This is a genomic window from Coprococcus sp. TM115-187 (assembly GCF_027679115.1).
Lineage (GTDB): Bacteria > Bacillota > Clostridia > Lachnospirales > Lachnospiraceae > Allocoprococcus > Allocoprococcus comes.
The window spans coordinates 57,672-115,342 of record NZ_JAQEKS010000006.1; the positions used below are offsets into that span (position 1 = coordinate 57,672).

Annotated in this window: 49 protein-coding genes and 4 tRNA genes (2 of these 53 cut by a window edge); 44 read left to right on the plus strand and 9 right to left on the minus strand. The window is 43.6% G+C overall.

The features are described 5' to 3' along the window. Positions 1-671, plus strand: partial view of a hypothetical protein gene (locus PGW42_RS06330; protein WP_270203704.1) — the 3' portion only. The gene continues 85 nt to the left of window position 1, outside the view; the window shows 671 of its 756 coding nt (coding positions 86-756); its start codon lies off the left edge, out of view; it ends in the stop codon at positions 669-671. A gap of 3 nt (positions 672-674) precedes the next feature. Here the strand turns inward: PGW42_RS06330 and ymfI are convergent, their stop codons facing one another. Then, on the minus strand, positions 675-1,409 hold the full coding sequence (gene ymfI, locus PGW42_RS06335) for an elongation factor P 5-aminopentanone reductase (RefSeq protein ID WP_270203705.1): 735 nt from the start codon (positions 1,407-1,409) through the stop codon (positions 675-677). A 156-nt stretch (positions 1,410-1,565) separates the two neighbouring features. Here ymfI and PGW42_RS06340 point away from each other — a divergent pair, with 156 nt between their 5' ends. Together PGW42_RS06340 and PGW42_RS06345 are read left to right on the plus strand one after the other, a co-directional pair. Further along, positions 1,566-2,102: an HD domain-containing protein gene (locus PGW42_RS06340; protein WP_008371469.1), complete on the plus strand. Its 537-nt coding sequence runs from the start codon at positions 1,566-1,568 to the stop codon at positions 2,100-2,102. 29 nt (positions 2,103-2,131) lie between these two features. After that, positions 2,132-3,133 (plus strand): asparaginase, encoded by a 1,002-nt coding sequence (locus tag PGW42_RS06345; RefSeq protein ID WP_022220814.1) that lies wholly within the window; start codon positions 2,132-2,134, stop codon positions 3,131-3,133. Positions 3,134-3,210: 77 nt separating this feature from the next. On the opposite strand, the gene PGW42_RS06350 is transcribed toward PGW42_RS06345, so the two are convergent. Further along, positions 3,211-3,924: a GTP pyrophosphokinase gene (locus PGW42_RS06350; RefSeq protein ID WP_243006456.1), complete on the minus strand. Its 714-nt coding sequence runs from the start codon at positions 3,922-3,924 to the stop codon at positions 3,211-3,213. Positions 3,925-4,027: 103 nt separating this feature from the next. Then, on the minus strand, positions 4,028-4,870 hold the full coding sequence (locus PGW42_RS06355) for a YitT family protein (RefSeq protein WP_270203706.1): 843 nt from the start codon (positions 4,868-4,870) through the stop codon (positions 4,028-4,030). A gap of 217 nt (positions 4,871-5,087) precedes the next feature. On the opposite strand from PGW42_RS06355, the gene eno reads away from it, so the two are divergent. The 8 genes from eno to PGW42_RS06395 all read left to right on the plus strand — a co-directional run bounded on the left by eno (position 5,088) and on the right by PGW42_RS06395 (position 10,614). Further along, complete coding sequence (gene eno, locus PGW42_RS06360) at positions 5,088-6,395, plus strand: phosphopyruvate hydratase (protein ID WP_118199723.1); 1,308 nt, start codon at positions 5,088-5,090, stop codon at positions 6,393-6,395. A 153-nt stretch (positions 6,396-6,548) separates the two neighbouring features. Continuing rightward, entirely contained in the window at positions 6,549-6,992 is a 444-nt protein-coding gene (locus PGW42_RS06365; RefSeq protein ID WP_055156049.1) for a GNAT family N-acetyltransferase, read from the plus strand. A gap of 137 nt (positions 6,993-7,129) precedes the next feature. Then, a tRNA-Gln gene (locus PGW42_RS06370) sits at positions 7,130-7,200 on the plus strand. Between the two features lie 53 nt (positions 7,201-7,253). Next, positions 7,254-7,327: transfer RNA gene (locus tag PGW42_RS06375), tRNA-Pro, on the plus strand. Between the two features lie 65 nt (positions 7,328-7,392). Beyond that, positions 7,393-7,463 (plus strand) — tRNA-Gln (locus PGW42_RS06380). Between the two features lie 62 nt (positions 7,464-7,525). Further along, a tRNA-Pro gene (locus tag PGW42_RS06385) sits at positions 7,526-7,599 on the plus strand. Positions 7,600-7,811: 212 nt separating this feature from the next. Then, positions 7,812-9,488 (plus strand): M3 family oligoendopeptidase, encoded by a 1,677-nt coding sequence (locus PGW42_RS06390; RefSeq protein WP_270203287.1) that lies wholly within the window; start codon positions 7,812-7,814, stop codon positions 9,486-9,488. Between the two features lie 160 nt (positions 9,489-9,648). Continuing rightward, positions 9,649-10,614 (plus strand): carbohydrate kinase family protein, encoded by a 966-nt coding sequence (locus tag PGW42_RS06395; RefSeq protein ID WP_270203288.1) that lies wholly within the window; start codon positions 9,649-9,651, stop codon positions 10,612-10,614. A gap of 346 nt (positions 10,615-10,960) precedes the next feature. Here PGW42_RS06395 and PGW42_RS06400 read toward each other — a convergent pair whose 3' ends face one another. Together PGW42_RS06400 and PGW42_RS06405 are read right to left on the minus strand one after the other, a co-directional pair. Beyond that, positions 10,961-11,524: a hypothetical protein gene (locus PGW42_RS06400; protein WP_117823833.1), complete on the minus strand. Its 564-nt coding sequence runs from the start codon at positions 11,522-11,524 to the stop codon at positions 10,961-10,963. A 107-nt stretch (positions 11,525-11,631) separates the two neighbouring features. After that, positions 11,632-12,408 (minus strand): 4Fe-4S binding protein, encoded by a 777-nt coding sequence (locus tag PGW42_RS06405; protein ID WP_270203289.1) that lies wholly within the window; start codon positions 12,406-12,408, stop codon positions 11,632-11,634. A 126-nt stretch (positions 12,409-12,534) separates the two neighbouring features. Here PGW42_RS06405 and PGW42_RS06410 point away from each other — a divergent pair, with 126 nt between their 5' ends. The 7 genes from PGW42_RS06410 (at position 12,535) to gatB (ending at position 20,983) form a co-directional block, all read left to right on the plus strand. Further along, positions 12,535-12,975 carry an Rrf2 family transcriptional regulator gene (locus PGW42_RS06410; RefSeq protein WP_117823835.1) on the plus strand — a complete coding sequence of 147 codons (441 nt, stop codon included), beginning with the start codon at positions 12,535-12,537 and terminating at the stop codon, positions 12,973-12,975. 297 nt (positions 12,976-13,272) lie between these two features. Beyond that, the gene (locus PGW42_RS06415; RefSeq protein ID WP_270203290.1) at positions 13,273-14,541 is read left to right on the plus strand and encodes a chloride channel protein; all 1,269 of its coding nucleotides are present in this window, start codon (positions 13,273-13,275) and stop codon (positions 14,539-14,541) included. A 614-nt stretch (positions 14,542-15,155) separates the two neighbouring features. Further along, the gene (gene aspS, locus PGW42_RS06420) at positions 15,156-16,487 is read left to right on the plus strand and encodes an aspartate--tRNA(Asn) ligase (RefSeq protein WP_270203291.1); all 1,332 of its coding nucleotides are present in this window, start codon (positions 15,156-15,158) and stop codon (positions 16,485-16,487) included. Between the two features lie 64 nt (positions 16,488-16,551). Further along, positions 16,552-17,736, plus strand: a complete 1,185-nt coding sequence (locus PGW42_RS06425; protein WP_270203292.1) for a hypothetical protein — start codon at positions 16,552-16,554, stop codon at positions 17,734-17,736. A 14-nt stretch (positions 17,737-17,750) separates the two neighbouring features. Then, positions 17,751-18,044, plus strand: a complete 294-nt coding sequence (gene gatC / locus PGW42_RS06430) for an Asp-tRNA(Asn)/Glu-tRNA(Gln) amidotransferase subunit GatC (RefSeq protein WP_117823839.1) — start codon at positions 17,751-17,753, stop codon at positions 18,042-18,044. 14 nt (positions 18,045-18,058) lie between these two features. Beyond that, on the plus strand, positions 18,059-19,549 hold the full coding sequence (gene gatA / locus PGW42_RS06435; protein ID WP_270203293.1) for an Asp-tRNA(Asn)/Glu-tRNA(Gln) amidotransferase subunit GatA: 1,491 nt from the start codon (positions 18,059-18,061) through the stop codon (positions 19,547-19,549). Beyond that, positions 19,550-20,983 (plus strand): Asp-tRNA(Asn)/Glu-tRNA(Gln) amidotransferase subunit GatB, encoded by a 1,434-nt coding sequence (gatB, locus tag PGW42_RS06440; protein WP_117557128.1) that lies wholly within the window; start codon positions 19,550-19,552, stop codon positions 20,981-20,983. It abuts the gene before it with no gap. Positions 20,984-21,048: 65 nt separating this feature from the next. Here gatB and PGW42_RS06445 read toward each other — a convergent pair whose 3' ends face one another. The 4 genes from PGW42_RS06445 to PGW42_RS06460 all read right to left on the minus strand — a co-directional run bounded on the left by PGW42_RS06445 (position 21,049) and on the right by PGW42_RS06460 (position 24,555). Then, positions 21,049-21,780, minus strand: coding sequence for a phosphate ABC transporter ATP-binding protein (locus tag PGW42_RS06445; RefSeq protein WP_270203294.1), 732 nt, complete (start codon positions 21,778-21,780; stop codon positions 21,049-21,051). 1 nt (position 21,781) lies between these two features. Next, positions 21,782-22,615, minus strand: coding sequence for a PstA family ABC transporter permease (locus tag PGW42_RS06450; protein ID WP_117557124.1), 834 nt, complete (start codon positions 22,613-22,615; stop codon positions 21,782-21,784). Continuing rightward, the gene (gene pstC, locus PGW42_RS06455; RefSeq protein ID WP_270203295.1) at positions 22,605-23,480 is read right to left on the minus strand and encodes a phosphate ABC transporter permease subunit PstC; all 876 of its coding nucleotides are present in this window, start codon (positions 23,478-23,480) and stop codon (positions 22,605-22,607) included. Before pstC ends, PGW42_RS06450 begins: the two co-directional genes overlap by 11 nt. Before the next feature lie 136 nt (positions 23,481-23,616). Then, positions 23,617-24,555 carry a phosphate ABC transporter substrate-binding protein gene (locus PGW42_RS06460; RefSeq protein WP_117557120.1) on the minus strand — a complete coding sequence of 313 codons (939 nt, stop codon included), beginning with the start codon at positions 24,553-24,555 and terminating at the stop codon, positions 23,617-23,619. A 276-nt stretch (positions 24,556-24,831) separates the two neighbouring features. Here PGW42_RS06460 and PGW42_RS06465 point away from each other — a divergent pair, with 276 nt between their 5' ends. From PGW42_RS06465 to PGW42_RS06590, 26 genes are all read left to right on the plus strand, one after another. Then, entirely contained in the window at positions 24,832-27,540 is a 2,709-nt protein-coding gene (locus PGW42_RS06465; RefSeq protein WP_270203296.1) for a DEAD/DEAH box helicase, read from the plus strand. Then, the gene (locus PGW42_RS06470; RefSeq protein ID WP_270203297.1) at positions 27,461-29,314 is read left to right on the plus strand and encodes an ATP-dependent helicase; all 1,854 of its coding nucleotides are present in this window, start codon (positions 27,461-27,463) and stop codon (positions 29,312-29,314) included. Before PGW42_RS06465 ends, PGW42_RS06470 begins: the two co-directional genes overlap by 80 nt. A gap of 16 nt (positions 29,315-29,330) precedes the next feature. Further along, the gene (locus PGW42_RS06475) at positions 29,331-29,738 is read left to right on the plus strand and encodes a hypothetical protein (protein ID WP_270203298.1); all 408 of its coding nucleotides are present in this window, start codon (positions 29,331-29,333) and stop codon (positions 29,736-29,738) included. 178 nt (positions 29,739-29,916) lie between these two features. Then, positions 29,917-31,560, plus strand: coding sequence for a PucR family transcriptional regulator (locus PGW42_RS06480; RefSeq protein WP_117557114.1), 1,644 nt, complete (start codon positions 29,917-29,919; stop codon positions 31,558-31,560). Between the two features lie 89 nt (positions 31,561-31,649). Then, entirely contained in the window at positions 31,650-32,339 is a 690-nt protein-coding gene (locus PGW42_RS06485; protein ID WP_117557112.1) for a GTP pyrophosphokinase, read from the plus strand. 140 nt (positions 32,340-32,479) lie between these two features. Beyond that, positions 32,480-33,331 (plus strand): energy-coupling factor transporter ATPase, encoded by an 852-nt coding sequence (locus PGW42_RS06490; RefSeq protein ID WP_118217488.1) that lies wholly within the window; start codon positions 32,480-32,482, stop codon positions 33,329-33,331. Further along, positions 33,316-34,179, plus strand: a complete 864-nt coding sequence (locus tag PGW42_RS06495) for an energy-coupling factor transporter ATPase (RefSeq protein ID WP_270203299.1) — start codon at positions 33,316-33,318, stop codon at positions 34,177-34,179. The genes PGW42_RS06490 and PGW42_RS06495 overlap by 16 nt, the downstream gene beginning before the upstream one ends. Then, positions 34,176-35,000, plus strand: coding sequence for an energy-coupling factor transporter transmembrane component T family protein (locus tag PGW42_RS06500; RefSeq protein WP_270203300.1), 825 nt, complete (start codon positions 34,176-34,178; stop codon positions 34,998-35,000). The genes PGW42_RS06495 and PGW42_RS06500 overlap by 4 nt, the downstream gene beginning before the upstream one ends. Positions 35,001-35,011: 11 nt before the next feature. Then, positions 35,012-35,758, plus strand: coding sequence for a tRNA pseudouridine(38-40) synthase TruA (gene truA / locus PGW42_RS06505; RefSeq protein ID WP_270203301.1), 747 nt, complete (start codon positions 35,012-35,014; stop codon positions 35,756-35,758). Between the two features lie 248 nt (positions 35,759-36,006). Continuing rightward, positions 36,007-36,777 carry an acyl-CoA dehydratase activase gene (locus tag PGW42_RS06510; RefSeq protein WP_195502256.1) on the plus strand — a complete coding sequence of 257 codons (771 nt, stop codon included), beginning with the start codon at positions 36,007-36,009 and terminating at the stop codon, positions 36,775-36,777. Positions 36,778-36,782: 5 nt separating this feature from the next. Beyond that, positions 36,783-37,934, plus strand: coding sequence for a double-cubane-cluster-containing anaerobic reductase (locus tag PGW42_RS06515; protein ID WP_117557104.1), 1,152 nt, complete (start codon positions 36,783-36,785; stop codon positions 37,932-37,934). A 9-nt stretch (positions 37,935-37,943) separates the two neighbouring features. Then, entirely contained in the window at positions 37,944-38,468 is a 525-nt protein-coding gene (locus tag PGW42_RS06520) for a GNAT family N-acetyltransferase (RefSeq protein WP_270203302.1), read from the plus strand. Between the two features lie 177 nt (positions 38,469-38,645). Further along, positions 38,646-39,737, plus strand: a complete 1,092-nt coding sequence (locus PGW42_RS06525; protein WP_270203303.1) for an FAD:protein FMN transferase — start codon at positions 38,646-38,648, stop codon at positions 39,735-39,737. A gap of 28 nt (positions 39,738-39,765) precedes the next feature. Then, the gene (locus PGW42_RS06530; protein ID WP_270203304.1) at positions 39,766-41,535 is read left to right on the plus strand and encodes an FMN-binding protein; all 1,770 of its coding nucleotides are present in this window, start codon (positions 39,766-39,768) and stop codon (positions 41,533-41,535) included. A gap of 2 nt (positions 41,536-41,537) precedes the next feature. Beyond that, entirely contained in the window at positions 41,538-41,972 is a 435-nt protein-coding gene (locus PGW42_RS06535) for an FMN-binding protein (RefSeq protein ID WP_270203305.1), read from the plus strand. Positions 41,973-41,982: 10 nt separating this feature from the next. Then, a complete protein-coding gene (locus PGW42_RS06540) occupies positions 41,983-42,846 on the plus strand; it encodes a 4Fe-4S binding protein (protein ID WP_270203327.1) in 864 nt (287 codons plus the stop codon). Between the two features lie 3 nt (positions 42,847-42,849). Next, positions 42,850-43,248 carry a NusG domain II-containing protein gene (locus PGW42_RS06545; RefSeq protein ID WP_270203306.1) on the plus strand — a complete coding sequence of 133 codons (399 nt, stop codon included), beginning with the start codon at positions 42,850-42,852 and terminating at the stop codon, positions 43,246-43,248. 15 nt (positions 43,249-43,263) lie between these two features. Then, positions 43,264-43,779, plus strand: a complete 516-nt coding sequence (locus PGW42_RS06550; protein WP_270203307.1) for a Gx transporter family protein — start codon at positions 43,264-43,266, stop codon at positions 43,777-43,779. A 67-nt stretch (positions 43,780-43,846) separates the two neighbouring features. After that, on the plus strand, positions 43,847-48,991 hold the full coding sequence (locus tag PGW42_RS06555; protein WP_270203308.1) for a penicillin-binding Tp47 domain C-containing protein: 5,145 nt from the start codon (positions 43,847-43,849) through the stop codon (positions 48,989-48,991). A gap of 221 nt (positions 48,992-49,212) precedes the next feature. Continuing rightward, a complete protein-coding gene (locus PGW42_RS06560; RefSeq protein WP_270203309.1) occupies positions 49,213-50,811 on the plus strand; it encodes a response regulator in 1,599 nt (532 codons plus the stop codon). Next, positions 50,808-52,589 carry a sensor histidine kinase gene (locus PGW42_RS06565; protein ID WP_270203310.1) on the plus strand — a complete coding sequence of 594 codons (1,782 nt, stop codon included), beginning with the start codon at positions 50,808-50,810 and terminating at the stop codon, positions 52,587-52,589. Before PGW42_RS06560 ends, PGW42_RS06565 begins: the two co-directional genes overlap by 4 nt. Continuing rightward, a complete protein-coding gene (locus PGW42_RS06570) occupies positions 52,579-53,868 on the plus strand; it encodes an ABC transporter substrate-binding protein (RefSeq protein ID WP_243006427.1) in 1,290 nt (429 codons plus the stop codon). Before PGW42_RS06565 ends, PGW42_RS06570 begins: the two co-directional genes overlap by 11 nt. 165 nt (positions 53,869-54,033) lie before the next feature. Further along, on the plus strand, positions 54,034-55,353 hold the full coding sequence (locus PGW42_RS06575; protein WP_008373197.1) for an ABC transporter substrate-binding protein: 1,320 nt from the start codon (positions 54,034-54,036) through the stop codon (positions 55,351-55,353). Positions 55,354-55,543: 190 nt separating this feature from the next. Next, a complete protein-coding gene (locus PGW42_RS06580) occupies positions 55,544-56,395 on the plus strand; it encodes a carbohydrate ABC transporter permease (RefSeq protein WP_117557088.1) in 852 nt (283 codons plus the stop codon). Beyond that, positions 56,395-57,237: a carbohydrate ABC transporter permease gene (locus tag PGW42_RS06585; RefSeq protein WP_022220784.1), complete on the plus strand. Its 843-nt coding sequence runs from the start codon at positions 56,395-56,397 to the stop codon at positions 57,235-57,237. The genes PGW42_RS06580 and PGW42_RS06585 overlap by 1 nt, the downstream gene beginning before the upstream one ends. 201 nt (positions 57,238-57,438) lie before the next feature. Then, positions 57,439-57,671, plus strand: the beginning of a protein-coding gene (locus PGW42_RS06590; RefSeq protein ID WP_117823858.1) for an alanine/glycine:cation symporter family protein. Its footprint extends 1,171 nt past the window's final position; the window shows 233 of its 1,404 coding nt (coding positions 1-233); it begins with the start codon at positions 57,439-57,441; the stop codon falls past the right edge of the window.

The following is a 57,671-nucleotide window of genomic DNA, read 5'->3' on the forward strand; positions in this document are numbered from 1 at the left end:
ATAGTGCAGGAATATCGATTTACGCAGATGATGGGGAGACACCAGATGGAGCAGAGCTGATCCGGTTTGATTTTCACAAGTCGGTAAATCAGGAGGTTGGGATCCCGGCAGGAATACCAGGATTTTTCACTTATTTTTATGAAGGAAAAGAATACCATTACGGATTCCGGTTTGACAGAAATGGGACAGGACCAGAGACAGAAAAGTTTGGTACGGCATATGTCTGGGCACCTTATACGGTTATTTATTATGACGCTGCAGGTGGTGAGATCGAGAATTACGGTACGGCAACAGCAGGCGGAAGAAGGCTGTTTGCGACAAGGGGAAATGGTGAAGAGCTTGAAGCCGGGCAGAATAAAGGAAAGAACAAAAGAAAATTTGCGGCAGACTATACTGTGTATGGGCAGAGCCTTCGGTTAAGTGAAGGATGTATGCCAACGGCAGTGAAAGACGGATATCGATTTGAAGGATGGTATGCGTGGACTGATGCTGGAGTTGTGCAGGAAAAAGAACTGGCAGAGCTTGCAAAACAGGAGCAGTATGGGACCCTTGAAGATGAGCTGAATGAGAAATATACGGAGCAGACAAAGCTTCTGGAAAACCGGGAATCCGAAAGATACCCGGCATCCAGTATTACACTTTACGCGAGGTGGGACAAGATCTGGGAGTAGGAGTTAGATATATCCGCCGTCCATACCCAGTATCTGCCCGGTAAGATAGGCAGGGGCATTTGCAAGCTGCCATGCGAGAAGCGCGACTTCTTCTGGTGTCCCGAAACGTCCGGCAGGGATTTCTTCTGCGAGGGCAGCTTTTTCTTCCGCATCCAGAAGATCGTTCATTACGGTATCGATGACACCACAGGCGATCGCATTGACCTGGATATTGCTTGGCGCAAGTTCCTTTGCAAGTGCGCGGGTAAGACCGTTCAGACCGGATTTGGCGGCAGAATAAGCGACTTCACAAGAAGCACCGACAGTTCCCCACATCGAAGAAATATTGATGATGCGTCCGGCTTTCTGATGGATCATGTAAGGAAGTGCTGCGCGGCAGCAGTAAAATGCGGAAGAGAGGTTAGTGGAAATCATTCGGTTCCATTCTTCAATGCTCATATCCGTCAGAAGTCCCATCCATGCGATTCCGGCATTGTTGATGAGTACGTCAAGACCGGAGCCGGACATTTCAATCTGGTCAAAGATACGTCCGACTTCGGATGGAACACCTACATCTCCTGGGAGGATTTCGCAGGAACCGGAGGTTTCCTTTGTGATAAAATCAGCAGTAGCCTGCAATTCACTGATGGATTTGCGGCAGTTTAAAAATACATGCCATCCCTCTTTTGCAAAGTGGATAGCGCAGGCTTTTCCGATTCCACGGGAAGCGCCGGTGACAAGAATCTGTTTTCTGTTCATTTATAAAAACTCCTTTTGCTATTTATAAGAATTACTTTACAGTTGTTTTTTTCTACATAATCAGACAATATTATACACTGATTTTCTTGTGATTTAAAGACGCTGGTGTTATGATAAATATTGAAAAAATGTCATACAGATGCAAGGAGGAAAAACATGGTACAGAAAGCCATTGATTTTGCCACCAAGGTACATGAAGGTCAGTATCGGAAGGGGACCGACAGACCGTATATTGTACATCCGATGGAAGTAGGAAAGATAGTATCCACGATGACACAGGATGAGGAGATCATCAGTGCAGCAATCCTGCATGATACGATCGAGGACTGTGAGGGTGTGGATGCAAATGTGTTAAAAGAGATGTTTTCAGCAAGAGTTGCGGGAATTGTATCACAGGAAAGCGAAGATAAATCCAAGACCTGGATGGAAAGAAAAAGTGCAACCATAGAAAGGCTTAAGACAGCACCAATTGAGGTTCAGATGATCGGACTTGCGGACAAGCTGTCGAATATGCGGGATATTGATCGGGATTATCCTGTATGTGGAGAGGAATTGTGGAACAGATTCCGAATGAAAGACAAAGCAACGATCGGATGGTATTATAAAGGCGTCAGAGAAGCATTACGGGAAGCATTTGCAGAGACGGAAGCATTTGCAGAATACTGTAGTCTGATTGACAAAAATTTTGGATAATAATGAGGTAGAAGAGAGGACAATCAAAGATGAAGAAGATTTTGATGTTAGGTACAGGTGGGACGATCGCATCCCGTCAGACAAAGGATGGACTGGCACCGGGACTGACACCGGAGGATATTTTATCTTATATTCCGGCTGTAAAAAATGTATGTGAGGTTCAGACAAAGCAGGTGTGTAATCTTGACAGCACGAATGTAACACCGGAACACTGGAAAATGATGGTAAAAGCAGTGGAAGACAATTATGCATATTATGATGGGTTTGTAATCTGCCACGGCACGGATACGCTTGCATATACAGCGGCGGCACTTTCTTATATGATACAGAATTCAGCCAAGCCGATTGTTGTTACAGGAGCGCAGAAGCCGATCAATATGGATGTGACAGATGCGAAGACAAATCTGCTGGACAGCTTTATTTATGCGGCGGATGATGATTCCCAGGGGGTCAACCTTGTATTTGACGGAAAGGTAATTGTCGGAACACGTGCAAAGAAAGAGCATGCAAAAAGTTATAATGCATTTTCGAGTATCAATTTTCCGTATCTTGCAGTTATTCAGGATGGTATCCTGGTCCGGTATATTCCGGAGATCCCGTGCCGCCATGCAGTTAAGTTTTATTATGATATGAAAGACAGTGTATATGTATTAAAGCTGATCCCGGGAATGAAGCCGGATATTTTGTCCTATCTGTTTGAACACTATGACTGTCTGGTAATTGAAAGCTTTGGCGTAGGTGGTATTCCGCAGACGCTTGTTCAGGAATTCTATCAGGAGATGGAAAAATGGTCAGGCAAGGGCAAATTTGTCGTGATGACAACACAGGTTGCCAACGAGGGAAGTAATATGACGGTCTATGAAGTCGGGAAAAAAGTTAAGCAGGATTTCAATATGATCGAAGCCTATGATATGACGCTGGAAGCAGTGATCACAAAGCTGATGTGGCTGATGGGAAGAGAAGAACAGGATATGCAGAAAGCATTTTACACGCAGATCAATCACGATATCCTTTTTACAAAGAGAGGATAAAGCAGGTGCAAATAAAAGAGGAAGGATTCCGGATGAATGGAACACCTTCCTCTTTTTGAATATTTAATTTTATCCGGTTAGATTTTTTCAAAGTCGCCGATCATGTCTTTGATCTCTTCCATGTGGCAGTCCGTCTCGCTTACGGTTTGTGCACATTTCAAAAGTTCGGCTTCGATGGCCTCGATATCTTTGTCAGCACCGATTGTTTTTTTGTAACGAAGTTGATGATCTACACTTGCCCAAAAATCCATTCCGATCGTGCGGATCTGGATTTCGGCGCGCATTGGAACTTTTCCCTCTGTAAAGAAAACCGGGATCTCAACGATCATATGATAGCTTCGATAACCGTTTGGCTTTGGTGCTTTTATGTAGTCTTTGATCTTAAGAACGGTAATGTCATCCTGTGAAGTGATCAGGTTGGCAATTGTATAAATGTCACTGATAAACGGGCAGATCACCCGGATTCCGGCGACATCGTCCAAATTCTTGACAATACTCTCCTCTGTAAATGGCAGATCACGTCTGCGCAGCTTTTCATAGATGCTGGCAGGACTTTTTACACGTGATTTGATAGATGAGATTGGATTGCGTCTGTTTACTGCTGAAAACTCATCATCAAGGACTTCCAGCTTTGTTTGGATCTCGCGGATCGCACAGCGATACTTCATCATCAGAACATCAAAGTTCTTATTATTATTGATAAAATCAGCCGGACTAATCGCATTTAGCCACTGTGATTCCAGCGCAGTGGGATGCTCAGAAGCCGGAATCAGGTTAAGTTGTGTCTCCATATGATTACTCCTCTTTATTCTGGTTGCTTATATTATTATAGCATATCTATGGTAAGGTGCATAGCATACAGAGTACGGAAATTGTTTTAAAAATAACAATCTTTTAAATGCTATGGAATCCTTTTCCGATGATCTCGCTGGTGTTGGAAATCAGAATAAAGGAAGAAGGATCATTTGTCTTGATAAAATTACGGAGTTTGATTGCCTGCTGACGGTTCAGCGCTGTAAAAATAATGTATTTATGTTCACCGGTAAAGGCTCCGTGTGCTTCACAGATTGTGGCGCCTCGGCCAAGTGAGTGGACGATGTAATCACAGATCGGTTCCGGATTACTGCAGACAACGTTGAAATATTTGGAAAGGTTCAGACTTTCGATAAAGCTGTCTACAAGGAAGGAACGGATGATCAGTCCGAAACAGGAATAAAGTCCTGTTTTTATGTCGAAGATAAAGAAACCTGCAACGGTGATCGCAACGTCTGAGCAAACCAGTGCACGTCCGATGTCAACACTTGTAAATTTTTTCAGGATCATGGCAATAATATCTGTACCGCCACTGGAAGATCCGATATTGAAGAGGATTGCAGAACCGAGTGCCGGGAGTGCAATCGCAAACATTACCTCAAGCATAGGCTGATTGGTAAATGGCTGGTTCATTGGAAAGATTCGTTCAAATAAAGAAAGCGCAAAAGAAAGCAGGACACTGCAGTAGGCTGTCTTTGCAACAAATTTTTTGCCGAGGATTATTGCGCCAAGAATCAGAAGTGACATGTTGGCAACGAATGAAAAGTCGGCAGCAGAAATAAGTCCGGTTTTGGCAATCAGTACGGCAAGACCGGTGATTCCGCCAAATGTGAAGTTGTTTGGAAACTTAAAAAAATAAGTCCCTACTGCGATCAGCAGAGTTGCTCCGCTCATTGCAGTAAAATTTTTGATTTTTTCTCTCATTTTATATTCCCCGATCGATTCATAAAGTTTTAGAAAACGGATGAAATACTGAAAAAATATCATCCGATTTCCGTTGGTATTGTAACGCCGAAAATGTATGAAGTCAACCGTTTTAGAGCATTTTCGCAATGTATACGATGATACGAAAATACGGGGATTTTCGTGCATGATACAGCGCCTGAAAGGACATACTAAAAGGCAAAAAGGAGGATGGATTATGGACCAATATATACCGGTTACAGATATTATTGCGCGGGAAATTCTGGACTCGCGCGGAAACCCGACTGTAGAAGTAGAGGTGCTTGCAGGGAGTCATTTTACAGGAAGGGCGATGGTTCCTTCCGGGGCATCGACAGGAAAATATGAAGCAATTGAGTTAAGAGACGGAAAACACCGCTATCAGGGACTTGGTGTCAGACGCGCCGTGGAGCATGTGAACGATCGAATCATCCGGGAAATTCTGGGAATGAACGTGCTGGAGCAGGCGAAGCTCGACCGAATGCTTCTGGAGCTTGACGGGACAGACAATAAGATCAATCTGGGAGCAAATGCAATGCTTGGAGTGTCTCTTGCAGCAGCAAGGGCAGCAGCAGATGCGCTGGAGATTCCGTTGTATCAGTATCTTGGCGGTGTAAATGCAAAGCAGATGCCGGTTCCGATGATGAATATCCTAAATGGGGGACGGCATGCGGATAATTCCATTGATCTCCAGGAATTTATGATCATGCCGGTCGGAGCAGTCTGCTTTGAAGAAGGACTTCAGATGTGCGCCGAGATCTATAAGATGCTTCGGGCGATTCTGGAAAAGTATGATTATCCGACCGCAGTCGGGGATGAAGGCGGATTTGCACCCAATCTGCCGGATGCGAAAGAAGCACTACAGATGATCATGCGCGCGATTGAAAAGGCAGGTTATAAACCGAAAGAGCAGATTGTGATCGCACTGGATGCGGCGGCGAGTGAGCTGTATGATAAAGAGAGAAAAGAGTATGTATTTCCGGGAGAGGCGAAGATGCACGGACATCGTGTGGCGCGATCGACGGAAGAGATGATTGATTACTATGAGGAGCTTGCAGGAGAATTTCCAATTATTTCCATTGAAGATCCGCTTGATGAAGAAGACTGGGGAGGTTGGGAGCTTCTGACGACGAGACTGGGACTGGATATGCAGCTTGTCGGAGATGACCTGTTTGTGACGAATGTGAAACGGCTGAACGCCGGCATTTTAAAGGAGATCGCAAATGCAATTCTGATCAAGGTGAATCAGATCGGGACTCTGACGGAAGCCATCGATGCGATCCAGATGGCGCAGAAGGCTGGTTATCAGGCAATTGTATCCCACCGGTCAGGAGAGACAGAGGATCCGTTTATTGCAGACCTTGCGGTGGCATTTAACACGGGACAGATCAAAACCGGAGCACCGTGCAGATCTGAGAGGGTGGCAAAATATAATCAGCTTCTTCGGATTGAGGAGAGACTTGGGAATATTGCCAGATATGAGAATCCATTTGTACGATTTTCATAAGATTTCCGGAAAACCCAGCTTCCGGGCAGGAGGTATTGAAAATAAAAGCAGTGCATGATATTATGCAGAGTATAAGAATGGGAAAAGGGATCACTTTCTAAGCGAACAGGGAGTGACCTCTTTTCGTGAGGATAATAAAAGGAGAACTGGAAAATGATCAGAAAAATAAAAGCAGAAGACAAAGAAATCTACATAAAAATGGCGCATGATTTTTACCGGATGCCAGCAGTGGATCATCCGGTTCCGGATTCTTATCTGGAAAAGACATTTGAAGAATGTCTGAAAAGTGATACCTATGCGGAACTGTTTATCCTGGAATGGGAAGGCAAGATCGCAGGCTATGGACTGATCGCCAAGACCTTTTCGCAGGAAGCAGGCGGGATGGTGTACTGGCTGGAAGAACTCTATATATTAGAGGAGTATCGTTCCAAAGGACTTGGAAGTGAGTATTTCAGATATATGGAAGAGCACAAAGAAGAGGGTGTGACAAGATTCCGTCTGGAAGTGGAAAAGGAGAATGAAAGAGCCTGGAAGCTGTATAAGAGACAGGGCTATGACTGGCTGGAGTATGATCAGATGATAAAAGAATTTTGCTAGAAAAATGTCAGAAAAAAGAAGAAGAAGTACTTGAAATGACTTTCTTTAAAAAAATGTAAAAAAATACTTGCATTTCTGTAAAGATTTGCTATAATAAGTTTGTTCGCTGTTGAGAACCAGAGCGAACAAACAGATGATGCGGATTGGTGTAATGGCAGCACAGCAGACTCTGACTCTGTTAGTAGAGGTTCGAGTCCTCTATCCGTAGTTCCTTAATTGAATAAGGACTTAACCGGACAGTTAGTTGTCCGGTACGGTTATCGGAGTGTGGCTCAGTTTGGTAGAGCGCTACGTTCGGGACGTAGAGGTCGCAGGTTCAAATCCTGTCACTCCGATTTGGTTTTCTGAAAATTTATAATGTTTTGTTCATTTCGATGGACAGAGATTAACAGATGATTGATGCGGATTGGTGTAATGGCAGCACAGCAGACTCTGACTCTGTTAGTAGAGGTTCGAGTCCTCTATCCGTAGTTTTTAATTGAATAAGAATTTAAGTTGGATATTCCGTTTGGAATATCCAATATATTTATTATCGGAGTGTGGCTCAGTTTGGTAGAGCGCTACGTTCGGGACGTAGAGGTCGCAGGTTCAAATCCTGTCACTCCGATTTTTGTATGTCTGAAGATAAGAATCTCTTTTGATGCAGATGTGGATTGAAGAATCCGGCTGTGTCAGAAGAGATTTTTATTCTTTCGTAACATTGTACGAAAAGGTGATGGAATCACAGGATGAGTTGTGATAAAATCGGGATAGAGCTGCTTTTGGGGAAAAGAATATGATTCTGACAGGCAGAGGAAAAAGATTGGAAAGAAGGAAAAGATGATGGAAAAATTTTCAGAGATGAAATATGTACGTCCAGATGGGGAAGCGTATATTCAGACCATCCAGAAAGAAACAAAGAACTTTAACGAGGCTGCAGATTTTGAAGGCGCGCATCAGGCATTTGTCGCAATCCTGAATGCAAACAGCCACTTTAATACGACACGCGTCATGGCAAGTATCCGCAACAGCCAGGATACCAATGATGAATTCTATCGAAAAGAGATGGAATATATTTTCGAGATCGAGCCACAGATTGATGTAGAAATGAAAAAATTCTATGAGAGTTATCTGAAGTCTTCTTACAGAACAGAGCTTGAAAAAGAGTTCGGAGAAGTTTATTCCAGACAGGCAGAGAACAAAGTCCGGCTTACCGATCCGTGTAATGCCGATCTGCAGATCCAGGAGAACAAACTGGTTCAGAAGTATTTCCAGGTTGCAGCGGCACCGGTTACAGATTTTCATGGAGAACAGCTTGGGTTCTATGGTCTGTTAAAGATGATGGAGGATACCGACAGAAGCATCCGTAAAGAAGCTTTTGAAAAGTGGGCAGAGCTGTATAAATCGATTTCGGATAAACTGGATTCCCTTTATACGGAACTGATCGGAATCCGTCAGCAGATGGCAAAGAACCTTGGATTTAATGGATATGCCGAGATGATGTATCAGAAGATGGAAAGATTTGAATATACGCCGGAGGATGTGGCAATATTCCGTAAGCAGATCCGGGAGCATATCGTACCGCTTTGTCAGAAACTTTATGAGGAACAGAAAGAAAGACTTGGCATCGAAGAATTAAAATACTATGACGAAAGTCTTACCTATCCGGATGGAAATGCAGTTCCGGAGGGAACGGAAGAAGAACTTCTGGAAAAGGCGAGAACCATGTATCATGAGCTTTCCAAAGAGACAGGAGAGTTCTTTGATTTTATGATGGAATACCGTCTGTTTGATCTGGAAGGAAGACAGGGAAAACAGCAGGGCGGCTACTGTGACTTTATGGAAGAATATAAGGCACCGTTCATTTTTGCAAACTTTAATGGAACCAATGCAGATGTCAATGTCCTTACCCACGAAGCAGGACATGCCTTTGAGGCATACACAGCGTCACGCAATATTCCGGTATTATCGCAGACATTCAGTACCGCAGAGATCAGCGAGATCCATTCGATGGCAATGGAATATTTCACATTGCCATGGATGCATCTGTTCTTCGGAGAAAATGCAGAAAAACAGAAAAAAGCATACCTGTGGGATTCGCTGGAAGCAATGCCATACATGGCATGCGTAGATGAATTCCAGCACCGTGTATACGCTGAAAATCTGACCGATGCAATGGAAAGAAGAAAAGTATGGCACGAACTGGAAAAAATCTATCTCCCATGGAGAGATTATGACGGCAATGAATTCTTGGGACAGGGCGGATTCTGGATGCAGAAACAGCACCTATTCATGTGCCCGTTCTATTATATTGATTACGCCGTATCCCGTGTAGGAGCCCTCGAATACTACGGAAAAATGCAGGAAGACCTGGAAAGTGCATGGAAAGATTACTACGCCCTCTGCCGCCAGGGCGGAAGCAAAGGCTACCACGAACTCCTCAGAATTGGAAACTTAAGCGACCCATTCAAAGAAGGAACCATCTACAACGTTCTGAAAAAATTGAACCTGATTTAAGTGAAAGAAAACTGAAAAAACATGATATCGATTACATAATCTTATTGCATGTATTGGAGGGACAAGGTATAATTTGCTTATAAGAGTATGGGATCGAAGATTATTATCTTCACAGCCTATAACTTTGCATCCAAGAGGATTATAAAGAGAGGAATCGAATATGGAAAAGATCTATGACGTAACCGCCTTAGGCGAACTGCTAATTGATTTTACAGAAAATGGAACAAGTGCACAGGGCAATCCGCTTCTGGAAGCCAATCCGGGAGGCGCACCATGCAACGTACTCGCCATGCTTGAAAAGCTTGGAAAAAAGACCGCATTTATCGGAAAAGTTGGAAAAGATATGTTTGGTGAGCAGCTGAAGAGAGCGGTTGAAGAAGTTGGAATCGATACACGGAATCTGGTAATGGACGAAGAGGTACATACGACACTTGCATTTGTACATACCTATCCGGACGGTGACAGAGATTTTTCTTTTTACCGGAATCCGGGAGCAGATATGATGCTGAAAAAAGAAGAAGTGGATGAAGATCTGATCCGTTCGGCAAAGATTTTTCACTTTGGAACCCTTTCCTCTACCCATGAAGGTGTAAGAGAAGCAACAAGATATGCAATTGACGTGGCAAAAGAAGCAGGATGTATCGTAAGTTTTGACCCGAACCTTCGCCCACCGCTCTGGAAATCATTGGATGATGCAAAGGCTGAGATCGAATATGGTCTTTCAAAGTGTGATATTCTGAAGATTTCAGATAATGAAGTGGAATTTCTTTTTGGAACAACAGATTATGATGAAGGAGCAAGACTGATCCGCGAGAAATATCAGATCCCGCTGGTTCTCATTACTCTTGGAAAAGACGGAAGCCGTGCATATTACAAAGACCTCAGGGTAGAAGTTACGGGATTTGTACAGGAGCATACGATCGAAACTACCGGTGCAGGGGATACATTCTGTGCCAATTCGCTGGATTATATTCTGGAGCATGGAATGGAAGATCTGACGGAAGAGGATTTAAAAGAGCTTCTCACATTTGCAAATGCGGCAGCTTCCCTGATCACCACAAAAAAAGGAGCGCTTCGGGTAATGCCGACCAGAGAAGAAATCCAGGAATTTATGCAGAATGCATAGAAAAGGAAGCGGAAAAGCAATATAAAATACCCTGTTGAGAGACAGAAGAGAATAACCTCTGCTTGACATCTTGTCCGGCAATGGGAAAAGGGTTGGCGCGGATTAGGCAGACAGCCACAGAGTAAAGAGAAAAATGTAATATAATAACCGGACAGATTAGTGATGAATCTGCCCGGTTATTTTAGTACATAAAATTTCATTGTAACTGTTCAGAGCCAACCTCCAAAATGCTACGCATTTCGTCGGTGTGGCGTATCCGCTAAATAAAATTTCAAAAACAGTCTTAAAAATGCAAGCATTTTACACATGTTTTATGAAATTTTATTTGGCTCTGAACAGTTACATTTTATTTTTTCTTGTTCCAGATATGAACCCCTGCAAGGATTCCACCAATATACAGGATACTGATGAGTACCGTCGGATTCTCATGCAGACTGTATACTACAGCTACAATTGCAGCAAGGATCACTGTCAGCATAAAGGCATTCATAATCCGTTTTTCGCGGATGTTGCGTTCCTGCACCTGGAGCTCATGACGCTTTTCTTCAAGCTTCAGATACTCAAGAAGCTGGTCATCCGGAATTTTTTCCAGGATATATTTTTCACGCAGATAGTTCAGTTCTTTTGCTGTATGGAAAATGTGGTGGTGGAAACTTTTCTTTTCTCCGGTAAACGGATCTTTTTCGGAATCGTCAGAAGATTTGAAATCTTCCGATGAAAAATCCGTGTAAGTATTCTTTTTTTCCTCAGATGAAATGGTTTCTGTTTCAGAGGAATCTGGTTCCGGAGCTGGAGCTTCTTTGGGTGGTACATCAGTGGCTGTATGGATGTCTCCGGATTCGGAAACTGGTTCTGTAGAAAGCTTTGGATCAGAATCGGCAGATTCTGAGAAAGCTAAAATTTCAGACATATCTTAACCTCCTTCGATCATGAAAATGATCGGTTTTCTTTTCTTATAGAATACCAGTTTCGTATAAAAATTTCAATCGACAGCGAGAAGGAAATGTCTGCTGAGGATTATAAGAAAATCTCATTTGGCTTTCGTCCAGATAACAGATTTTTCATTTTCAGAGATGCGGCAGCCAAAAAGACAGGGTTTAGCTTCCGGATACCTTTTGGACAGGCGGCGATACATCCCATACAACTGATACATTTGCTGCTATCGCCGGTTCGGATATTATTTTTATTGATTGCACCTGTTGGGCAGGCATCGGCACATTTTCCACAGCCAGTGCAGGAAGCACTTGCTTTTGGAACAACATTCAGGTTGCCAAGGCGTTTATACTCATGACTGCCAGGCACGAAATAATCAGTAGACAATTCTTTTTCAGAGGAAAGTTTTTCGAGTATTTCTTCTGCAAATTTCTTTAACTCTTTGCTATCTTTTTCGTCTGGTCGTCCACTGCCGAATTGGCGCATGATAGAATGTTCTGCAACAGCTGCAACGGAGGCGATAACATTGAAACCGCATAACTCGGCGGTATCTTTTAACTGGATCAGACCATCGTCATATGCGCGATTTCCATATACGGCAATAACTACACAATTTGCATGGTTCCCTTGTATCTCTTTCAGCCTTTCAATGGCGATATCAGGAATAACGCCTTCGAATACAGGAGCTGCGATGACAGCAAGTGAATCAGAAGGGACTGTTACATCTGAAAAGCTGACATCGTGCCGGATAAGATTCACGGTATTTGTAATATTTCCCAGATAGCAGCTGATCTGGTCTGCAACTTTTTTGGTCCCTCCGGTAGGACTAAATGTAATTTCTACAACTGGATATGTTTTCATTTTTTACTCCTTTGGTGTAATTTTTGAATTTACAACAAGACTATCATTTCATAGATGTAATGTCAATATTTACACCTATAGAAAAATATGATAAGCTAAAATGAAATCAAAGGAGGAAGTCAGAGTATGCAGTTATCAATAAGGGCATCGCTTGCAATCCATTGTCTGATACTGGTCAGCGAATTTGGAGAGACGGATAAGATCACAAGTGAAAAGATTGCTTTATCAACGGGAACGAATCCGGTAGCGATACGCAGTATCATGAGTGCTTTAAAAAAAGCTGGAATCCTTAATGTGAAAAACGGTACCGGTGGAACGACTTTAAATATGCCGCCGGAAGAAATTACAGTATACAGAATCTGCAATGCCGTGAAACCGCAGTTCTGTAAAAATATATTTCACGTACATACCAAAGCTTCTAAATTGTGTCCAGTTGGACGTAACATCCGGGCGGTTTTGCAAAACTCCTATTCTAAATTTGAATCTGCATTGGAAGACAGCCTGAAGACAGTTACGCTTGCAGATATGATCCGGGATTATCATATGCAGCTAGAAAAAGAGAAATAATCTTTGTCAGTTGGAATTGTCAAAAAAAGAAAAATTTTCTATAATAAAAAGTGGAATAAGGATGTGTATACAGCATTTTTTATTTAACAGGAAATTCTGAAGGAACTTCCTGTTAAATAAAAGGCACCGTGTGCCGGAGATGTGCACTCGCGCGAAGATGAAGGATGTCGCAAGCGGTCTACGCTCCGCTTCGGTCGTTGCTTAACGAGCACCACTGGCGCTCAGCAACGCGCTCGGCGCGAGAATGTGCCAAGGTACATTCTTTTTTTAAGAAAATAAGAGTACGAGGAACAAAGGATGAATGAAAAATTAAAAGAAATGAGAGAAGCATGGAAAAATCTGTATGGTTCATTGTTCAAATGGATCGTTTTGTCCGGGGTAATCGGAAGTCTCATCGGACTGATCGCCAGCGGATTTTCCTATGCGATTGTATGGGTGACTTCGTTTAGACAGGCAAATCCGATGATCATTCTTGGGCTACCGCTAGGAGGTCTTTTGATCGTCTGGCTGTACAAAATTACCGGGCAGGAGAAGAACTCTGGAACGAACCTGGTTCTGACAGTAGTCCGGTCGGATGAGGAAGAGGTTCCGGGATGGGTGACACCACTGATCCTGATATCGACAGCGATCACACATCTGTTTGGAGGATCTTCCGGACGAGAGGGTGCAGCGCTTCAGTTTGGAGCAAGTGTAGGAAATGTATGTGCGAAATATCTGCATTTGAATGAGAGTGACAAGAAGATCATCATTCTGGCAAGTATGAGTGCCGCATTTTCAGCACTTTTCGGGACACCGATGGCGGCGGTTGTATTTCCAATGGAAGTGATCAGTGTTGGTGTGATGTATTATGCCGCGCTGGTGCCATGTGTATTTTCTGCATTTGCCGCACAGGGGATTGCGCTGCTTCTGAAAGTGAGGACCGTTACTCCGCCGTATTTGGTAGAATCGGTTCCGAATTTTTACAGTGTGGATTCGATCAAAGCGATCATTCTGGCAATTGCGTGTGCGCTTGTCGGAGCACTGTTCTGTATTGTGCTGCATAATGGGGAACATTATCTGAAGAAATGGTTTCCGAATCCGTATGTGCGTGTGGTTGCAGGGGCAGCAGGAGTGATCATTTTGTATTTTGCACTCAGAACGGATGCCTATCTGGGGCTTGGAACAGGTGTGATCCAGGCAAGCTTTAAAGAGACGGCAGGACCACAGATGTTCCTTCTGAAAATGCTGTTTACGGCACTGACGCTCTGCGCCGGATTCAAGGGTGGGGAGATCGTACCGTCACTGTTTATCGGGGCGACACTTGGTTCTTTTATGTCTACGATCCTTGCAGCACCGACAGATATCTGTGCGGCATGTGGAATGGTTGGTGTCTTTTGTGCAGTTACAAACAGTCCGATCACATCTCTTTTGATTGCAGCAGAGTTGTTTGGATTTAACGGGATGCCGTTTTACTGTATTGTGGTTGCGGTAAGCTATCTGCTTTCCGGATATTACAGCTTATATAAGGAACAGAAAATTGTTTATTCCAAAACAGAGAATAAATACGTGGATAAACATACGAAATAATCAAAAAACAAAAAGAAACAAAGTGAATTGATGATTTAAAAGCAAAAAAGCTGACAATTAACGAGAAAAAATTAAAAATAGAAGAAAATACTTGAAAAAGTAAAGAACGTGTGCTAATATCTAAAAATAATTTAGTAAAGCAAAGCGATGAAAGAGACTCTTGCTTCTGGAACTTGACAGGAATACGGCGTCACCGACTGAGAGCGCTGTTTGAGGAATGAGGCGAAGGGAACACTCTGGAGCAGATTATCTGAATGGAAAGCACAGGTGCTTTAGTAGGGTAATACGGTTCATGCACGTTACGTATGTAAGAGAGGAATCCCAAAGGATTCAATGCGGGTGGTACCGCGGATCATCAGATTATCCGTCCCGGAATACGAAAAAGTATTCCGGGGCTTTTTTATTTCATAGGAAATTCCGAAGGAACTTCCTATGAAACAAAAGGCACTGCGTGCCGGAGATGCGCACTCGCACGAAGATGAAGAATGTCGCAAGCGACCGCGCTCGGCGCGAGAATGTGCCGAGGCACATTCTTTCTTAGTGCCATGTACATCAAAAAACAATCCGGAATACGAAGTTGACAAAAGCAAAACATATTTTAGGAGGATTGTGACATGGAATTTATGACAGGTGTAAAAGAAAAAGAAACGCTGGAGCTTAGTGGATTACTGGAAGAGGGAAGACTTGGAGAAGAAGTGAAGGTAAATGGAGCCGTTCATACAATTCGTGACATGGGAACAGTCGCTTTCGTGATTCTGAGAAAACGGGAAGGTCTGGTCCAGTGTGTATACGAAGAAGGCGTTACAAAATTTAACTTGAAAGATTTAAGAGAAGCCGCTACAGTAGAAGTAACAGGAAAACTGACCGAATCAGAGAAGGCACCGAACGGAATTGAAATCCGTCTGAGTGAGATAAAAGTACTCAGTATGCCAAAAGACAGCCTTCCACTTGCTGTTTCAAAGTGGAAACTGAACACTTCCCTGGAAGCGAAGCTGAACTATCGTTCCATTTCTCTTCGGAACGTAAGGGAAAGAGCGAAGTTTAAAATTCAGGAAGGAATCGTAAGAGGATTCAGAGAGTTCCTGTATAAAGAAGGTTTTACAGAAATTCATACCCCGAAGATCGGAGCAAAAGGAGCAGAAGGAGGATCTAACCTCTTCCGACTGGATTATTTCCATCGTCCGGCAGTGCTGGAACAGAGTCCACAGCTGTACAAACAGATGATGGTTGGTGTTTTTGACAGAGTATTTGAGACAGGGCCGGTATTCAGAGCAGAAAAACACAACACCAAGCGTCATCTGAACGAATATACCAGTCTGGATTTTGAAATGGGTTATATCGACAGCTTTGAAGATATCATGGTGATGGAAACGGGCTTCCTTCAGTATACGATGGAGCTTCTGAAAAAGGATTATGCGAAGGAACTTAAAATCCTGGACGTGACACTTCCGGATGTCTCTAAAATTCCGGCAATCCGTTTTGATGAGGCAAAGCAGAAGATTTCAGAAAAGTACGGACGTAAGATCCGCAATCCATTTGATCTGGAACCCGAGGAAGAGCATCTGATCGGACAGTACGCAAAAGAGGAATGGGGTTCTGATTTTGTATTTGTAACCTACTATCCGTCAAAGAAGCGTCCGTTCTATGCAATGGACGATCCACAGGATGAGAAATTCACACTCAGCTTTGACCTTTTGTTCCGTGGACTTGAGATCACGACCGGAGGACAGAGAATCCATGACTACGACATGCTGATGGAAAAGCTTGCAAAGCGGGGAATGACGGAAGAAGGACTGGAGACCTATCTGGATACATTCAAACATGGTATGCCGCCGCATGGAGGTCTTGGAATCGGAATGGAACGTCTGACAATGCAGCTTCTTGGTGAAGATAACGTCCGTGAGACAACCCTCTTCCCGAGAGATTTAAGCAGACTTACTCCGTAGAGACGAAGCTCCCTGGCTGGCAGGTAAAAAAGGAAGCTGACAAGAGGCAGCGGGGGAGGTCAAAATGAGACGAAGATGTTCCTTATGTGGAGGAAAATTAAACGGAAATATCTGCACAGAGTGTGGGCTTGACAATTCAAAGAATGACGATCAGTATGTGACACTTGGAAATTCCGGTCATGAAGAATCGCTGACACATATACATACGGAAGCGGAAAAGCCGTATGAAGGAAAGACCATGACTCGGGAAAATGTGCGTAAGGCGAAGAATGCAGATAAAAATGCAAAGAAAGCAGCTGCAAAAAAGGCGTCAAAGAATGCGGCATCAGGAAAAGTAAATCCGGCGGGGAATGGATATTCTGCAGCAAATGTGAGCTACAATACCGTAGGCACAAGCTATAGCCAGACAGGAAACCAGAGTTACAGTTATACATCATCTTCAATGCAACAACGCAGCAGACCGGTAAAAAAGAAAAGGAAGCTTGGAAAGTTTCTGATCGGCTTTGTGATCATTGCAGCATTTGCAGGTGAGCTTGGCGAAACGATCAGCGATGAAGTTCAGCATTATTTTGATGACTATACTCATGATGACAGTGACAGCTACACCGAGGAAGATCCATACAGTGATTTGCAGGAAGTGATGCCGGAAGAAGGAGAACTTTATGAAGTAGACCTGACAGCCGGAATTTATAAAGGCGGTGTACATCTTCCGCAGGGAACCTATACACTGACCTGCAAAAGTGGAAGTGGTCAGGTAGAGCTGACAGACAGCAAAAATAATATCTGGGTGCAGTACAATTTTGGTGATGACTACGATAATACGGAAGAAGAAGTCAGTGACTTTGAAGTATTTCCGGGATGTTATGTGATAGTAGAGGATACACTGGAGCTTCACATGACAGCAGAGAATGCACAGATGAATCTGACAGCAATTGCAAATCCGCTTACAGAATCGAAAACCGTATCGGATAAATTTACAGTAGGAAAAGACGTACCTGCAGGTGTCTATGATGTGAAATGTGTGGAAGGTTTTGGGATTTTTGATTACGACGTAACAGTAAGCGCCGGATACGAAAATTATATGGGAATGCTGATCGGTAATGAAGAGTCGGGATTTCCACAGGAGCTGAAAAATATTGTCCTGATCGATGGAACAGAAGTTGATCTGGAAGGACTTACAGTAGAACTTACACCGAGTGAGTGGATTGAATCGGAGGAGTACGAAAGCTTTTACGATAATTATTATTAGAAAGGACGAGTACAATGGCAAACAAGATTTCGGATGAAACAATCGAATACGTTGGAATCCTGGCAAAGCTGGAGCTTTCTGACGAAGAAAAAGAGCAGGCAAAGAAAGATGTGGAAACCATGCTTGATTATATTGATACCCTGAATGAACTGGATACAGAAGGAATTGAACCGATGTCACATGTATTTCCGGTAAATAATGTATTCCGTGAGGATGTAGTGACAAATGGAGACAATCACGAAGCAATGCTGGCAAATGCGCCGCAGCAGAAAGAACAGAGCTACAAAGTACCTAGAACATTCGCATAGGAGGAAATCGAAAGATGGATTTGAAAGGTCTTACTGCCGTTGAACTTGGAAAAAAGATTCAGGCAAAAGAAGTTACAGTAAAAGAAGCAGTGGAAGCCTGCTTCGCACAGATTGATAAAGTAGAAAAAGAAGTCAACAGTTTTGTATCACTTCAAAAAGAAGCTGCCTTAAAAAGAGCGGAAGAAGTGCAGAAGCTGATCGATGACGGAACACTGAGCGGACCGCTTGCAGGAGTACCGGTTGCGATCAAGGATAACATGTGTACGGAAGGTGTGACGACCACCTGCAGTTCAAAAATTCTGAGTAATTTTGTACCGACATTTTCAGCAGAAGCAGTTCTGAACCTGGAAAAAGCAGGTGCAGTTGTGATCGGAAAGACTAATATGGATGAATTTGCGATGGGAAGCACGACTGAGACTTCTTATTATGGAGAGACAAAGAATCCGTGGAATCTGGAGCATGTACCGGGTGGATCTTCCGGTGGCTCCTGTGCGGCAGTTGCGGCTCTGGAAGTACCATATGCTCTTGGATCTGACACCGGCGGATCGATCCGTCAGCCAAGTTCTTACTGCGGAATCGTTGGAATCAAGCCAACCTACGGAACGGTATCTCGTTATGGACTGATCGCTTACGGATCATCTCTTGACCAGATCGGACCGGTTGCAAGGGACGTAACCGACTGTGCGACGGTTCTTGAGACCATCGCATCCCATGATGTAAAAGACAGCACTTCGGTAGAACGCCAGGACACGGATTTTACGAGTGCGTTGGTAAACGATGTAAAAGGGATGAAGATCGGTATTCCAAAAGATTATTTTGGAGAAGGTCTGGACGAAGAAGTGAAAAAACCGATTCTGGAAGCCGCAGAGGTTCTGAAAAATGCAGGAGCTGAGATTGAAGAATTTGATCTTGGACTTGTAAAATATGCGATTCCGGCTTATTATGTCATCGCATCAGCAGAGGCAAGCTCCAACCTGTCCCGATTTGACGGTGTGAAATACGGATACCGCACAAAGGATTATGAAGAGCTTCACCAGATGTACAAAAAGACCCGCTCCGAGGGCTTCGGACCGGAAGTAAAGCGCCGTATCATGCTTGGGTCTTTCGTACTCAGTTCCGGATATTATGATGCTTATTATCTGAAAGCACTCCGTACAAAAGCACTGATTAAAAAGGTATTTGACAGTGCATTTGCAAAATATGATATGATCCTGGCGCCGGCAGCACCGACGACAGCACCGAAGCTTGGAGCTTCCTTAAGTGATCCGATCAAAATGTATCTGGGCGACATTTATACGATTTCCGTCAACCTGGCAGGACTTCCGGGGATCAGTATTCCAGTTGGACGGGATGCGAAAGGACTTCCGGTTGGAATGCAGCTCATCGGAGACTGCTTCCAGGAGAAAAAGCTTTTTCAGGCAGCTTATACCTATGAGTGCCTGACAGAGAAAAAATGGGTATCTATGTACGACAAAACAGAAGCAGCCGGAAAGGGGGAAGCATAGATGTCAAAGCAGTATGAAACCGTAATCGGTCTGGAGGTTCACGTAGAACTTGCAACAAAGACAAAAATTTTCTGTGGATGCAGTACCGCATTCGGGGGTGCACCGAATACACATACCTGCCCGGTATGTACCGGTATGCCGGGCTCCCTTCCGGTATTAAATAAAAAAGTAGTAGAATATGCGATGGCAGTAGGACTTGCGACAAACTGTAAGATCACACAGGTGTGCAAATTCGATCGTAAGAATTATTTCTATCCGGATAACCCGCAGAACTATCAGATTTCACAGCTCTATCTGCCAATTGCGAGAGACGGCTATGTAGAGATTGAAGTCGGAGAGCAGAAGAAAAAAGTCCGGATCCATGAGATGCATATGGAAGAGGATGCCGGAAAGCTGATCCATGATGAGTGGGAGGACTGCTCTTTAGTCGATTATAACCGAAGTGGGGTTCCGCTGATCGAGATTGTATCGGAGCCGGATATGCGTTCGGCAGATGAAGTCATTGCTTATCTGGAAAAATTGCGTATGATCTGCCAGTATCTGGGAGCATCGGACTGTAAGCTTCAGGAAGGATCCATGCGAGCAGACGTCAATCTTTCGGTTCGTGAAGTAGGTGCTTCTGAGTTTGGAACACGTACTGAGATGAAGAACCTGAACTCCTTTAAAGCGATTACACATGCGATCGAGGGAGAGAGACAGAGACAGATCGAACTCATCGAAGAAGGAAAGAAAGTCATTCAGGAAACCAGAAGATGGGATGATAATAAAGAATATTCTTATGCAATGCGTTCCAAAGAGGATGCGCAGGACTATCGCTATTTCCCGGAACCGGATCTGGTGCCGATCGTGATCAGTGATGAATGGATCCAGAAGATCAAAGACCAACAGCCGGAGCTGAGAAATGAAAAACTTGCACGTTATGAGAAAGATTATGATATTCCACGTTATGATGCGGAGCTCATTACCGGAACGAAGAAGATGGCAGATCTCTTTGAGGCAACCTGTGCAATCTGCAACAAGCCGAAAAAGGTGTCCAACTGGCTGATGGTAGAAACCATGCGTCTGTTAAATGAAAACGGACAGGAGCCGGCAGATATTAAATTTTCACCGGAGAACCTTGCAAAACTGATCGAACTTGCAGATGCGGGAACCATCAACAGTTCTGTAGCAAAAGAGGTATTTGAAAAGGTATTTGCAGAGGATGTGGATCCGGAAAAATATGTAGAGGATCACGGACTGAAGACCGTCAACGATGAAGGTGCACTCCGCACACTTGCGGAAGAAGTGATTGCAAAGAATCCAAAGGCAGTAGAAGATTTCAAGGGTGGAAAAGAAAAAGCCCTTGGCGCATTGGTTGGACAGATCATGAAGGCAATGAAAGGAAAAGCAAATCCGGGTATGGTTAATGAACTGCTCAGAGAAATGCTGAAATAAAAAAATAGAAATAAAAAAATCGTCCGGTTATCACGGAGTAAAATGTGATAATCGGACGTTTTTTATTACATATACTGTATCTGTTCTTTCGCCGGTTTCGATGCCGGATTCGCAAAGAACTGTTCTTTTTCTGTCACTTCCAGCACTTTCCCCTGATCCATAAAGATCACCTGATCGGCAATTCGCTTTGCCTGAGCCAGATTGTGGGTGACAATAACAAAGGTATATTGTTTTTTTAATTCAAGAAGAGTTTCTTCGATTGCAATTGTATTTTTCATATCCAGTGCGGAGCAAGGTTCGTCAAGAAGCAGTATTTCCGGACCAGCACAGAGACTTCGTGCGATAGCAAGACGCTGCTTCTGACCGCCGGATAATTTGAGGGCGGATTTTTTCAGTTGATCTTTGACCTCATCGTAGAGTTTTGCTTTCTGCAGAGACTCTGTAATTTTCTCAGCAATCTCTTTCTTATTACGGACACCGTGGTATTTCAGTACATAAGACAGATTCTTTTCGATACTGTGCGGGAAAGCGATCGGCTGTTGGAAAACCATGCCAATACGTCTTCTGAGTTTTTCTTTCGGAAGAGATTTGATGTCGGTTCCTTCTAAAGTAATTGTTCCTGAGAGATAGCCGCCTTCTTCTTCTACCATCCGGTTCAGGGTTTTCAGAAAAGTTGTTTTTCCGCAGCCGGACTGACCAACGATGGCTGTAATCTGTCCTTTCGGGATCGTCAGGTTGATTCCGTGAAGAATTTCGTGTTTTCCAAATCCACATTTTAGATTTTCTATATTCAGCATATCAGTTGTCCTTTCGTAGATAGGTGATAAATTTACATATTAACTGGATGATGAGCAGGAAGAGCATCAGTACAAATGCGGTTCCATAAGCATAATCCAGAGAAAATCCGTTGTTCACAAGGATATACAGGTGATATGGAAGTGACATGAACGGATCGGAGAGAGAATGCGGAACATCTGCCTGCATGACAGCTCCGGTGTATAAAATCGGTGCAACGGCACCCATGCCGTATGCCATTCCAAGCGCAACGGTTCCGAGAAGCTCTACAGAGCAGACCGGAAGGATCAGTTTCCGGAGGGCATACTCACGGGAAAGTCCGAGACTTAGGGAGTTCTTCATATATTCACGCCCCTTCTCTTCCAGAATCTTTTCTGCTCGGATTGCAACAAAAGGAATGATCATTGCTGCAACACACAGTGCCGAACACAGAAGGCTGCGGTTAAGTCCAAAACGGTAGATCAGAAGCGTATATCCAACCAGCCCGAACAGGATCGAAGGGATTCCGGAAAGTCCGGTGATCGCCATATTTACAAGGACGGAAAATCGTTTTCCGGTGCTGTAAAATACAAGATAAATGGCAGCGCCGATACCAAGGACACCGCCGATCAGTGCGGAAAGTGCGCCAAGGTAAATGGAACCCATCAGTGCCGGATAGATACCGCCTGCAGTTCCAAGTGGAACACCGGCAGGCTTGTCCAGAAGGAAGGACAGGCTAAATACTTTTTTCCCTTTCCAGAAGACATAAAGGAAAAGGAAGAGTGTAACAACGATCACGCAAAGTCCGAGTATACTGAGAATCAGGCGTGTGAAAAATTTCTGCAGTTTAGTTCTCATGGGTGGCAAGCCTCCTTTTCAGAAGATAGCTGATACCGAGTACGATGAAAAGAATCACAAGCAGCACAGCGTTTGCAACGTAAAGTACGGAGAGGTGAAGGCTTCCGTATTCAATACTTCCCATTTCCAGTGCGGTGAGGGCAGGAAGTGTCTGACCACGTCCAAGGAGTTTGGGATAAATCGGGGAATTACCGATTACCATCATGACTGCCATTGTCTCGCCAAGTGCGCGGCCGAATGCCATCATTGCACCTGCAATGATTCCCGGCCGGATTGTCGGAAGAATAAAATGCAGCAGGGTAAATTCTCTGGAGAATCCAAGTGTGATCGCACTGAACTCGTAAGTCTTTCGTGCAGTCTGTAAAGATTCATGACAGGTGGAAATAACGAATGGTAAAAGCATGATCCCCAGCACGATCCCGGCTGCCAAGATACATTGACCGGCTGCCATATGGAGGTGGGTGGCAAAGGCTTTTACAAGAACCGTAAGTCCGATAAATCCGAAGATGACGGACGGGATTCCTGCAACCAGATCGATGAACGCAAGGAATATGGATGCCACCTTTTTCGGAAGGTAATAGTCCAGAAAGCAGGCACAGGCAACGCCGAAGATGAGTGCGAGGACAACTGCGATCGCTGAGACATAAAGGGTACCGGCAATCGCAGGTAAAAGTCCGTACTGCGGTTTCTGACTGACAGGGCGCCATTCAGTGGTAGGCAGGAACATTTTGATTCCAAGTTGTGAAATGGTAGGAATACTTTCCTTCACAATATGGATCATCATGACTGCCATCAGTGCCGTTACGAGAAAGGCAGCCAGATAAATGATTCCTTTGCTGAATTTATCTGAAAGTTTCTTAAACATAGTAAATCCTTTCTAGGTATGATGCAGGACAGACAGCGCTGTCCGGATACAAATCAAAATTGACCCCTGGGATTAACCAGCGACATATAGCAAGAAAAAGGGGTGTGTCTTTGCACACCCCTTCAATATCGGAAGATTATTTCATAGGAATGAATCCCATATCTTCTACAGTTTTCTGTCCTTCATCACCAAGAACGTAATCAATGAAAGCCTGCTGTACATCTGTCGGATCACCAGAACCTACAAGAAGAAGTGGTCTCTGGATGATGTAAGATCCATCAAGAATGTTTTCTTTTGTTGCAGCAACACCGTTTACTTTCAGTGGAGTTACTTTTCCTTCATTCTGGTTAGCAACACCAAATGAAGCATATCCGATTGCGTACTGGTTATCAATGATATCCTGAACAAGTTCACCCATAGAAGAAGCCTGGATCGCATCTGCTTTTACTTCTGTGTCACCCATGATATTCTTCTGGAATACTTCGTGAGCTCCACCGTTGATATCACGTGTAATAACAACAACTTCTTCGTCAGGAAGAGATGAGTCAAGATCTTTCCATGTAGCATATTCGCCGGAGAAAAGTCCTACGATCTGTTCCGTTGTAAGGTTATCAAGAACATCATTTACTGGATTAGCCGGGTTTACTGCGATCGTCAGAGCATCGATACCAACCTGGTATTCTTTTTCATCTTTGATTGCTTCTTTTTCTTCATCCTTTACGCTTCTTGCAACCATACCAAATGTTGCAGTTCCATCGATAACGGCTTTGGTTCCCTGTCCGGATCCGCCTGCTGAAACGTAAATTGCGATATCTTCTTTTGGAAGAGATGAATCATATGCATCCCATGTTCCATAAGTATCAAAGAAAGTAGTAGCCATAGAAGTGATAACCGGTGCTAAAGTAGAAGATCCGTTAAATAAGATCTGGTTGCTTTCTGTATCGGCAGAAGCTTCTGTCTTTGCACCCTCTTCTTTTTTGCTGTCAGCAGAATCTGACTTGCTGCTTCCGCATCCTACTGCCATAGATGATACCATAGCAAGTGTAAGAGCGATTGATAAAAATCTCTTTTTCATTGTATGTATTCCTCCCTGAATAAAATTTACATATCTAAAATATAAATTTAACATTCTTTTAATAAAATGTATGTTGCATGGACAACATTTTTTATAGATAATTTACATGAATGATATAGAATATATCTATACACTAAATATCTATGGAAGGAATGGGAAAGCCATGCTATACTGTACGTACGAATATGTGTTTGGTTTTTATTCTACGGGAACTTCCTGTGAAATAAAAGGTATTGCGTGCCATAGGTGCACATTTTTTAAATTATGGAGGAATTCATGACGGAAGAAATTAAAAAGCTGATCATTTATACAAGAAAAATGAAGAAAAGGGAGCCATTGTACCGGGACTACCCGGAGGAGTTCCGGGAAGAAATCCGGGGATATCTGGAAAGCAACCATATTTCCAGACTCTATGCACATCAGGTTGAGATGTTTGAGAAGGTCAGAGCCGGGGAAAATGTGGTTATTACGACTTCGACGGCAAGTGGAAAGACGCTTGCCTTTCTGCTCCCGGTATTGCAGGAAATTCTGGAAGACCCGCTGACACGTGCGATTTTTATTTACCCGACCAAGGCACTGGCAAGTGACCAGTACCGCGCGATGCAGTCGATTTTGAAATTTTTCGGAGAGGGAAGAGTTTCAGCAGGCGTGTACGATGGAGATACCAAACCTGCCGAGCGGACAAGGATTCGCAAGAGTGCAAATATTATCCTGACCAATCCGGAGATGCTGAACTCGGCATTCCTTCCGAATCACAGCAATTACGGGTTTGACGCGATTTTTGCAAATTTACGATATGTAGTGATCGATGAGCTTCATTCTTACCGAGGTGCTTTCGGAGCACATCTGGCAAATATTTTTCGGAGGATGCACCGGATTTGCCGGTATTACCATTCGAATCCGCATTTTCTGTGCAGCTCCGCGACGATCGCCAATCCGGTAGAGCTTGCCGAAAAGATCTGTGGAAGCGGATTTACGCTGATTGACCGGGATGGATCGCCGGCACCGGAGAAGGAATACTGTATTATCCAGCCGCCGGAGATCAAGGGGAATAATGACAAAGTATACGGAAGGATTGCGGCGTCAACCGTGGCAGCCGGACTGATACCGGAGCTGGTGGAAGAGGATCATCATTTTATCACCTTTGGACGATCCAGAAGAAATGTAGAAGTTATTCTAAAAGAAGCAAAGGATAAATTAGATGCTGCCGGATTTCTTGGAATGGCGCGGGTGGACGGCAAGAATCCGGCAGATCTGATCGCAGGATACCGTGGCGGTTATACCCCGCTGGAGCGAAAAGAGATTGAGCGGAAGATGACGGAAGGAGAACTGGCCGGGCTGGTATCGACGAATGCACTGGAGCTTGGGATCGACATCGGAAAGCTGGATGCAACTGTGATCGTCGGTTATCCGGGGACAAGGGCGTCCTTCTGGCAACAGAGTGGACGTGCCGGACGAAGCGGCAGTGCCTGTGTCAATTATCTGATCCTGGAAAATGAACCGTTTGACCAGTACATTGCCATCGATCCGGAATGGCTGTTCTCAAGAGAAAGTGAAAATGCGATCGTGGATCCGGACAATCTTCTGATCGAGCTTGCACATCTGCGCGCAGCGGCTGCTGAGATGCCACTTTCACTGGATGATATTGCGCTTTTTCCGGATCTTGGAGAAATGATCCCGGTGCTTTTAAGCGCCGGAGAAGTAAAAAGCCTTGCCGGAAGATTTGCCTGGGCGGGACCTGCATTTCCGGCAGGGGATTACAGCCTGCGTAATATGGACAAGACCAGGTTCAAGCTGCTCGCGCAGGAGGACGGACATGAGATCACGGAGATGGACGAATCCCAGGCATACCATGAGATCCATCCGGGTGCTGTATATATGCATGATGGTGCATCCTATGAGATCACGAAGATGGATCTGGTCAGCCGGACAGCTTACGCCATTCCGTTTACAGGGGATTATTATACGGTACCGGCAGGACAGGAAGAGACGCGTATCCTGCATGTATTTCAGGAGGACGCGTATCATAGGACGGAAATCCGTTTTGGAGATATCAATGTAAACGAAATCATTGCTATGTACAAGAAACTGCAGTTCCATAACCATCAGAATCTGGGCTATGTGACGCTGACACAGCCGCTTCAGAAGGATTATGGCACGGAAAGCACCTGGCTTACGATGCCGGAGAATGTTGTCAGAGTCTACCGGAGTCTTCTTTTGCCAAATCGGATGGGAGAGCTGGTGCTGAACAATCATTTTGACGGAATGCAGTATGCGATCAAAAATGCGGTAATGATGGTGACGATGACGGAACGGGATGATATCGATGTGACCATGTCCAACAATGCGACCATTCCGGATGAGTTCCGGGAGGAAAAGGTGTCCCTCTTCATTTATGACAAATATGAGGGCGGACTTGGTTATTCGGAGAAGATATATGATCTGATTCCGGAAATTCTGGAAAGTGCGATTAAAATGGTCAGCGGCTGTCCGTGTGAGGATGGCTGTCCGGCATGCGTAGGTGACTACAATCTGGATAAGAAGACGGTTCTGTGGGGACTTGATAATCTTCTGGAAGAGAGCGAACCGCCGGTTTATCTGAAGAAAAATATCAAAGAGCCACAGCCTGTGATCCGGAAAGAATTTTCTTTCTTCAATCTGCCGGATGAGTGGGAGAAGGTCTGTTATGCCGTGGTCAAAAATGGCGAGGCAGGCGGGCAGTTCCTGAAGACCATTAAAAAAGTCAGTACAGAAGGACACAAGCTGATCCTGACGATGGAAAATGAATTTTATGCAAAATGGCTGATGGAGCCGGATAACCTCCAAAGTCTGACCAATACCTTGCGGTATCATGTGATCTGTCCGGCGGATATGCAGATTCGGGTACGGTATGAAGCGAAAATGGATGAGCAGGAGAAAAAAGAACGACAGAAGAAGAGAGACCGTTTGCAAAGGCGATATGATGAACAGCTTGGAAATGAATAATATAGAAGAAATAAAAACTTTAAATCCTTACCAGCAGGAGGCGGTGCTGGATGAAAGCCCGGCATGTCTGGTAAATGCAAATGTAGGGAGCGGAAAGACAACAGTGCTGATCGAGAAAGTGCGGCATCTGCATGAGAAAAAGCAGGTTTCGTATGAGAAAATGGCAGTGCTTACCTTTACCAACAAGGCGGCAGATGAGATCGCAGAACGTCTATCCAAAAAGGAAGCAGAGCTTACGGAAGAAGAACTGTGGGGATTTGGAACCTTTCACAGTGTTGCCTTAAGGATTCTGCGAAGATTTCTTCCGGAAAAGGCAGAAGACGGAACAAAATTGGAAGAATGGAACCGGGAATTTACCGTTATCACACCGGAAGATGAAATGGAAATGGTGCTTGCCATCGCAAAAGAAGGCAGTTATAAGATCAAATACCAGAACCGTCTGAAAAAGCGGATGGAAGAGGATTACGCGGCATATCGGAAAGGAAGAACACAGGGAAAATACAAAGATGATCTGTTTCAGATCTTTCCGCTTCTTGAGAAGGCAAAAAGACAGCAGAATAAAATGTCTTTTGCAGATCTTCTGGAAGAAGGAACGCAGGTGGCAAAAGAGCAGGAAGAGGTGCTGGATCTTAAGTGGATCATTGTCGATGAGGTACAGGACAGTGACGAAAAACAGCTGAAATTTCTGGAGGCGTTAAAAGGCACACAGACCCACTTTTTTGCGGTGGGGGATCCGAATCAGGTGATCTACAGCTGGAGAGGAACCGGACCGAATATGTTCTTCCTGATCAAGCACAGATTTGGCGCAAAAGAACTGACTCTGCCGGTTAACTACCGGTCCGATGAAGTGATCCTGGAAGCGGCGAACCGTTTTCTTCAGTTTGGAGGAAAGATTGAGGGAAGTGGCGAAAGAGGGGAGAAGATTCTGGTAAGGAATCATTATGATCCATTTATCGAGGCAGAGTATCTGACAGAGCGGATCCGTGAGCTTCATGAGCAGGGACTTCCTTACCGGGAGATTGCGGTTTTCTACCGGGTGCAGAAGCAGGCAGATATTCTGGAAAAAGTATTTGAAAGAGCAGAACTTTCTTATGTTCTTCCGGCAAAACAGAAAGAGGATGAGGATCCGGTTCCGGAAAGACCTCATATGATCCGGGAGTATGTTGCAGAAGGGAAGCTGAATGCGGTTTCAGGCGAACATACGATGGAAAAAGCGGCAGATACAGAACGACAGACGGAGGAAGAAGACGCAGTTCATCTTATGACACTGCACGCCTCAAAAGGTCTGGAATTTGACTATGTATTCATCATCGGAATGAATCAGGGACTGATCCCGCTTCGCTGCAAAAGCATAGAACAGGAAGAAGAGGAGCGCCGTCTGTTCTTCGTAGGACTGACCCGTGCAAGGAAGAATCTGGAACTTTCCTATTATACAAATCCGACGATCCCGGGGACATTTGAGACACCAAGCAATTATCTGCGGATGCTGCCGGAGGAGCTGCTTGAATGGGAAGAAAAGCCGGGAAGTGAGTCGCGGAAAGCGAATCTGCAGAAACTGCGGAAAGATACGCGGAAGCTGATCAGGGAGAAAAAGCAGGAGGAAGAAGAACAGAAAGAAACACGGAAGCCAGAGCGAAAAGGCAGACATCCGAAGTACGGGGAAGGGGAGATTATTTCTGAGGACGAGATGATGATCGAACTGGAATTTCCGGGATATGGGAAAAAACAATTTCTGAAAGCATTTGGCGAAGTGGAAGTTTTGAAAGGCTTATAGAAAAACGGAAGAGGAAATGGAATTTGCAAGACAGTTGCAGGCTACCGTTGATCCGGCTATCAAAGATAGAGATCAGAGAATGTATGAAGCAAAAGAAAAGGCATTAGCAGATGGCGTTGTTTCCAGAAATGCCTGGGAAAAAGCACCGCTTACTGCTTCTTCGGATAGTGGAGATGTGAGCCAGATGATGCCGATGAACCTCTTTACTGCAGTTTGCTGGCCGGTTGGTGTTGCACCGCATACCTGGCAGAGCTGTGCATCTGCCGGAAGCACGATCGGACAGAAAGGTGCATTTTACGCAGCGAAAGTCATTGCAGCAACAGCATATGACCTGTATACACAGCCGGAACTGCGAAAAGAAATTCAGGACGAATTCGATGCGCAGGACAGAGAACCATATGCACCGATGTATGAGGGTGAATAAGAACAAGAAAAAGTAAAGAAAAAAGGTCCCGGAGCCGTGAGGTTTCCGGGATTTTTATGAGGAAAAAAAGTAAGTGTGTGACTGGATTTGACAAGAATTTTCATGAATGTTACACTGAGAAAATAGGAGAAAAACAGACTGTGTGAGGGGGATAAGTGCAGTCAGGCAGGAGACAGAAATGGGTATCGCAATACAGGAATTATTATCGCAGGAATATTTTAAGGATTTTTACGTTCTGGCGGGGGCAAAGGGACTGCACCGTGAGATCCAGGGGATCACAGTTATGGAGGCACCGGATGCATTCCACTGGACAAAAGGGAAGGAACTGGTACTTTCATCAGGGTACGTTATTGCAAAGGAACCGGATTGTATTGAAAAAGCATTCCGGGAGGGAAGTGTCCAGAAATCAGCGGGAATGATGATCAAAAGAGAACGATATCTGGAGAAAATACCGGAGGAGATACTGGAGCTTTTTGATCAGTATGAGGTGCCCCTTATCTCCATGCCATTTTCAGCACCATGGATGGAAGTGATGAGCCAGATTAATACTGCTGTGCTGAACCGGACCATACGCAGGCTGCGGATCAATACCAGTCATATGACATTTCAGATGTCGAATTTTTCATATAAAGAGCAGAAGATCAAGCGGATCCTGCAGGCGATGGAGGCTGAGATGGGTTTCCCGGCATTTTTATATGATTTTGTAGAAGAAGAGGCGTATTACAGTTCGATGAATTTTCAGAAGATAGCGAAAGGATTCGGACTTGAAACAGAGGATTTCTGGGAGCCGTCAATGCCGTATACCCGGCATACGCTTTGTGATTACATGGACATGGTGAGATACCGTCTTGTGAATCAGAGTCACCAGGAGGGACCGAGAATCAGCTGGATACGGGTCCCGATTTCTGTAAATGGAAGTGTACAGGCGTATTTTGCCGTGATGGAAGCGCGGGAATTCCTGGATTATTATGATGAGTACAGTATCCGGATTGCCTATCTGATGCTGCAGGGATTATATGAGCAGATCGTAGCGGCACAGAACATGGGAAATATCGGATTTGAGAACTTTGTGTTATACGCTTTGAGTGCAACGGAAGATGATACACAGAAGATGATGTTTCAGGCGAATGTACAGGGAATTTCCATGAGTACAAAATACAGGTATGTATTGTTCCGGCGCGCGGACAATCAGGAAGAACTTCCAAACCGGAGAAAAGAGATCCTTGAGGCTTACAGGAAAAGCAGTCTGATCAAATATGCCAGAATCGCAATGATCGGAGAAAATGTGGGAATTCTTTTTTTGGAAGACAGAGAAGAAGGCTGGGAGAAAGGTCATATCCTTGCACTTCTGGAAGAATTCCGGAGAAGAGTTCTGAAGAGCTGTCCGGAGACGGCACTGGAATTTGGTTATTCACTGGATGCCGCTTCTCTTGGGCATATCCGTCAGAGCATAGAGAAATGTCAGAAAGCACTGAATATGGGGAAAATGATTTATCCAAGCCTTTTTGCATGGGAGTATTCTCAGCTTGGTGCACTTGCATGGCTGGATATTCCGGAAGAAGAGCTTACTCATATGCTCTCGACTTACAGTGTACTCCTGAAAGATGAAAAGAATATCGAGCTTTTAAAGACTTTAAAAGTATATCTGGAAAATAATATGAACTACAGCGCAACGGCTGAAAAATTATATGTACATATCAATACGATCAGGAAGAGGATCGACAAGGTAAACGAACTTCTGCAGATTGACTGGAGCGATAATATTGCACGGATGAATGCAGAGCTTTTACTGCGCTTTTTGAATCTGGAAGAAAAAATTTAACGTTTCCTTGAACAAGAATTGATGATTTTCAGGGCAAAAGATGATACAATGTATATTGTGTGAAAAAAAAGACAAAGAGGGAGATGCCTATGCCAAAGAAACAGAAGGCAAAGATAAAGCAGAAAAATAAGTGCCCTGAAAAGCTGATCCGGACAGAGGCTGCAAAAGAGATTGCAGAGATAGACCGTTCGCTTCAGGATCAGAAGTATCAGCTCAGATGCAGAGCTGCAATCGATCTTCTTACAGCAAAGCTGAATATGATAAATGCAGATCTTTCGCGCAAGAAACGCCATATTGTGATCAACCAGATCAGCAGCAGAGTGAAGACGGCAGAGAGTATTTATACAAAACTGATCCGGAAAGGCCTGGAGCCGGATTTTGACACGGCAAGAGCAGAACTGAAGGATTTGATCGGAATCCGCGTGGTCTGTCCATTTGAAGATGAAGTGTACGAGGTCGCAGACCGTCTGAAAGCGCAGGGAGATGTACAGATCATCCGTGAGAAAGATTATATTAAGAATCCCAAAAAGAACGGATACAAGAGTCTTCACATGATCGTGGAGGTCCCAATTTATTCATCCAAAGGACCACTGAAGGAAAAGGTGGAGATCCAACTCCGTACGGTGGCAATGGATTACTGGTCTGTGCTCGAGTACCAGATATTTTATAAGAAGACAGAGAATGAAGAGGTTGCAAAGGAATTAAAAACCTATGCAGATGAAATTTCTGAGCTGGATGCAAAAATGCTGAAACTCAGGGATAAGATTGAAAAAATGTAGTAGAAACACAGGGAAAGAATGTGCGAAGGCGCATTCTTTTTTTGATACAATCAGGAAATCAATTGCATAGGCATTGCAGTTAGGTTATAATCTAGTACAGTATGGACAGATATATTACAGAATGGATATGAGGAAATACTATGAAAATGATTAAGACAGATAAACTTGTATTTGAATATGCAAAGCGTGACGAAGAAGGCAATATTATAGGGAAAAGCCGCGCTATTGATGAGGTATCGCTGGATATCGAGCCGGGACAGTTTATTGCGATCCTGGGGCATAATGGCTCTGGGAAGTCTACACTTGCAAAGCATATGAATGCCCTGCTGGTTCCGTCTGACGGAACCATGTGGGTAGACGGAATGGACACGAAGGAAGAAGAGCATCTGTGGGATGTACGTCAGAGCGCCGGAATGGTATTCCAGAATCCGGATAATCAGATCATAGGAACGGTCGTTGAGGAAGACGTGGGATTTGGTCCGGAGAACCTGGGCGTGCCGACAGAGGAGATCTGGCAGAGAGTGGAAGACAGCCTGAAAGCGGTTGGGATGATTGAATACCGTCACCATTCACCGAATAAATTGTCCGGGGGGCAAAAGCAGAGGGTTGCGATCGCCGGTGTCATGGCAATGCGTCCAAAGTGTATTGTACTGGATGAGCCAACTGCGATGCTGGATCCGAATGGAAGAAAAGAAGTACTTCGAAGTGTGATGGAGCTGAGAAAAAGAGAACACATTACGGTGATTCTGATCACCCATTATATGGAAGAGGTTGTAGATGCAGACCACGTATTCGTAATGGATCACGGTCATGTGGTAATGCAGGGAACACCGAGAGAAATCTTTTCACAGGTGGATACTTTAAAGCACTACAGACTGGATGTGCCGCAGGTGACGATCCTTGCTGATGAACTGAGAAAAAGAGGACTTGATATTCCGGCGGGAGTTTTGAAGAAGGAAGAATTGGTGGAGATATTATGTCGATTAAATTAGAACATATCAATTATGTATATAGTGAAGGAACTGCATATGAAAAGCATGCGCTGAAGGATGTATCCCTGGAAATTCCACACGGTGAATTTGTCGGGATCATTGGTCACACCGGCTCCGGTAAATCGACACTGATCCAGCACCTGAACGGACTGATCAAGGCGACAAGCGGAGCACTTTATTACAACGGAGAGAATATTTACGGAGAAAACTATAACTTACGTGAGCTGCGAAATCAGGTCGGGCTGGTCTTTCAGTATCCGGAGCATCAGCTTTTTGAGGTCAATGTACTTCAGGATGTCTGTTTTGGACCGAAGAATCAGGGACTTTCACCGGAAGAATGTGAAAAGCGGGCAAGAGAGGCATTGCAGCTTGTTGGTCTCAAAGAAAAATATTACGATCATTCCCCGTTTGATCTGTCAGGCGGACAGAAAAGACGTGCGGCGATCGCAGGTGTACTGGCAATGCGTCCGAAGGTACTGGTTCTGGATGAACCGACTGCAGGACTGGATCCGAAGGGAAGAGATGAGATCCTGGATCAGATTGCCTATCTGCACGAAAAAGCAGATATGACTGTCATTTTAGTTTCCCACAGTATGGAAGATATTGCAAAATATGTGGATCGTATTATTGTGATGAATAAAGGCAGCGTCATGTTTAATGATGTGCCAAAGAAGGTGTTTGCACACTACAAAGAACTGGAAAGTGTGGGACTTGCAGCACCACAGGTAACGTACATCATGCATGAGATGAAGGAAAAGGGAATGGATGTTCCGACAGATGCAACCACGATAGAAGAAGCAGCGGATGGCATTATGAAAGCACTGAAGAAGGAGAGGACAGCCAAATGATTCGAGACATAACAATTGGACAATATTATCCGGCTGACAGCCGTATCCATAAGCTGGATCCGCGTGTGAAGATTGTATGCACACTGCTGTACCTGATTTCTCTTTTTACATTTAAAAGTATTTTGGGATATGTACTTGCGACTGTGTTCCTGTTTGGATGCATTAAGCTGTCGAAGGTACCGTTTAAATTTATTGTCAGAGGACTGAAGCCAATTATCATTCTGCTTCTGATCACAGTAGGATTTAACTTATTTCTGACACCGGGCGGAGAAACACTGGTCCATGTGGGCTTTATCAAGATCACGGAGTACGGCTTAAGCACAGCGGTTTATATGGCGATCCGGCTGATCTATTTGATCATGGGATCCTCACTTATGACACTGACAACTACACCGAATTCACTGACAGACGGACTGGAGAAGCTTCTTCACCCGTTGAATAAGCTCCATGTACCGGTGCACGAGATTTCGATGATGATGTCGATCGCACTTCGTTTTATTCCGATTCTTCTGGAGGAGACGGATAAGATCATGAAGGCACAGATTGCCAGAGGTGCGGATATGGAAAGTGGAAATCTGATCCAGAAGGCAAAGGCAATGATTCCGATCCTGGTTCCGCTTTTTGTATCCGCATTCCGCCGTGCCAATGATCTTGCAATGGCAATGGAAGCAAGATGTTATCGCGGCGGCAATGGCAGAAGCAAGATGAAACCTCTGATTTATAAAAGTGCTGACCACATGGCATACCTGATTACGATCCTGTATGTGGTGATCGCATTTGTTGTTGGAAGATATGTTCCATTCAAGCTGTGGATCTTTTAAGGAGTCAGAAGATGAGAAGAATCAGATTAACAGTGGCTTATGATGGAACAAATTATTGTGGCTGGCAGATCCAGCCAAATGGAATTACGATTGAGGAAGTGCTGAATAAGGCAATCTGCAAGCTCACCGGAGAAGAGATTCAGGTGACAGGGGCGAGCCGGACGGATTCCGGGGTTCATGCAAGAGGAAATATTGCTGTGTTTGACACGGAAAGCAGGATACCGGCAGAACGTTTTTCTTATGCCCTGAATCAGCGTCTTCCGAAAGATATTGTAGTTGTAAAATCAGATGAGGTGGATCTTAACTGGCATCCGCGTTATCAGGATACTCTGAAAATCTATGAATATCACATCATCAATACAAAAGTGCCGATTCCGACAGAGAGGCTTTATAATTACTTTGTAAGTTTTGATCTGGACGTGGAGCAGATGAGGCGGGGAGCGGCTTATCTGGTAGGAGAACACGATTTTGCACCATTTTGCTGTATCCGTACTAATGCAAAGACAACGGTGCGGACAATCACGGATTTGCAGATTCTGCAAAGCGGAGAGCATATTACGATCCGGATTACGGGAAATGGATTTTTGTATAACATGGTGCGCATCATAGCCGGAGTACTGGTGCGTGTCGGAAGAGGATTTTACGAACCGGAAAAGGTAAAGGAACTTTTGGAAGGCGGAGAAAGAACCAGGGAAGCGGTCACGGCACCGCCGCAGGGACTCTGCCTGATGGAAATCCGCTATCAGAATGAAGAATAGTGCATGAGTCTGCTTTTTAGGCAGGCTCATTTTTTTAACAGGAAATTCCGAATAGAAGGTACTACATATCGGAGGAAATTTTGCGATAGAAAAAAACTATAGAGAAGTTAACCTATTCGGATAAACAATAAGTAAAACAGGCAGTTTTATTGAAGAAATATTGTGAAAATGTTATCCTAATAATCAGAGGCATTTTGGGAAAACAGCATAGAAACATCATGTCATTAAAGAGAGAAAAGGGAAAAAATATGAATTATGTAGGAATTGATATCGGATCAACAGCATCCAAGGTTGTTGTTGAAGGAGATAAGAAAGAACATTTCGTACTGCCGACAGGATGGAGCAGCAAAGAGACGTGCGAAAAGATCAAGAATAAGCTGCTTGAGATGGGGATAGATGTTACCTCAGATGATACAAAGGTAGTTGCTACAGGATATGGAAGAATCGCAGTTGATTTTGCAGATCATGTAATTACAGAGATTACCTGCCATGCCAGAGGTGGGCGTGAGCTTGCAGGGGGGGACTGTTCGATCATTGATGTGGGAGGACAGGATACGAAGGTGATCGTTGTACAGAATGGAATGGTAGCCGATTTCCAGATGAATGATAAATGTTCGGCGGGAACCGGAAAGTTTCTGGAGATCATGGCGAACCGCCTGGGTGTTACGATCAATGAATTATTTGATATGGCGGCAGCAGGAGAAGTTATTCCGATCAGCTCACTTTGTACGGTATTTGCCGAATCTGAGGTGATCAACTATATCGGAGAAGGAAAAAAGCGTGAAGATATCGCGGCCGGAGTTGTAGATTCTGTTGCCAATAAAGTAGTGCAGCTTGCGCAGAAAAAGGAACTTGGAGACAGAGTGATCCTGACCGGAGGACTCAGTCACAGCATTTATTTCACAGGAATCCTGTCAGACAAGCTGGATCAGAAAGTGGAATCAGAAGAGTTTGGCCGTTTTGCGGGGGCATACGGGGCAGCACTTCTTGCCAGAGAAAAGAAAGACAGAAGGAGATAATGAAGATGGAACTGATTAAAGATTTACCAGAGGTATTTGAGGAATTTGCAGAGCAGAGACAGAAATCGTTTCTGGCTGTCAAGGAGTTAAAAGAGAAAGGGGTCCCAGTTGTGGGATCTTACTGTACATATTTCCCGAAAGAGATTGCAATGGCGATGGGAGCAGGATGCGTAAGCCTTTGCTCGACTTCGGACGAGACGATTCCGGAGGCAGAAAAGGATCTTCCGAAGAATCTCTGTCCGCTGATCAAATCAAGTTATGGATTTGCAAAGACAGACAAATGTCCATTCTTCTATTTCTCAGACGTAGTAGTTGGGGAAACAACCTGTGATGGAAAGAAGAAGATGTATGAATATATGTCAGAATTCAAAGATGTATTTATCATGGAACTTCCGAATAGCCAGAGAGAACCGGGACTTCAGCTCTGGAAAGGCGAGATCATCCGTTTCAAGGAATATCTGGAACAGAAATTTGGCGTGACGATCACGGAAGAGCAGATCCGTGAAGCTGTAAAGACAGAGAATCAGGCACGCCAGTCCTTAAAGAAACTTTATGAAGTGATGAAACATGATCCGGCTCCGATCAAAGGACAGGATCTGTTCAAAGTTCTGTACGGAAGCACCTTCAAATTTGACCGTTCCCTGATCCCGGGCGAAGTGGATGCTCTTACTGCGAAGATTGAAAAAGAATATGCAGAAGGCAAGATGGAAGAGAAGAAACCGCGTATTCTGATCACAGGATGTCCGATCGGAGGAGCAACAGAAAAAGTGATCCGAGCAGTAGAAGACAATGGCGGTATTGTTGTGACTTTTGAGAACTGCAGCGGTGCCAAATCAATCGATAAGATGGTGGATGAAGATGCAGAGGATATTTATGATGCAATTGCAAGAAGATATCTCAACATCGGATGTTCGGTTATGACACCGAACCCGAACCGTCTGGAGCTTCTTGGAAGACTGATCGATGAATATCAGGTAGACGGTGTAGTGGATATGATCCTTCAGGCATGTCATACATACAATGTGGAGACCAATACGATCCGCAAGTTTGTGACAGGTGAAAAGGGAATTCCGTATATCAGTGTGGAAACCGATTACTCTCAGGCAGACATCGGACAGCTGAATACCAGACTTGCTGCGTTTGTTGAGATGCTGTAAATGGAGAGTATGACGAAGAAAGATGAGTTTCAGTTCCGCAGGGCGAATGAGGAGGATCTTCCTGAAATTTGTCGTATGGTAAAGCTTGCCGGAGAAATTGTTCCCGTGAAAGAATGGTTTGAGGCAGAGAATGAAGAATTTCTTGCAAAGCATATCCGCGAGGAAGGATTTACCCTCTTGGCAAAGAAGAATGGACAGACTGCAGCGATCATGATTGTCCGTATTCCCGGAATGGCAGAGGACAACCTGGGAGAATATCTGAAGATTTCCAGGGGAGAAATGAAGCGGGTTGCGCATCTGGAGATTACTGTTGTGGAACCGGGGTATCAGGGATACGGACTGCAATATGAGCTTTTCTGTCGGGCAGAAGAAATCGTAAAAAATAAGCAGATGCGGTATCTGATGGCAACAGTTCATCCGGATAATATATATAGTTTTCGCAATATGGAAAAGCTTGGGATGAAGACAGTTCTCGAGACAAAGAAGTATGGCGGGCAACGAAGATATGTTATGAGTAAAACATTAGAATCTTAGAAAAAAGCAAAAGAGCTTATGGAAAATGTAATGAAACATTTTCCATAAGCTCTTTTTGAATACAAGTATGAATTGTAAAATGAGAAAGTTTCTTAACTAACAACTTCAATGTTGACATACTAACTTTCGGTAATATAAACTATTCTAAGTTAGAGAATGTAAACAAGAGGAAACAGAATGAAATTCAAAAATAAAATCATTGTGGTCTGTCTGTGCGCATCTGTATTCGCGGGTGGATGCGGTCAAGGTGGTCAGAATACAACAAAGAGTAAAAATAGTGAAGGAACAGCCAGTTCGAAGGAAAGTACAGAACGAACCTCTCAGGATACCGAGGCATCAAAAGACATTTTTGCAATGGATACCTATATGACAGTGACAGCATATGGAGAAAAAGCACAGGATGCGGTGGATGCCGCTGAAGCAGAGATTGAAAGATTAGATACACTTTTATCAACGGGAAATGCAGACAGTGAGATTGCGAAACTGAATGAACAGAAAAGTGCAACACTTTCAGAAGATGCCGGATATCTTGTGAAGCGCGCACTGGAACTGAATAAGGAAACGGATGGGGCATTTGATATCGCAATTTATCCGGTTATGGAGGCGTGGGGATTTCCGACACAGAATTTCCGTGTCCCGTCAGCTGACGAACTGACAGGGCTTCTGAAGCATGTGGATGCAGCGAAGATCTCATACGATAAGGATACAAGAGAAATCTCTTTTGAAGATGACCAGATGAAAATCGACCTTGGAGGAATTGCAAAAGGCTATACTTCTTCGCGGATTATGGATATTTTCAAAGAAAACGGGATTACAAGTGGTCTGGTAAATCTGGGTGGAAATGTACAGGCACTTGGAACCAAGACAGACGGAAGCAACTGGCGGGTTGCGGTACAGAGTCCGGACGACACAGAGGATTATCTGGGAGTTTTATCCATTCGGGATAAAGCGGTGATCACATCTGGTGGATATGAACGCTATTTTGAACAGGATGGTGTGACCTATCATCACATTATTGATCCAAAGACCGGATATCCGGCAGAGAACGGACTGGTATCTGTCACGATCGTAAGCTCGGACGGAACCCTTGCAGACGGACTTTCTACCTCACTTTTTATCATGGGAGAAGAAAAAGCGGCAGAGTTCTGGAAGGCGCACAGTGATGAGTTTGAGGCGATCCTTGAGACAGATGACGGAACGATTTATGTGACAGAAGGTCTGAAAGACAGCTTTACAACGGATCTTGACATGAAGGTTATTACGAAATAATTTGCGTGAAATGAGAGGATAATGAGAGATGGACATCAAAGAAACCGGTAAAAAATTAAAACCGTTTGCACCCGTTCTTTCAGTTGCACTGGTTACGGCGTGCGTGGCAGGCTCCTTAAGCGGATATGAAGCGCCGGTCTATGCAGCGACGCAGGAAGAAACACCGATAAAAGAAGAGACAAAAGAGAAGAAAGAAGAAAAAAAGACAGCAGCCAAAGGTTCGTTTGATCTGGAGGATGGCGTATATAAAGGAACCGGAACCGGGTATGCAGGAGACATTACCGTATCGGTACAGATCAAGGATAAGCAGATTGTTTCGATTGACATTCTGAGTTCTTCCGATGATGAGGCATTTTTTTCACGGGCAAAAGCAGTGATCGACAAGATTATCGAAGGACAGACACTGGATGTGGATACTGTATCGGGAGCAACTTTCAGTTCCAGAGGAATCATCAGTGCGGTGAAAAATGCGCTGACCGGGGAAAAGGATAACAGCACGACAGGACAGGCACAGTCCGGACAGACAGCGGCGGCAGCAGGAAGTTCGACCAGTGTGGCAAAAGTAGAGGATGCGGCAGCATATAAGGATGGAACCTACTACGGTTCAGGAACCGGATTTGGCGGTCCACTGAAGGTTATGGTAGAAATCAGCGGAGGAAAGATCGCATCCATCCAGATCGTGGAGAACAGTGACGGAAGCGATTACATTTCCAAAGCAGCTTCTCTGATCGATTCTATTATCGCGAAGCAGAGCACCAATGTGGATACGGTGTCCGGGGCAACCTACAGTTCGGTCGGAATTATTCAGGCAGTGCGGGATGCGCTGAGCCAGGCGGCGGTAAACGGGACATCGGATGGCACACAGGATAACGATAGTAATAACAGTAATAACAATGGTTCGTCAGACGACAATAATTCTACTGTGACCGGAACCGTTCCGTACAAGGAAGGAATCTATTACGGAACAGCAGAAGGCTACAGCGGCGATGTATCCGTTGCAGTCGTGATCCAGGAAAAGACGATCAAAGCGATCCTGATCACAGAAAACTCCGATGATGAGGCGTTCTTCAATCGGGCAATGGATATTGTGAAGAAAGTGATCAAGACACAGACGACAGATGACGTAGATACCGTGTCCGGGGCAACCTACAGTTCCAAAGGACTGTTAAATGCAATCAAGAATGCACTGAAACAGGCTGAGAAAGTGACAAATGGAGAACCCATTGATGAGAAGCCGGATCTGACTGATCTGAAAGAGCTGATCGAGAGAGCAGAAAAGTTGGAAGAAGATAAATACACAGAAACAAGCTGGGCAGTTCTGCAGACCAGACTTGCGGACGCACAAGAAGCACTTGAGGAAACAAAACAGACTATTGTTGATAAAGCAGTAGAAAAGCTGAAAACAGCAATTGCTCAGCTGGAATCAAAAGATGGAAAAGACAAAGAAAATACAAAATATGTCAGTGGAACTTATGAAGTGACCGTTCCGTGTACGCCGGATGAAGACGAAGACTTTGAAGAGTATGAGTTGACAATGTCGGTGGAGATCCGCAACGATAAAATTGTGTCAATTACGGATATCACAGGCGATGGCGCAAGCAGTAATGACAGCTATATTAAGAGAGCGGCAAATGGTACTTCAAGCATAAAAGGTGTGGTATCCCAGATCATAGATAAAGGAATGCCGGAGGATATTGATACTGTTTCCCGTGCAACCTGCTCTTCCAATGCAATCCTGGAAGGATGCAAAAAAGTACTGGAAGCAGCAGAAAGACCGACAGATATGGAGGCTGAATAACAATGAGAGAATTCTGGGTAAGACTGGTAAGTATGCTCGCGATCGTGGGGATTCTTCTTGGATACAATTCGGTGCTGGATGCCCGTGCAAAAGAAGACGAGATCGCCCGGCTTTCCGCACAGGTTGCCGGAAACAGACAATCAGACAGCGAAAATGGAGGTTCCACAAACTACAAGGACGGAACCTATACCGGGGAAGCCGATGGATTTGGCGGAACGATTCAGGTAGAAGTAAAGATTGAGAAAAGCAAGATCGCGGAAATCAATGTGGTATCTGCGGAAAAAGAAGACGGAGCATATCTTTCCATGGCAAAAGATATTATTCCGAAGATCATCGATGCACAAAACGCAGATGTAGATACGATCAGCGGTGCGACATTTAGCTCGACCGGAATCAAAAATGCATCGGAACAGGCTCTGGAAAAGGCGGTAAAGTAACGTGAAAAAGATGGATATTCATAATTTAACGGCGAAAGATATAAAAAAATTACATATATGGCTGAGAGCATTGATCCAGATACTGTATTTCCTGTTTATCCCATCTGTGTATACAGCGGCATTTGCCGGAGTGAAATACATCTTTACACAGATCGGTGCAGGGGAAAAGGTTGCCATGACCTCTTTCGTGACAGTGATGGTTGTGATCTGCATTTATACGATCCTGTTCGGAAGATTCTTCTGCGGATTTGCCTGTGCATTCGGTACGCTGGGAGACGGCGTGCATGCACTCTATGTGTGGATCTGTAAAAAAATGAAAAAGAAACCGTTTCAGATTGCAGAAGCGTGGACAGAAAAACTCTGCTATCTGAAATATATTGTACTGGCACTGATTTCAATCTTGTGCTTTGCAGGCGTCTACAGCAAAGCAAAAGGAACCAGTCCGTGGGATGTATTTTCCATGCTCCATGCCGGCAACTTTAAGCTTGGCGGATATCTGGTGGGACTCGTTCTTCTGGTTCTGATCCTCGTGGGAATGTGTTTTGAAGAACGGTTTTTCTGCAGAAATTTCTGCCCGATGGGAGCTGTGTTTTCCCTGCTTCCGGTCTTTCCGTTTTTCGCACTTCACAGAGACCGGGAAAACTGCATCAAAGGATGTAAGGCATGTACAAAGAAATGTCCTTCTAACATCGGACTTCCGGAAGATGGATCGCCGAGGGTAGAAGGTGACTGTTTCCAGTGTCAGAAATGTATTGATACCTGTCCGAAAGGAAATATTCATACCGGTGTAAAAGGAATTCGCGGAAATGAATTCTGGTTTACGATTTTGCGGGCGGCGATCTTACTGGCGCTTCTGCTCTGGCTTGGTGTATAGAAGATGAAAAAGAAAGATATGATGCTTGGTGCAGGCATTATTGTGATTGCGCTTGCGATGCTGCTTGTAATGCAGCTGACGAGAGGGGAAGAAGGAAACCAGATCCAGATTACGCTGAATGGCAAAATCTATGGAACCTATTCCTTGTCGAAGGATCAGACCATCGAAGTAAAGGATGGCGATTTCTATAACCGGATCCGGATCGAAGATGGAAAGGCGTATATGGAAGAGGCGAATTGTCCGGATGGTTACTGCGAGGAACAGGGAAAAATCAGTGGACATACACAGACGATCGTCTGTCTGCCACATAAGCTTGTAGTAGAGGTTCTGGAAAATGAGAATGATCAGGGATTGGAAACTTCGGATTCCGAAGATATAGTCCCTGACACGATCGCAAAATGATAAAGGAAACAGCAGATGAATAAAAACAGAAAACTTGCCAATATGGCAATGCTGGTTGCACTGGCAATGATATTCAGTTATGTGGAAAGCTTAATACCGATCAATTTCGGGATACCGGGAATGAAGCTCGGAGTTGCCAATCTGGTGACTGTGACCGGGCTGTATTTCCTGGAGCTTCCGGAAGTATTTCTGGTGGTAGTTATGCGGATCCTGCTGACCGGCTTTTTATTTGGAAATGGAATGTCGATCATCTACAGTCTGGCAGGAGGAATCTTAAGCTTTCTGGTTATGGCATTGATGAAGAGGCTGAAAGGATTTTCCGTAGCCGGAGTCAGTATCGCGGGAGGCGTGTCGCACAATATCGGTCAGATTATCGTGGCATCCGTTGTAGTAGAGAATCTGAAACTGATTTATTATCTGCCGGCACTTCTGATCGCCGGTACAGTGACCGGATTTGTGATGGGAATGATAAGTAAAAAGCTGCTTCCGATCGTAAAAAGAGAATCGGAGAGAGTGGCACAGATAGGATAATTTTTTTGATTATGGGTTAGCAGAAACTAACTTAATAATAAATTTTATCAACAACAAGGAGGTAATTATGGGAAAGGGAACAATTAAGACAAAAGCTATGACAATGGCTGTGGCAATGTCGATGGTAGCCGGGCTCTGCCCGTCGACGGTGTTTGCGGCAAACAGTGAGGATGTAGCGAAGGTTCAGGATGGAACATATACAGGGACTGCAGAGTGTACACCGGATGAATATGGGGATTTTGAAAAATATGATCTTTCTGTAGAGGTAAAGATAGAAAATGGAGTAATCAAATCTATAGGAAATATCAAGGGAAATGGAGCAGAAGATAATAATACTTATATTACGAATGCTGCTAACGGAACGAAAAAGAATCCGAAAGGTGTTGTACAGCAGATTATAGATGCCAATGGAACAGATGGAATCAATGCAGTATCAAGAGCAACATGCTCATCGAATGCAATTGTTGAGGCTGTAAACAATGCATTAGAAGAAGCAACTAAGAAAGAAGAAAATAAAGAAGAAAATACTGTAAAGACAGAGGATCTGCAGGCTGTAATCACAAAAGCAGAAGGTTTAAGTGAAGCCGATTATACAGCTGAATCATGGAAAACAATGCAGGACGCACTGACAGCAGCGAAAGATGCTCTTGAGAAAAAAGAATCCCAGACAGCAGTAGATAGTGCAAAAGATACCTTGAATGCAGAAATTGATGCACTTGTAAAGAAAAAAACACCAGATGTACAGAAAGAAGTCTATGTGTTAATGAACATTCCGTATGCTGACTTCTATAAAGCAGAAGGAGTAACAGGTGCGGATACTGTTTCGTCAGCAACAAAGCAGAAAACCAGAGCTCCACATTTTGCAGCAGGTTCTTATCATGTAAACAGTGACGGTTCTGATATTACAGGTGTGACATTCCCGGTTAAAATCAGTGATGCATCTGTATTAGAAAAATATAGACAGATTACAGATGATAGTAAGGTGGATATTACAACATCAATTAAAGGAAAAGAATCAACAACAACATATGAGGGAAAAGATGCATTGTTTGAAAGCGCAAGCTATTCTTATTATAGTTTAAGCGACACGCCATCTTATTATAAAGAAGCAACGGTAAATGCAGATGGAACATTTAACTTCAGTGAGGTAAAAGGAGAAGCTTCCAAAGTAAAGCCTCTGTCCAATGCTACAACAGAATTTAAAACCTCGTCTAATTATGGTGATTACCAGTTAAATATAGATGGTCTTCCAACAAGTATTAATACAGTATATGGTGTTGTGATTAGTACAAAAGAAGGAAGTAATTACGGTCTTCGTCATGTAGAAAATATCTGGAAGCTTAAGGAGCAGGAGCAGAAGCTCGCATGGAGCACTGGATTTGTAACAGAATCACATGGAAACAAACTTGATTCCAAAGATTATGCTACCATGATGGGACAGACGATTAATAAAGTAACTTACTACACAAATGATGGTATTTATGAAATCCAGATGGACCAGAAAGTAGCGAAGAAATTTGATGGCGAAGTATCAGTGGCAGATATTTCTACCAAATCAGATACAACATCTGTTGTGGTAAGTGGACTTCCAAGTGATTTTGAAGAAGAATACAAAGTTGATGGAATCGATGAAGATGCATATTCTGTGGAAATTAAAACAGAAGGTAAGACTACTACAAGAACAATTAAATTCAAAAAAGCTCTTACAAAAGGTCGATATACCGTTACACTTAGCGATATGAGTGGCACTTATGTACCGATTTCAACTACTTTTAATGCTTATACAGAGACAATGCCGGTGAAATATAATGAAGATAATAAAGAACCAGCAATTGTAAAGAATGACAATGTTAATGAAGAAGAATTTCAGACATATTTAAAAAATATTAATTCTGTTACAGTGAACGGAAAGGAATATGTAGCATCTGGAAAGAAAGCAGTAAAACTGATTAAAGAAGATGGTAAACTTGATCTCGAGCAAAATGTATTTAAAGATGCAAAGGCAGGAGACGCATTTACTGTAACGATTGCAGCAAATGGATATCAAGCATACACATTTACTTATAAAGTAGCAGGAGAGAACAGAGAGTATTCCTATGTTTATGTAGGAATGAACTGGTCAGAATACTGGGCAAATGAAGGTGTGTATGCAGCCGGAAATGCCGAAGCATCTGGTGTTACTGATTCTCGTAATGAATATGATAAAGGCGCTTTTGATACCGTTACAAGAGCAACTGCAAATCATGGCTTACATAGAGGAAGTTTTCAGTGTACGGCAGTGATTAAAGATACAGATGGTAATCAATATAACCTGTCTTACTGGGACAAAAATGGAAAAGCAGTGATGACAGATGGCAGCATTTATACAAGAACTACAAATGCAGAAAAGAAGGCTGTATTTACTGCAGAAGATGGAAGCTCATTTATTCAGGCAGATTACAAAGTGACTGGTATAAAATATGTTCCTGTTAAAGTGAAAACAGCAGATTTAAGTGCATTGAAAGAAAAATATGTGGTTGTAGAAAATGGAGGCACATTGATTGGCGGATTTTCTGAAAACCAGCTTAAATCATATACAGCAATTGCAGATGTAACAGCGAATACGAATGGTCTTAAAACAGCTGAAAAACAAGAAGATGGAAGTTTTGCATTCTCTGAAAGAACAACAGGTTCCTATTCAGGCTTAAAAGACACACAGCTGACAGTGGCATCTGATATCACACCGAATGTCAGAGAGACAAAAGATGTGGGAAGCTTTGGAGAATTTATCCGTGTAGATTTAAATGGAAACTATGGTGGGCTTGGTTCTGCGATGCAGGCTGTTGAATGGACCTATTATGGAGATGATGCAAGCTATACAACACCGGTAAGAAAATTTGGAACAAAATTTGCGGCAGATAACTGGATGCATAAATCTATGGGAATCCAGCTTGGACTGACAGACTCTCTCAGATGCCAGCTTCCGGAGGGAACGGATGGAACAGGTTACTGGAAACTGACAGTCTATGGACTTGGTTATGCAGATTACAGCTATAGTTTCCAGATCGGAACAGAAAATCTTGCGGCACCAAAAACTGCAACCAAAGAAGATATCAAAGCATTACAGGACAAAATTGATAAAGCAAGTGCATTGAAAGAATCTGATTATACAAAGGATAGCTGGGATAAGATGATGAGTGAACTGGAAGAATCGAAAGAACTTCTTGCACAGGAGAATCCGTTACAGTCAGCTGTGAAAGAGCAAACGCTCCATATGACAGAAGCAATTGATGCTCTTGTGAAAGCAGATAAATATGTTCTCATGAACATCCCATACGCAGAATTCTACAAAGCTGAGACAACAAATAATGATATTGCCGTAGATGCATTTACTTCTGCAACAAAGAATAAGACCAGAACAACAGGTCTTGCAGGTGGATCATACCATGAAAACGCGGATGGATCCAAGATTGATGGTATCACTTATGCTGTAAAAGTAGATCCTTCGGTAGATCTTTCAAAATACAAAGAAGTAAAAGACAGCGATTCGGTGGAGATTACAGTTACAAACAGAGGAAAGACAAGTACTACAACTCTGACTGGAAAAGACACATTATTTGAGAATGCATCTTATGCATACTATCCACTTACAGAAGAACCGGCAAACTACAAAGAAGTTTCTGCTGATGAAAATGGAAAGCTTGTATTCGGTGAAGTAAAAGGAAAGGAAGCGGAGGCACTGACAGGTGTCAAAGCAGAATTATTAACCAAGTCTTCTTACGGGGATTATCAATTGAACCTTGATGGACTTCCGGAAGATAAAATTACTGCTTCGAATGTAAATGCAGTTGTAGTAAAGACAACAGACGGAACCGCTTATGGTATGCGTCATCTGGAAAATATCTGGAGGGGTAATGAGCTCGCATGGAGCACCGGATTTACAAGAGAAGTGCATGGTTGCCCGACATCATCTGAACATTATAAAACTATGATGGGTAAGACGATTGACAGCATTGAGTACTATACAACAAATGGCGTGTACACAATGGACATTGCAGATATCTATGTTCCTGTAAAATCAGAAACTACAAAAGTAGAAGTTGCAGATGCAGACATTACAGCAGGCAAAACTACAATCAATGTACAGCTTCCAGATGAATTTGAACCGGAATACAGTGTGGATGGACTGGATGTGTCGGTAGAAGGTAATGTACTGAGTTTTAAAGCAGTGACAGAGAGCAGAGCAGCAGCTTCTGTAAAACCTGGAAAATATACACTTACTATTAAAGATAAGAAGAACAAATATGCAGATGTTGTTACAACATTTACATTGACAACAAAAGATATGCCTGCAGCATATGATGCAGAGAATAAGAAACTTGTAGAGGCAGAAGGATTTGACACAGATGCGCTTAAAGCTTATCTTGGAAATATTACTTCTGTAAATGTAAATGGTAAAGATTATGCAGCAAGTGGAAGAGGCTCCGTAGTTATTATCAATAAGGATGGTACGATCAAGACAGATGCAGATCCGTTTAAAGATGCGGTAGCTGGAACAGAATTCCAGATTACAGTAGCTTCAACAGGTTATACAACTCCTCTTACATTTACTTACAAGATAGCAGAGACTCCGGCACCGGAAGAGGTTGATACAACAGCACTGGAAGCTGCAATTGCAGAAGCTGATAACCTTAAAGAAGCAGACTACACAGCAGAAAGCTGGAGTGTATACCAGGCAGCACTGCAGAGCGCACGTACTGCACTGGAAGCAAAGGAAAGTCAGGATGCAGTTGATCAGGCACTTGCTGCTTTAAATGCAGCAAAAGATGCACTGGTTAAAGCTGAAGAAGAACCGGTTACAATCAATACTGCTTCTCTTGAAAAAGCAATTGCAGATGCAAAAGCGCTTAAAGAAGCAGATTACACAGCAGATAGCTGGAAAGCACTGCAGAGCGCACTTTCAGATGCCCAGAAAGCACTGGAAGCAAAAGAAAGCCAGGAAGCAGTAGATAATGCAACAAACAGCCTGAACAAAGCAATCAAGGCACTTGTAAAGAAAAACAGCTCATCTGTAAAAAAGACAGATGGTACAACAAATAAATCCAAGACAAGCGGAAGTGATTCCGTGAAGACCGGAGATCCGGCAAGCGTATTTGGATGGTTAGGACTTGCAGTTTCTTCACTCGGAGCTGGTATGGGTGGATTTGCTTGGAAACGCAGAAAAAGAAAATAATAAAAAGATATGATTTTTAACAAATCATAGGATCCGGAAAGTCGGCAGACGGCAAGAAAAAGCCAGTTCTGCCGGCTTTTCTTGCTATTTACCGAACGAGAATGTATAATTTTTGGTAAAAGTATGATTTTTTGCATCAGAAGTATAGTTTTTGATAAATTCTTTATCATGTCTTATCTAAAATAAGAAGTAGGAAGATTATCAGGAATGGGGAAAATGGTATGAAATTATTAAAACTTGTGATTGTAGATGACGAACCAATCCTTCTGCAGGGACTGGTTAAGACGTACAACTGGAATGAGATGGGATTTGAAGTTGCCGGTCAGGCACAGAGTGGGGAGCAGGCAATCGAAGTGATCAAAAAAGTGAAGCCCCATGTCGTACTGACGGATATCCGGATGAAACAGGTTTCCGGTCTGATGGTGATGGAAGAGATCCAGAAGACAGAGCTGGATCCGGTTTTTATTGTGCTCAGTGCGTACCGTGATTTTAATTATGCACAGCAGGCGTGTGATCTTGGTGCATATGCATATCTGCTGAAACCAATCGAGGAAGATAAACTGCAGGAGACCATGCAGGGCGCATACCAGACCTGTATGGAGAAACTGGAGAGCGAAGAGCGTTATGAAAGCTGGGAAAATATGGTTCGAAAAGATTCCACCAGTTTTCTCCAGGTTGTTGTACAGAAATATTTACAGAATAAAATTTCCTATGAAAAAATGCAGGAAGTATTTGCAATCTTGAAAGATGTGATCGAAGAGGGCGACCGTTTTATTGCAATGTGTGTGGATCTTGATCTTACATATAAGATTACGGATGCACTGAATTACGAAGCAGCCAGGCTGGAATTGATACAATCTCTGGAAGAAATGTTTTCAGAGCGGTATTTTTTCTGGCATTTTGAAAAGGCAGAAGGCTGTCATGTATTTCTGATCAAGACAAAGGAAAATGCGTCAGTGCGCGAGATTGCGCAGATTCTGGAACAGGTTAAAAGGGAACAGAAAAGTCCGGTTACTGCATCGATTTCCAAACCGTATAAAGGACTGGATGGAATCCGCCGGAGTTACGAAGAGGCGCAGGGACTTTTCGAGCCAATCTGCAGCAGTGCCACAAATGAGAATACTTTTTCCATACCTGTGAAAAAGGAAGAAAAAGCGGCAAAAAGTGATTGTGAAGAGGCAGGACTTACGATCGTCAATGCTGTTCGGAAGAATGCGTTTAAAGAGTTAAAGCAGGCTTTTATTGCGTTGATCTACGCACTTCCACATGAGGAAGAGTTACAGATCCGTTATATACATAAGGTTATGCTGCAAGCGGAGATGATGCTGAACGATACTTACGGAATGACGGAAAAACTGCAGAAACAGTTCCGGAATTATTATTCGAATATGGAGAGTCTGGCAGCAGCACAGGCGGTAGATGTCAGTTATAGGATCCTCGGAGAAGCAATTGAGGAACGGGAAAAATACGCAGAAAGCGGAGAAAATAAATGTGCAAAGGAATATATGACAGTGGCACTTTCTTATATCGGTGAGCATTTGCAGGAGGAAGAACTTTCTATTGTTCAGGTGGCAACGCAGATTTATCTGAATCCGGTATATTTCGGGCGTGTATTTAAAAATACATTTCATATAACCTTTAAAAAGTATCTCTTACAGCAGAGAATGGAGAAAGCAAAGAGGCTGATCCAGGATGGATGTGAGAGTATAGGAACTGTATGTGAGCAGGTGGGAATCAGCAATGCATCCTATTTTTCACATTTATTTAAAGAATATACAGGAAAATTACCGAGTGAATACAAAAAGGATTACGAAGAATGAAGAAATGGGTGATTAAATCCGGAATACAGAGAAAATACCTTCGATATATAATGGGGCTGTTGTTGCTGGCAATTTTGCTGTCAAGCATCGGTGTTTGGATCTATGTAAGGCAGAGTCTGACCACAGAGGTTACAGATAAATATGAATTTTTAAATGAGAAGATGGGGCTGGCTCTGGATACACTGTCAAAAGAGGCGGATGAAGGGACAGCAGAATGTATTACTTACGATCAGGTTCAGGAAAGTCTGAAAAAAGCTTCATTTGCAGATGTGGAAAAGAACTCTCTTCAGAAATATTTTGCCTATATGAATCTGGATCATGTGGCAGAATACTGCTATGTGGATAATAAAAATAATGTTTATGCCAGATCCTACTCGCATATTGATTATGAAGATTTTTCAGACAGCCATCTGGAAGATTACATGGGAGATTCTTATGCGAAAACACAATGGTTCTGGGCGAAGGATACTCTGTTTGGGACGGAGAAAGAAGCATTGTTTATCGGAAGATATGTACACAGCATGGAATACGCCAGCAAACCAGGACTGCTGCTCATCAAGATGAATGACAGCTTTCTGGAAACGATACTTGGAAAGGATCGGAGTATGACAGATGAAGTGCAGATCGGAATTCTGGATAAGAAGGGGAATTTATGTGCTGATTGGTGCCCGAAAGGGACGAAGATTTCGGATGCGGTAAAACAGGAAGTCTATAAGATCAGCGCACAGGAAACGAGTGGTATTCTTGCAAAAAGCCGGAGAGTGAGCGGTGGTGTCTGCTCCATTTACAAAGAAAGCAGCTCTGAAATGACGGTGTTCACAGTCGTTCCGTCGAGTGTAATGACGCAGGGAACGATGAGGGTACTTACGGTGCTGATCGGGATTTATCTGTTTGTGGCAGTGGTAGCGGTTGTGCTCAGTATCTATTTTTCCAAGCGGTTCACCAGTCCGATCCGGGAGATCAGTGAAGAGATGACACAGTTTGACGGAAATGATTTCAGTCGCCTGATTGAACTGAATACCAATACAGAACTGGATCAGATCGGACATTCCTACAATAAGATGCTAAAAAATATTGAGAATCTTCTGGCAGAGATCAAAGAACAGGAAGGGGTGCTCAGACGGACGGAGTTGAACATGCTTCTGGCACAGATCAATCCACATTTCCTTTATAATACGCTGGATACAATTTACATGCTTGCGCGGATAAACGGAGAAGAGACAACCATGAAGATGATTCAGGCACTTTCCAAATATCTGCGTCTGTCACTCAGCAAGGGCAGTGATATCGTGACGGTGGAGGACGAACTGGAAAATGTAAAGAGTTATATGGAAATCCAACAGATCCGGAATGCAAATCTGTTCCGGTATGAGATTGAGTGTAAGGTGGAAGAGAAGAGTACGTGGATGCTGAAGCTGATCTTGCAGCCACTTGTCGAGAACGCGATCAAGCACGGATTCTGCGAAATTTATGAGAATGGTCTGATTCGGATTGAGATTGCGAGGGAGGATAGCCAGCTGAAAATCGAGGTATTCAATAATGGGAAGCCGATTGACCGGGAAATGATGGAGAAGATCAATGCCTTAAACGGGCATCCGATTCTGGAGGCGAAAAAATGCTTCCAGGATAAGGAACACGGATATGGAGTGGTGAATGTACTGACCAGACTGCGGCTGAAATATGGAGAGGATGTGCTGTTTTACTATGAGGCAGAAGAAAATGGAACCCGGTGTACAATCCAAATTCCGGATGACGGAAAGGAGAAACGTGATTTATAGAAAATATTTGCAATCGGTGTTTTGTATCGCACTGGTTCTGACAGTGCTGACCGGATGTGGTAAAAATACGGGGCAGACAAGCCGGAGCACAGAAAAAAAGGAGATTGATATTCCGATCATTCTGACGGTAGATCCGACTTCCGGCAAGAAAACGGAACAGGATGTCGTTGATGCATTTAATGAAGAATATGCCGGTACGTATCATATGCAAGTGGAATGGATCATGGAGACGGAAGAGGAATACCGAAAAAATCTGAAACGGTTAAATGTCACAGACGAGCTTCCGGCTGTGATCTATGATGTGCGCACCCTGCCGTCCTTTTATCAGATGATGGTTGCGGATGGACGGATCGAGAATCTGAGTCCGTATCTGGAAGAGGATGAAGAGTGGAGGAATATGATCGAACCGGCGGTGATGGAAGGCTGTACGGATGAGGATGGCAATATCTATCTTGGACCGATCAGTACGGCGGCATTTGCGTGCGCCGGCATGTTTTGGAATCCGGAGCTTTTTGCGGAAGCAGGGATTGAGAAATTCCCGGAGACATGGGAAGAATTTTGGGACTGCTGTGACCGGCTGCAGGCAAACGGAATCACACCGCTTGGACTTCACACTGAAGGAACCGGCTGGGCGCCGATGCTGATTGCAACAGCAGAGGCAGCACACACGGAAGAAGGCTATGCATTTATGAAAGAGCTTCTCCCAGAAAGCTATTCCAATGATACCGGTCTTGAAATTGCAGAAACCTTGCAGAAATTGTTTCGGTATACAACAGAAGATGCAATTCATGCGGACTACGATGTGGCATACAATAATTTTGTCACAGGAAAGGTGGCAATGATTCCGAACGGATACTGGATGATCGACCAGTTGCCGGAAGAATGGAAAGAAAAGGTAAGATTTTCCGCATTTCCGGGAAATAAACTGATCGCCTCACCGGAAACCTTTGGCTGGGCGGTGGTTTCCACTTACAGCGAGGAGGTCAAAGAAGGAGCGGTTGAATTTTTGAAATTTCGCACGAAATTCAATCTGGAAGAGAAGAAAGAGCTGATGGACAAGAACGGACGCACTGAAATCAGCCAGCTCCTTCAGGATTATGTAAATGCCTACAATAACAATCCGCAGATCGTTCCGAACTATCAGGTGAAATGGAACTCCATCCTTCAGGAAGAGACGATCGGGGAGTGCCTGCCACAGCTTGCCGCCGGGAAAATGACGCTTGCGCAGATGGTGGAGACTGCCGATGAAAGTATCCGGGAGTATGAGAAAGAGAGATGATGGGAGGAGAAGGCTGTTGGTGTCATTTTATCAATAACAAATTTTTTACATTTCGAAAAGTATATTTTTTGTTAAAGGAGGTTTGCGATTTGTTACAGCCTTTGATTGGATTCTTGCTATTATTTAAGCATAGAAAAGAAATCCAGACGAGGAGGAACGGAAATTATGAAAAACAAAAAAAGATGGCTGGCACTGGGGCTGGTAGGAATCATGACACTTGGATGCTTTGCAGGATGTGGAAGCAAGAGCGATGGCAAGAGTGCAGACGGTAAAGGGGACAGCAGCAAAGGATCTGTATATTATCTGAACTTCAAACCGGAGCAGGATGAACAGTGGCAGCAGCTGGCAAAGGATTACACAAAAGAGACAGGTGTAGATGTAACGGTTGTTACAGCAGCTTCCGGAAACTATGAAACCACTCTGATGAGTGAAATGGGAAAGAGCGGAGCACCAACATTATTCCAGGTAAACGGACCTGTAGGACTTGCAAACTGGAAAGATTACTGCTACGACTTATCAGATTCTGATATTTACAAAGAACTCACAAGTGATGATTATGCACTGAAAGACGGAGATTCTGTAGCAGGTATCGGATATGTTATCGAAACATACGGAATTATCACAAATAAGACATTATTAAAAGAAGCAGGATATACACCGGATGACATCAAATCTTTTGCAGATCTGAAAAAAGTAGCAGAAGACATTACAAATAGAACTTCTGAACTTGGATTTTCTGCATTTACTTCAGCAGGTATGGACGGATCTTCTGACTGGAGATTCAAGACACACCTTGCAAACCTTCCGATCTACTTTGAATATCAGGATGAAGGAATTAACACAACAGATGCAATCAAAGGCACATATCTTGACAATTATCGCGATATGTGGGATCTGTACATCAACAACAGCACATGCGATCCAAAGGATCTTGCTGCAAAGACAGGTGACGATGCAAGAAATGAATTCCTGAATAAAAAAGCTGTATTCTATCAGAATGGTACATGGGAATATACACAGCTGATCGATGGCGGTCTGACAGATGATGACATGACCATGCTTCCGATTTACTTTGGTGTAGGCGATGAAGCAAACCAGGGACTCTGCACAGGTACAGAAAATTACTGGTGCGTAAATAAAGACGCAGACGAAGCTGATATTCAGGCTACATTAGATTTTATGGACTGGTGTGTAACTTCAGATGAAGGAACAAAATGTATGGCAGACGATATGGGATTCAACATTCCGTTTAAGAAAGCTCAGGAATCTCAGAATCTCTTTATCAAAGAAGACAAACAGATGACCGAAGACGGAAAGACTCCGGTAGCATGGAACTTCTCAACAATGCCTTCAGAAGAGTGGAAAAATGGTGTTGGATCTGCACTGACAGCTTATGCGGCAGATCAGACAGATGCTAACTGGGATGCAGTAGTAAGTGCATTCGTAGATGGATGGGCATCTGAATACAAGCTTGCAAATGAATAAATAAGTTGCATAAAAAGAACTGACCTAGGGGCAGGCGGCTTGCCTGCCCCTTTTAAGTGAGAGGAGAGCCTGTACGAAGCGGGTTTTCTGGATATGGGAAACTACGTTTTTCCATATAAAAATAAAAAGTGAAATGAGAGCCACCTGGTAGGAAGATCCTTCCGGGCAAAAGGAAAAGAGGAGGATTTCTATGGAAAAGGCACTGAAAAAACATGCACCAATATTTGTTCTCCCAACATTTCTTGCATTTGTGATCGGATTTATCATTCCGTTTGCACAGGGATTTTATCTTTCTTTTTGTAAGTTTACAACAGTAGGAAATGCAACATTTGTTGGAATATCAAATTATACCGCAGCAATCAAGGATACATCCTTTACGAGTTCATTTAAATTTACAGTATTATTTGCGATTGTATCTATCTTACTGATTAACGTACTGGCATTTGGCCTGGCACTGCTTCTGACACAGAAGTTAAAGGGCACCAATATTTTCAGAACTGTTTTCTTTATGCCGAACCTGATCGGTGGAATCGTACTTGGATATATCTGGCAGATTCTGATCAACTGTCTGCTTACGATCATCGGTCAGCCGCTCCTGGCACTGAATTCTTCAGCCGGTTACTGGGGACTTATCATTTTGATGTGCTGGCAGCAGATCGGATATATGATGATCATTTACATCGCAGGTCTTCAGAATGTACCGGATGATCTGATCGAAGCAGCAGAGATTGACGGAGCAGCAAAGTGGGATATCCTCTGGAAGATCAGAGTTCCGATGGTAATGTCTTCCATTACGATCTGCGTCTTCCTGACACTTACCAATTCATTTAAATTGTTTGACCAGAACCTGGCTCTTACAGGTGGAGATCCAAACCATGCAACAGAAATGCTGGCACTGAATATTTACCAGACATTCTACGCACGTGCCGGAATGCAGTGGAAAGGTTATGGACAGGCAAAAGCAGTGATCTTCTGTGCTCTGGTTATCATTATTTCACTGGTACAGCTGAAAGCAACAAGATCTAAGGAGGTGCAGCAGTAATGAAAAAGAAGAAAAGTATTGCAAATACAATATGGATAGTTATATTAACAATTGCGGCACTCGCCTGGATTTATCCGATCATTATGATCCTGATGAACTCTTTAAAAAAAGAATCAGCGATCAGTACAGGAACTGCATTTAAACTTCCGACTGCAGATGCATTTGCAGGAATCGCAAACTATGTAGATGCCGTTGCTTCAAAAGGATTTTTAAGCAGTCTTGGATACAGTACATTTATTACGATTACTTCTGTAGTTGCTATTCTTGTATGTTGCTCCATGTGTGCATGGTATATAACCCGTGTAAATAGTCCGATTTCAAAGATTTTATATTATCTGTTTGTATTTTCCATGGTTGTTCCTTTCCAGATGGTTATGTTCACCTTGTCACAGACAGCAGATACCTTACATCTGAATATGCCATGGAATATCTGGGTGATCTATCTCGGATTTGGCGCAGGTCTTGCGGTATTTATGTTCTGCGGATTTGTAAAATCGATTCCTGTAGAAATCGAAGAAGCTGCCATGATCGACGGATGTAATCCGCTGCAGACTTTCTTTTTGATCGATATCCATATCCTGAAGCCTACTATGATATCCGTAGGTATTCTGGAGGCAATGTGGGTATGGAATGACTACCTGCTTCCAACTCTTGTACTTGATATTAAGAAATATAAAACAATCCCGATGTTGATCCAGTATTTCCGCGGAAGTTACGGAAGAGTTGAAATGGGACCGATGATGGCAAGCATCATGCTTACAGTAATCCCGATCATCATTGTATATCTGGCAGGACAGAAGTACATCATCAAGGGTGTTGCTGCAGGAGCTGTAAAGGGTTAGAAAAATATAGTATAAATTTGGCGGACAGGTGTTGCTTGTCCGCTTTTTTCAGGTTTGACATTTTGATTGAAAAAAGTAATATTTTTACAAAGTGATTGGGGACGAAATGACAGGAAATAAATAGAAAAAGCTTGCAAATTTTGAGAGTTTCCGTTAAGATATTGCGAAAATGGTAGAAAACATTGAGAAAGGAAAAAAGGTATGTTTCAGACAATTATTGGGGCGGTCAGCTCATTTATGTACAGCAAACTTCTGGTGATTATGCTGATCGGAGCAGGTTTATATTTTACAATCCGGACAAGATTTCCACAGGCGCGTTTATTTAAGAGAGCCTGTGAGTCTGTGATGGAGAAGCCGGACGATAAAGAGGCAATCTCATCATTCCAGGCATTGATGGTTTCAACGGCATCGAGAGTAGGAACAGGAAATATTGT

Bases quoted from the DNA above. Each gene is read 5' to 3' on its own strand.
- ymfI (WP_270203705.1), bottom strand. From the start codon at position 1,409: ATGAACAGAAAACAGATTCTTGTCACCGGCGCTTCCCGTGGAATCGGA.
- PGW42_RS06340 (WP_008371469.1), top strand. From the start codon at position 1,566: ATGGTACAGAAAGCCATTGATTTTGCCACCAAGGTACATGAAGGTCAG.
- PGW42_RS06345 (WP_022220814.1), top strand. From the start codon at position 2,132: ATGAAGAAGATTTTGATGTTAGGTACAGGTGGGACGATCGCATCCCGT.
- PGW42_RS06350 (WP_243006456.1), bottom strand. From the start codon at position 3,924: ATGGAGACACAACTTAACCTGATTCCGGCTTCTGAGCATCCCACTGCG.
- PGW42_RS06355 (WP_270203706.1), bottom strand. From the start codon at position 4,870: ATGAGAGAAAAAATCAAAAATTTTACTGCAATGAGCGGAGCAACTCTG.
- eno (WP_118199723.1), top strand. From the start codon at position 5,088: ATGGACCAATATATACCGGTTACAGATATTATTGCGCGGGAAATTCTG.
- PGW42_RS06365 (WP_055156049.1), top strand. From the start codon at position 6,549: ATGATCAGAAAAATAAAAGCAGAAGACAAAGAAATCTACATAAAAATG.
- PGW42_RS06390 (WP_270203287.1), top strand. From the start codon at position 7,812: ATGATGGAAAAATTTTCAGAGATGAAATATGTACGTCCAGATGGGGAA.
- PGW42_RS06395 (WP_270203288.1), top strand. From the start codon at position 9,649: ATGGAAAAGATCTATGACGTAACCGCCTTAGGCGAACTGCTAATTGAT.
- PGW42_RS06400 (WP_117823833.1), bottom strand. From the start codon at position 11,524: ATGTCTGAAATTTTAGCTTTCTCAGAATCTGCCGATTCTGATCCAAAG.
- PGW42_RS06405 (WP_270203289.1), bottom strand. From the start codon at position 12,408: ATGAAAACATATCCAGTTGTAGAAATTACATTTAGTCCTACCGGAGGG.
- PGW42_RS06410 (WP_117823835.1), top strand. From the start codon at position 12,535: ATGCAGTTATCAATAAGGGCATCGCTTGCAATCCATTGTCTGATACTG.
- PGW42_RS06415 (WP_270203290.1), top strand. From the start codon at position 13,273: ATGAATGAAAAATTAAAAGAAATGAGAGAAGCATGGAAAAATCTGTAT.
- aspS (WP_270203291.1), top strand. From the start codon at position 15,156: ATGGAATTTATGACAGGTGTAAAAGAAAAAGAAACGCTGGAGCTTAGT.
- PGW42_RS06425 (WP_270203292.1), top strand. From the start codon at position 16,552: ATGAGACGAAGATGTTCCTTATGTGGAGGAAAATTAAACGGAAATATC.
- gatC (WP_117823839.1), top strand. From the start codon at position 17,751: ATGGCAAACAAGATTTCGGATGAAACAATCGAATACGTTGGAATCCTG.
- gatA (WP_270203293.1), top strand. From the start codon at position 18,059: ATGGATTTGAAAGGTCTTACTGCCGTTGAACTTGGAAAAAAGATTCAG.
- gatB (WP_117557128.1), top strand. From the start codon at position 19,550: ATGTCAAAGCAGTATGAAACCGTAATCGGTCTGGAGGTTCACGTAGAA.
- PGW42_RS06445 (WP_270203294.1), bottom strand. From the start codon at position 21,780: ATGCTGAATATAGAAAATCTAAAATGTGGATTTGGAAAACACGAAATT.
- PGW42_RS06450 (WP_117557124.1), bottom strand. From the start codon at position 22,615: ATGAGAACTAAACTGCAGAAATTTTTCACACGCCTGATTCTCAGTATA.
- pstC (WP_270203295.1), bottom strand. From the start codon at position 23,480: ATGTTTAAGAAACTTTCAGATAAATTCAGCAAAGGAATCATTTATCTG.
- PGW42_RS06460 (WP_117557120.1), bottom strand. From the start codon at position 24,555: ATGAAAAAGAGATTTTTATCAATCGCTCTTACACTTGCTATGGTATCA.
- PGW42_RS06465 (WP_270203296.1), top strand. From the start codon at position 24,832: ATGACGGAAGAAATTAAAAAGCTGATCATTTATACAAGAAAAATGAAG.
- PGW42_RS06470 (WP_270203297.1), top strand. From the start codon at position 27,461: ATGAGCAGGAGAAAAAAGAACGACAGAAGAAGAGAGACCGTTTGCAAA.
- PGW42_RS06475 (WP_270203298.1), top strand. From the start codon at position 29,331: ATGGAATTTGCAAGACAGTTGCAGGCTACCGTTGATCCGGCTATCAAA.
- PGW42_RS06480 (WP_117557114.1), top strand. From the start codon at position 29,917: ATGGGTATCGCAATACAGGAATTATTATCGCAGGAATATTTTAAGGAT.
- PGW42_RS06485 (WP_117557112.1), top strand. From the start codon at position 31,650: ATGCCAAAGAAACAGAAGGCAAAGATAAAGCAGAAAAATAAGTGCCCT.
- PGW42_RS06490 (WP_118217488.1), top strand. From the start codon at position 32,480: ATGAAAATGATTAAGACAGATAAACTTGTATTTGAATATGCAAAGCGT.
- PGW42_RS06495 (WP_270203299.1), top strand. From the start codon at position 33,316: ATGTCGATTAAATTAGAACATATCAATTATGTATATAGTGAAGGAACT.
- PGW42_RS06500 (WP_270203300.1), top strand. From the start codon at position 34,176: ATGATTCGAGACATAACAATTGGACAATATTATCCGGCTGACAGCCGT.
- truA (WP_270203301.1), top strand. From the start codon at position 35,012: ATGAGAAGAATCAGATTAACAGTGGCTTATGATGGAACAAATTATTGT.
- PGW42_RS06510 (WP_195502256.1), top strand. From the start codon at position 36,007: ATGAATTATGTAGGAATTGATATCGGATCAACAGCATCCAAGGTTGTT.
- PGW42_RS06515 (WP_117557104.1), top strand. From the start codon at position 36,783: ATGGAACTGATTAAAGATTTACCAGAGGTATTTGAGGAATTTGCAGAG.
- PGW42_RS06520 (WP_270203302.1), top strand. From the start codon at position 37,944: ATGACGAAGAAAGATGAGTTTCAGTTCCGCAGGGCGAATGAGGAGGAT.
- PGW42_RS06525 (WP_270203303.1), top strand. From the start codon at position 38,646: ATGAAATTCAAAAATAAAATCATTGTGGTCTGTCTGTGCGCATCTGTA.
- PGW42_RS06530 (WP_270203304.1), top strand. From the start codon at position 39,766: ATGGACATCAAAGAAACCGGTAAAAAATTAAAACCGTTTGCACCCGTT.
- PGW42_RS06535 (WP_270203305.1), top strand. From the start codon at position 41,538: ATGAGAGAATTCTGGGTAAGACTGGTAAGTATGCTCGCGATCGTGGGG.
- PGW42_RS06540 (WP_270203327.1), top strand. From the start codon at position 41,983: ATGGATATTCATAATTTAACGGCGAAAGATATAAAAAAATTACATATA.
- PGW42_RS06545 (WP_270203306.1), top strand. From the start codon at position 42,850: ATGAAAAAGAAAGATATGATGCTTGGTGCAGGCATTATTGTGATTGCG.
- PGW42_RS06550 (WP_270203307.1), top strand. From the start codon at position 43,264: ATGAATAAAAACAGAAAACTTGCCAATATGGCAATGCTGGTTGCACTG.
- PGW42_RS06555 (WP_270203308.1), top strand. From the start codon at position 43,847: ATGGGAAAGGGAACAATTAAGACAAAAGCTATGACAATGGCTGTGGCA.
- PGW42_RS06560 (WP_270203309.1), top strand. From the start codon at position 49,213: ATGAAATTATTAAAACTTGTGATTGTAGATGACGAACCAATCCTTCTG.
- PGW42_RS06565 (WP_270203310.1), top strand. From the start codon at position 50,808: ATGAAGAAATGGGTGATTAAATCCGGAATACAGAGAAAATACCTTCGA.
- PGW42_RS06575 (WP_008373197.1), top strand. From the start codon at position 54,034: ATGAAAAACAAAAAAAGATGGCTGGCACTGGGGCTGGTAGGAATCATG.
- PGW42_RS06580 (WP_117557088.1), top strand. From the start codon at position 55,544: ATGGAAAAGGCACTGAAAAAACATGCACCAATATTTGTTCTCCCAACA.
- PGW42_RS06585 (WP_022220784.1), top strand. From the start codon at position 56,395: ATGAAAAAGAAGAAAAGTATTGCAAATACAATATGGATAGTTATATTA.